Raw genomic sequence first — 56,985 nt, forward strand, 5'->3', positions numbered from 1 at the left:
GAGGAAGCCCGCGCTGCCCTAATCGAGATCAAACGGCGCATACTGTCGCTGGAACGGAAGAGCCAGCACGCGGAACCAGCCAGATCTGCTCGCTCTTCAGGCATCGTCGTCTGGGCGACTGCCTTGATGGTACCTTTGGCGGCAGGCGCACTCTACATGCAACTGGGATCGCCCGACCTGCCGAGCCTGGCGTTCGCCGAGCGTGAGGCGGAGCAAAACCAACAGGTTGAAATCACCGGGTTGACTGAGCGTTTGTTGGCCCGCTTGCAAAGCGATCCGGGCGGCGGCCCGACCGAAGGTTGGATGTTGCTCGGTCAAACCTATATGCGCATGGGCCGCTACAGGGATGCGGTTTCCGCCATGGAGAACGTGACCGAGCGCCCCGATGCAACCTCGGCCATTCTTTCGCAATACGCCGAGGCGATGATCGCTGTAGATGATGGGATCGTGACACCCGCTGCCCGCAAAGCCATCGCAGCGGCACGCGACATGGACCCATCCAATCCGGCAGCCACCTATTACGAGGCCATTGCGCTCAACCAGGCCGGCGACAGCGAGGCGGCCCACGATCTGCTGACTGGCCGTCTGGGCACGGCCACTGGCCCTGCCCCCTGGATGGAAGCGTTCATCGCCCAGGCCAACCGCATCGGAGAGACACTTGGCCGCGACCTCGTTAGCCTGGCAACATTCGCTCCGACGGTTAACAGAGACACGCCTGGCCCTACCGCAGCCGACTTGGCTGCGTCGGCAGATATGAGCGAGCAAGACAGGAGCACCTTCGTCCGCTCGATGGTCACGCGGCTGGCCGAGCGGTTGCAGGACGAACCTAATGATCTGGACGGCTGGATGCGGCTTGGCAACGCCTATCGAGTGCTGGGCGAGATGGAGAAGGCGCGTGCGGCCTATGCGGCGGCCGAGAGGTTGACCGAAAGCCTGCCATCCGGCGACCCGCGAGTGCAGCGGATCAGGCAGGCACTAACAGAACTTCGCAGCTGACGGCGCGCCGCGCTTCGGCACGCAACCGAGGATGCGAAACCTTGCTGGCGGGATTCGGACGAATTGACAGGGATGCACTGCGCGATGCGGATCATTGCGCGTCGTAGGTCTGGTCAGTGTAGTGAGAAGCAGCAGGATGGTGCGCATGGGGCGATCCTGATCCTCTTTCGTTCACGTTCTCAGGACGTCGCTGGCTCGTCGTGTTTCTCCTGGCCGCATTCTGCGCTGCGGCCCGCGTGTGCGATCCAGCACATGTCGCAGACCGGGTCGCCATTGGACAGAGTACGCTTGCGGAAATAGTGGCCCCGTCGACCATCCCCTGCGATGACGTCGGCACCGGGCCAGTCGTAGCGGCACCAGCTCTGCCGGAACGCTTCCAAGGAGTCGGGGTCGTCCTCCGCCCGGGCCATGCGGCGCACAAAGCTCTGCGGCGGGCAATGGGTGAAATGGGTCAACAGGTCGTCGCCGTCGCGGCTGACCAGAACGGCATAGCCTGGCGCGCCGGAGGGTGTGAAGGGGAACACCAGCAGCGCGCGGATGGTCCAGCGCAGCCGGCGACCGGAATCGCGGGTGAGCAGGCGCACGGGCAGTGCGCTGAACGCCAGCATCCGCCGGTAGATGTCCCAGCCGAGATCAGCAACCACCTGCCGTGCGGAATCGGGCGCGATGGCGCAAGCGCGCAGGCTGCGGTCGGCAGCCATCGTCCAAATCGCCATTTCCACCATCATCTGGCTACCGAAAGTCGGAAGCTTTGCCTGCCCTGCATGGGAGCGCAGGTGGTCTGCCTCCGTGGTCATCGCCACTACGAATGCCTCGATTTCCGGCGCCAGCCAGCGGGTCTCGCGCCCCTCCGTGTCGCGCAGGCCGCGTATGACAAGACCGCGCCGCGCCGCCCGGGCGACGAGGCGTCGGATCAGCTTGCGTGCCAACCACAGGCGGAGCGAACCGTCAGCCATTGCCGGCCTGACGGTCCGAGGTAATATCGATCATTTCGGCGCCGCGCTCGTCGAGACACTCGGTTTCGGTCTGGAGCGTTACGAAGAAGAAGTCGTGATCTTCGCGCAGCACGCGATGTGCCCGTCGTTGCACCGCCTGGGGATCCGCGCCGTCACCGACGCGGAGATGGGCCGAAAACACGTTGCGCCCGCTGGTCAATGTCCATGCGTGGACGTGATGCACATCGCGCACCCCGTCGAGCGTTTCCAGATCCGCGATCACCGACTCCAAATCGATCTCGCTCGGCGTTGCCTCCATCAACAGCCGCGCCGCATCTCGCAGGATGCCCCAGCTGGCCCAGAGCAACACGAAGCCGAATGCCATTCCCAAAAGCGGGTCGATCATCAGGAAACCGGTAAAGCGGATCACCAACGCCGTGACGATGATTAGCAGGCTGCCCACGAAGGTCTGGATGATATGCCAGAGCGCGCCGCGCACGTTCATGTCGCTCTGGCTCTGTTTCCAGATGAGGCCAAGCGAAATGAACTCTGTCACAAGGCCCCCGGCCGCGGCAAGCAACATCGGCCCTGTCGGTAAATCGATCGGTGCATTCAGGCGCATCGCCGCCATGTAAATCACGACCAGCGCCATGCCGGCCAGAAACCCGCCATTGACCAGGGCGCCGAGAATCTCAGATCTGTACCAGCCAAAGCTGAAATCCGCATCGGCAGGCCGGCGGGACAGTCGGGCCGCGCCTAGGGCTACGAGGATTCCGCCCACTGCGGAAAACGTGTGGAATGCATCCGACAGGACCGCGATCGATCCGGTCCACAGTCCGATACCCAGTTCCACGATGAAGTAAACGCCAGTCAGCCAGGCCGAGATGACCATGCCCCGACCACTTGTCGGCATGTGTAATCCGTGCCCGCCGATATGGGTTTCTTTTTCTGCACTCATTGAACATCCCTCCTGAGACATTTAACAATTCCTATCCAGCATAGGCAGAACAACCACATCTTAATCGCCCGAAGCGACTGATCTCTCCGCCGCTTTCTCGAACGCGGAGAGCACAGCCTCGGACGACAAAAGCTCAGGCAAGACGATCCCCTCCGGCGCGCCCGGCCCATAGACCGCGTTGAACGGGATACCGTAGCGGTCGAAGCTTTCCAAATAGCGTGAGATTGAGTCGTCAGGACGGGTCCAATCGGCCTGCATTGCCGTCACACCCGACGTGCGGATGGCGCTTAGGACCGGCTCACGGTCGAGCACAAGCGCTTTGTTGGCCTTGCAGGTGAGGCACCAATCGGCGGTCACATCGACGAAGACGACTTCTCCTCGCGACACGAGCTTTGCAATCTCTCCACGGTCGAATGCGGTCCATTCTGTCGCCAAGGTGACGTTCGGTGTGCTGGCCTCGGACAGATATCCCGCCGAGACAATGGCCAGAGCAGCCATGACTGCAGCTCCAGACAAGCGGATGCCCGTAGACAGCCGATTGAAGGAAAGGATCGTGACCAGGATCGCACTGAGTGCCAGAACCGCAAGAGCCGAGCGAACCCCGCCAACACCGATGAGCACCCAGAACAGCCAGCCGGCCGTTCCCACCAATGCCAGCCCGAGCAGAATCTTTAGCCACAGCATCCAGCGGCCCGGCTTCGGCAGGTGCGAGATCGCCGCTGGAAACGCGGCAACAAGAAGATAGGGAAAGGCCAGACCCAAGCCCAGAGCGGTGAATATCACCGTGATGTCGAGTGCCCCCCCGGCCAAAGCAAAAGCCACGGCGGTGCCGAGGAAGGGCGCCGAACATGGCGTCGCGAGGACGGCTGCAAATGCGCCCGTGGCAAAGTCGCCAGTATAGCCTTTTCCGCGACCAGCGCGCGCGAGTCGCGTCTGCAACGACGACGGGACGGAGATTTCAAACGCCCCGAAAAGGTTGGCAGAAAACACTGCGAGTATTAGGAACATCACCGCCAGAAATAAGGGGTTCTGGAATTGCAGGCCCCAGCCCACAGTCATCCCAAGACCGCGCGCCGCGATCGTCAAAGCCGCAAGCGTCCACATGAACGCTAATACGCCGAGCGCGGAGACCGCAAACCCCATGCGGATGCGACCCCTGCCTTGATCTCGCATCTTCATAGTCGATGAAAGTTTGATAGAGAGTACCGGCAGCACGCACGGCATGACATTCAAAATAAGCCCGCCAAGGAAGGCGATTGCGGCAACCCAAGCCAGTTCTGCCACGCCCGGCAGCACGCGATCAAGCGTGAAGGGTGGCTTCGGCGCTTCATCGGTCAACTCCGCGAACAAGCTGGCCGAGCGCTCGCCATCTGTCACTGTGAGCCATAAATCGGGCAAGTCCGTCTCCACATTCAAAACGGGCAGACGGGCCCAGAGCAGATGACTACCTTCGCCCAAGCGGATATCGGGCTTGCCAAATGCCGTTCCCGCGCCCAGTTCAGGAAAGACATCCGGGCTGTCAAACGGTTGCTCGCTTCGCGCGGCCAAAGTCAGCGCCGTCATATCGGGATCGAAATAGGCCGACTGAATCGAGATACCACTCTCAGCGCCGTCGTCCGGAACCTTTTTCACATAGGAAGAAATGAGCGCGGCCGCAGCGGCGTCAACGCCGCTGGCTCGTGGCAATGCGAGCGTTAGCGTGAACTCCTGCGGGACGCAAACAATCGAACAGGTCAAGAGCGTGACATTGGCATTCAAATGTACTGGCGCGCCAGGCTCGGCCAATGTGATGCGCAGCGGAAGCACCACGTCATCGTGATATCCGAAATTCTCGATCCCGAAAGCGGTGAACCGTTGCGGCGCGGGCCACAACAAATTGACCTCCGCTACATTCTCCGACCCGGTCCAGTCGATCGATGGGGGAGTGCCGACCTCGCCGGGCGACCGCCAATAGGCTTTCCAGCCCTCGCCCAGATTCAAATGAAGCCCGGCTGACAGTGACATCGCGTTCGGGCCAACACCGTTCTCGGCAACGATCAGACGCGCCTGGACGGCCGTGTTGGAAAAACTCTCGGACTCGGCCGCATTCGAAACGTTAGCCAGTCCCGCGCTGGCGCAGATCAGCAAGATCAGCCTTGAAGCGAAAACCCGGAAGAATTTTTCCAACACGTATTCTAACATTGGGACGTCCAATTTTCCTCGATCTCCATCTCTGCAATACGCAGGATAGTAGCCTCATCGACCTGGCCTTGGATAACCGTTCGACCAATCACCAGCGCGGGCGTGCCAATGAATCCGAAAACCTTCGCCAGAGCCGCACTGTTCTCCAATTCTCTGACAACTGCGGCGCCCTGCATGTCGGCAACCAGACGCCTGTGATCGATACCGATGTCCTGTGCCAAAGCTTGTAAGTATTCCGGCGTCGCCACAAAGGGGGATTTCATAAGCCGCTCATGAAAGGCGACATAGGCGCCCTGGCGCTTCGCCGCCAGAGCAGCCTTTGCCGCAATATCCGAAGGCTGCCCGAGAAGCGGCAATTCATGCCAATTGACGTGTAAGTTGCTGTCGGTACGCGCGTCGAGTGCGGCAAGGGTTTTTGTCTGGACACGACAGAAAGGGCAGTAATAATCCGAAAAGGACGCGGCCGGAACGAGTTGTGTTTCAGACAGAAAATCGCCGTACAACGCGCCGCAAATATCTGCCCTGACACGCGCCTCAGCTTCCGCTAAAATATCGGTGTTCGGAGCAATCAATCCGAAGAATGGATCGAATCCACCCGAACTTTCCCCAACAGATAGCCTACGAAATCCCAGTGGATTGTGAACTTCGTCGAAGTTAAGCTCGGTCGGACGAATATCTGGAAAATACCTGAAACCAACATAGGCAGCCACAAGAGCCGCGAGAACCCCCAGAGTATGTCGCCGCTTCTCAATCATATCTTGTCACTTTCTCCTTCACTCCAGATCAACGGCGAATCCCCTCCTGCCTTCTTGGCACTCAAGCACCGCCAACCCACTGTCGGTAACCCGCTTTACCATACAACCTTCGGGGAGGTCGGCCACTTGGCGCTTTGAGGTGATTTGGGTATCACCGCTGGGATTGCATTGGCTTATTGTCTGAGCACACGCGCCGAGCAAGAGTGTGATCAGGAGCAGTAAAAACCAGCGAAAGATACTTAACCTCGCCACCATCTATTCGACGGCTACACTTTGATCCGTCTGGATCCGCCCATTGCCGGTCTGCCTGCCCTTTTCGCCAGCTGCCCCATGGCATGCTATCCCCATCATCCGATGAGCGATCACATGAGCGCCGACACAAACAAGAACGGGCGCGAATGCGGAGAGTCCGAAGGACAGATCACTTGAATGCCTACCTGCGACTGCGAAAGCCGCAACGGGAATTAGCATCACTGCGCAGCAGGTCCACATGGCGTATTTCATCAGCCGCATTTCGCTCGATTGCTCAGGAAGAGTTTCGCGTTCATTCATTTCATTACCTCTTCAATACAGGTGATGGGCTAAAGGCTTCCTGCACCGGAAGGTCAATGTTACAAAAGGATACAAAAATCACTGTTTTGTCAGAGCGCTCTCGCTTGACCTTCCCGTGCTGGAAGGTGGTTTATCCTACTTAAATAGCCACATTTCAGATATGAGAGCAGGCCAATATGAGGCAGACTGAAAAGACCTTCGATCGACGTCGATTTCTAATGACGAGTGCCAGTGGCATGGCTTCATTAGCGGCTCCATCCGTGCTTTGGGCTCAGCAAGCTGCACCAGCGACGCGCAACATTTCCTCTTTTCGGTTGCACGATTGGCAGGATCATTTCGACACTCTCGGCAAAGGCATCTTGCTGTCAGATACGATCACAAAGGTTCTTCAGCACTGGACCGCCGATGGTGAGATGCGCATCTACCCGACATCGGTACCAATGTCGGACGAACTGACACGCCGTGGCTATACCGAGATCGTTTTTAAGGATAACGCCCCCGACTGGGCGCCGACCCCAGCGATGATTGAACGCGACCCCAGCTTGCCGCGTTATGTGTCGCCGGGGCCGGACAACCCGCTGGGCATCCGCGCGATGCATCTGAGCTGGCAGTATTATCGCATTCACGGCACCAACGATACGCGCAAGATCGGTCGTAAATCATCGAACGGCTGCATAGGCCTTTATAACGAGCATATCGTCGAGGTGTTCAACAGAACGCCCGTTGGAACACAGGTCAAACTCATTTAATCGCGTCATCAGGTTGCAGAGGAAAAAGCAGTATGAACAAGACATTGATGGCGATAATTGCCTTCTTCCTCGTTGGTGGGGGGGCGATCTTTTGGAACGCAATGCAACCTGCGCCGCAGGGCGCGAGTCATTCGATGGTTCCACCCGATACCAGCAACCTGGTCGAGGGTGCTGCGATCGTGGATGTGGCGCTTCCCGCGGAACTGTCGGCAGAAGCACAAATGGGGAAACGGGCGTTCGAAGCGAAATGTATAGAGTGTCACGCAGCGAATGCCGCGGGTCAAAATGGCGTCGCACCGCCGCTTGTCCACAAGATCTATGAACCCAGCCATCATTCCGACATGGCGTTTATTCTTGCAGCGAAGAACGGTGTGCGGGCGCATCACTGGCGTTTCGGCAACATGCCTGCGGTTGAGGGTCTGACCGACGGAGACGTCAAAATGATCGCGCGTTACATTCGTGAACTCCAGAAGGAGAACGGCATCTTTTGAGCGACGAAAAAGTCATAGTCGGGCCTTTCGCCTTGATGCGCGCGATTCTTTTATGCGCGCTCTTCGCATTCGGCTTGGCCCCTCAAGGTGCTGAGGCGCATTCTTCCACCCCCGCTGCGACAACCGAAACCCACGCAGTAGTTGATGAGGGTCATGGCAAAAATCACTCGGTTACCCAAGAGGTGTTCGGGCATTGCCATCCTGGAACTGATTGTGCGCTTGCCGCGATCGAGGTGGATCCAATGCATACAAACCAACTCGGACGTACGGTGACCAACAGGTTTCGGCTTCTCCCTACAACGCGTGATGGCATCGGACCCACCTACGAACCGCCGCCGCCGCGATCCCTTACCTGATCGGAGACACCTCGAAATCAGGATTTGAAGGATCACGACATGAGATATACAGAGATTTTTACTTCAGCCGTGCTTGTCGGCGTGGCATCGGCGGCACTTGCCCATGGCGGCGCGACCGGTATCGTGAAGGAGCGCATGGACGCGATGTCGGCGATGGGCAAAGCCGTGAAGCAGGTCGCGCCCATGATGAGCGGCGAAACCGCCTATGATGCCGACACGGTGCGACACGCCGCAGAAACCATCGGCAAGCATGCTGGCGACACCATGACCCGCCTGTTCCCGGAAGGCAGCGGCGGCATGCCTTCGGTCGCCAAAGATGCGATCTGGCAGGATTGGGAGAGCTTCGCGAGGCTTGCGGAAGAATTGCACACATACTCCGAGGGCTTGGCCCTTGCCGCTGACAACTCAACCGCAACTCAACCGGGCGCGATGCCGAGTGCGGGCGCCATGATGGGTGAAACCGACATGATGGGAGCTGACACGATGATGGGCGGCGGTGGCATGAAGGCCGATAACGCCATGAGTCGTGAAGAACTGGCTGAAATGCCGGTCGTTGCGGTTTTCGCAATGGTCAGCAACACCTGTTCGTCCTGCCACAGCCGCTTCCGCGCCGAGGCGAAGTGAGATGAGGCGGGTTCTTGCAGGTACTGCCGTCTTTGCCCTTGTGGGCACGGCGGCCGTCGCGGCACTGGTGGCCTGGCCGATCGGCCATCCGCCCGCCGAGATCGAGTTGACCGGTGATGTCCAACGCGGCGCCTATCTGGCGCGCGCGAGCGGATGCATCGCCTGTCACACGAATTTCGAGGGTGGGGGGGCTCCGCTGGCCGGAGGCGCGCCGCTCGAAACCCCGTTTGGCGTCTTTTATCCCCCGAATATAACCACCGATCCTGAGAATGGCGTCGGAAACTGGAGCGTGTCGGAATTTGCGATGGCCGTCAGGCAAGGGGTTTCGCCCGAAGGTGAGCCATTTTTCCCCGCGTTCACATATCCGTTCTACGCGGATTTTTCCGATCAGGACATCGCCGATATGTGGGCGGCGTTCCAGACGGTCGCACCGGTGGCAGCCGCCGCGCCACCGCACGACGTTGGTTTTCCGTTCAACCAGCGCTGGGGGTTAAAGCTCTGGCGCGCGGCGTTCATTGGCGATCCGCAAACCGAACCCGTGAGGGGGAAGAGTGACGATTGGAACCGGGGTCGTGAACTGGTGCGTGGTGCCGCCCATTGCGGTGCCTGTCACACTGGCCGAAACCTTGTAGGCGGGCGCATGCCCGATGCCGTTTTTGCAGGCAACGACGATCTGCCAGGTGGAAATAAAGCCCCGTCGATCCTGTCCGATGATCTGCTAGAACGCGGGTGGACAGTCTCCAATCTGTCCTTCGCTCTGCAAAGTGGGGTTACCCCGTCAGGAGATATCTTCGGCGGCAGCATGGGTGAGGTCGTCCAGAACGGTACGCGGTTTCTCTCGGAGGCGGATCTGAAAGCGATGGCGATTTATCTTCTCGACAGCGATGTGCCTGGAGGCAGGACGTTGGCCGGCACGCCAAGAAACTATAAAAACATTGATTAACACGGCGGGGCGGCTCGCCGCCCCGACTACTACAAGGACATGCAGAAAAATGGCAACACGGCGAAAATTTCTTGGGCAGGGTGCGGCGATGATCGCGGCCGCGACTGTACCGACTTTGGGACGAGCTGCAACGCCACGATTTAGCCAACTCACGGCGCGGCCCGCAACCGTCCAGCTGGCTCCACGGTCATTCCCGGAGACGAAAATATGGGGGTATAACGGCGAGATGCCAGGGCCCGAACTGCGGCTGGCACAAGGAGCGCGGATTCAGAAAACGTTCCTGAATGAACTGCCTCAAGCGAGTTCAATCCATTGGCATGGGGTCCGCATCGATAATGTGATGGACGGGGTCGCCGGTCTGACACAACCAGCCGTCGAACCAGGACAAGGCTTTGACTATGATTTCGTGGTACCTGATGCTGGCACCTATTGGTACCACGCACACAATCGGTCGGCCGAACAGGTCGCGCGAGGGCTATACGGGGCGATAATTGTGGAAGAGGCCGAAGCACAGGATATCGACCGCGAGGAGGTATTGATCCTTGACGATTGGCTTCTCAATCCCGAAACGGCGCAGATCGATCCCGATTTTGATTCCCGTCATGATCGTAGCCATGCGGGACGGCGTGGCAACTTCATCGCCACCAACGGACGCCACGACCTGACGCTGGACGTGAAACAGCACGAACGTCTGCGCCTGCGGCTCATCAATGCGGCAAATGCCCGAATATTCGTTCTGGCGCTTTCCGGTATGGAAGGCTGGACGATGGCGTTGGACGGCATGCCGCTAACCCAACCAAAGCCCTTGACCGACGCTCTGATCCTCGGACCAGGCCAGCGTGCCGATCTGATCGTCGATGTGACAGCTGAGTCTGGCAAAACCGCCCACCTCGTGCGCATCGAAGACCAAGAGGGTGCCTCCCAGGTGGCGTTTCCAGTGTCGGGCCGCGCGGCATCGGCGCGCCGTGAACCACCGCGTCCCTTGCCTTCGAACCCGGGAATGGATGTGTCCGGCACCAAAAAGGCCGTGACGGCGCGCCTTAACATGCAGGGCGGCGCAATGGGTACGCTGGATGCGGCCATTCTGAACGGCGAACGCAAGAGCTTCCGCCAACTGATCGAGGCGAACCAGTTCTGGTCCTTCAACGGAACGATAGGGATGACCGATGTACCGCTCGTGAGCGTTTCAAAGGGTGAGACAATTAAGCTGGATATCTACAATGACACCTCATTTCCCCATGCAATGCACCTGCACGGAATGCATTTCCGCGAGGTGACCAAGGACGCGGGCCTTGGTCACCTCCGTGACACCCTGCTAATGTTCGGCGGCGAGACTCGAACCATCGCCTTCACCGCAGACAATCCGGGAAAATGGCTTTTCCACTGTCATATGTTGAGCCACGCTGCTTCCGGTATGATGACCTGGCTTGAGGTGACATGATGCGGAAATACTTGATCCTTTCTGCCGGACTCATGTGCTTAATCGCGGCTGGCGCATGGTTGATGACGCAAGCTGTTGCGCAAACGAATGATCTTTCTGCGAGTGTTGATCTGGCGCAGGGCGAGCAATACTATCAGGACTACTGTGCCTCCTGCCACGGCGCGAACCTCGAGGGTCAACCCGATTGGCGTTCACCCGGACCGGATGGCGTGTTGCCCGCTCCACCGCATGACGAGACGGGCCATACATGGCATCATCCAGACAGCGTGCTCTTCGATTACACCAAGCTTGGCGGCAAGGCCGCCCTTGCCGCACAGGGCGTCGATTTTGAAAGCGGCATGCCCGGCTTCGGCGATCAACTGACCGACGATCAGATCTGGAACATACTCGCCTATATCAAATCAACATGGCCAGACCGGCAGCGCGAGTTGCAGGCTGGGCGCAGCGCCGCCGATCGCCAGAGACAAGGAAATTGAGAATGCACCGAACGAAAAGCACCGCCTTGGCGCTTGGCTTGGCCATTGCGCCGATCGCCAGCTTCGCACAGGAGTTGAGCGATGCGCGGATCAAAGAGCTGGCGCTGGAAGCGATCCGTGAAAACCCTCAGATCATCATGGAAGCAGTCCAGTTGCTCGAACAGGCGCAGGCGGCCTCCCAGGCTGAGACGGCAGCGGACGTTCTTAAAAACCAGCGCCAGTTGCTCGAGCATGATCCGAACGCGCCAATTCTGGGAAATCCCGAGGGCGATGTAACCGTCGTGGAGTTCTTCGACTACAACTGCCCTTACTGCAAGCGGGCCATGTCCGAAGTTCAAGGACTGCTCGACGCCGACCCGAATGTCCGGCTCGTCTATCGTGAATGGCCCATTCTCAGCGATGGTTCGGTATTTGCAGCCAAAGCCGCACTGGCCGCAAGAGAGCAGGGCAAATACGATGAGCTTCACTGGGCGTTGATGGGCATGAAAGAACGCGCCGAAGAAGCGTCAGTCATGCGCTTGGCCGAGGAAATCGGGCTTGATGTCGAGCAGCTTCGTGTCGATATGGAAGCACCCGAGGTGCAGGAGCATATCGACGTGTCAATGCGTCTGACACAAGCGCTTGGCTTCAACGGAACGCCATCTTTCGTGATTGGCGAAGACCTCGTGCCCGGCTTTGTCGAGCAGGAGCAACTTGAGGCTCTGGTCGACAAGACACGGGAAAGCGACTGATCTCGCGCCTCAGTCACGTGATGAAATGGCGCCGAACTCATCGGCGCCAATTTCCGTATCAGGTCGCGGCCGGTGCCTTTACGTCATATCCGGCATCGCGAATTGCTTCGGAAACGGCTCGCTCGCTCAAGAAGCTCTCCACCTCCACAATATGCGCCCTAAGGTCACAGGAAACCCTGGCGGTTGGGTCGATTGTCTTGATTGCCTTTTCGATGGCAGCGGTGCAGTGCCCGCAGTTCATATCCGGAATGCTCAATCTGGTCATGTCTGTCTCCTCTGAATGTTCCTTTAAGTGAGGTCTTCCACCGTGGGAAGGTCAAGGGCCGAGGAAATACCCGCAACCCTATTGACCTTCCAGTAAGTGGAACCCCTATCTATGGGTTAAACATACTCAGGAGTCGTCCATGTCAACCTCTCAAACCCTTCGGCTTTCCGTGCAAAACATGACCTGCGCCTCCTGCGTCGGACGGGTCGAGCGAACCCTGTCAGCGCTTCCGGGTGTTAATGACGTCCATGTGAATCTCGCCAGCGAGACCGTGCAGGCGACGGTCGATGCACCTGAGCGGTTATCCGACATCATGTTGGCGCTCGACGAGGTGGGCTATCCTGCGCGGACCGAAAGTGTGCGTCTGAATGTGGCCTCAATGTCCTGCGCCTCTTGTGTAGGGCGGGTGGACAAGGCGTTGGCGGCGGTGCCGGGCGTCCTGGATGTCAACGTCAACCTCGCCTCGGAAACCGCGACCGTCAGCTACGCCGAAGGTGTCGTGGCGCTGGCCGATCTGCTGAAGGCGGCCGAGGAGGCGGGCTATCCGGCGGAACCGGCAGAAGAGACCGTTGCCGAGGATCGCAGCGCCCGCAAAGACATCGAGGCCAGGGCGATGGCGCGAAAAACCGCGCTGGCCGCCGCCTTTGCCATGCCGGTCTTTTTGCTGGAAATGGGCGCGCATGTGGTGCCGGGGGCGCATGACCTGATCGGGCGCACCATCGGGCATCAGACAAGCTGGCTGATTCAGTTCGTGCTGACCACGGTTGTTTTGGCCTGGCCGGGTCGCGCCTTCTACACCAAGGGCTTTCCGGCCTTATTCAAAGGGGCGCCGGATATGAACAGCCTTGTCGCGGTCGGCACCTCGGCGGCCTATCTCTATTCGTTGGTGGCGCTGTTTGCCCCGGATCTGCTGCCCGAAGCCTCGCGGGCCGTCTATTTCGAAGCGGCTGCCGTGATTGTGGTGTTGATCCTTCTTGGCCGCTGGATGGAAGCACGGGCCAAGGGCCGCACCGGGGCGGCGATCCAGAAATTGTTGGGCCTGCAGGCGCGCACCGCGCGAGTGTTGGTGGATGGGGAGCCACAAGATGTTGCCATCGAACGTATCCGCACGGGCGATATCCTTGTCGTGCGCCCAGGCGAGCGGATTGCCGTGGACGGCGAAGTGACCGACGGCAGCGCGCGCGTCGATGAAAGCATGATTACGGGCGAACCGGTGCCCGTGGCCAAGACGACTGGCGATCCGGTCACCGGCGGCACCGTCAATGGCACCGGCGCCTTTCAGTTCCGCGCCACCCGCGTCGGCGCCGACACCACACTGGCGCAGATCATCCGCATGGTCGAAGAGGCGCAGGGGGCAAAGCTGCCGATTCAGGGCATGGTGGACCGGATCACGCTGTGGTTCGTGCCTGCAGTGATGGTATTTGCGGCGCTGACCGTTCTGGTCTGGCTGGTCGTCGGCCCTTCCCCAGCGCTTTCCTATGCTCTTGTGGCCGGCGTGTCCGTGCTGATCATCGCTTGCCCCTGTGCGATGGGTTTGGCCACGCCGACCTCGATCATGGTCGGCACCGGACGTGCGGCGCAGATGGGAGTGCTGTTTCGCAAGGGTGATGCGCTGCAGCAATTGTCCAACGTCAGCGTCGTGGCCGTCGACAAGACCGGCACCGTGACCGAGGGCCGCCCCGAACTGACCGATCTGGTTTTGTCCGACGGGTTTGAGAGGGCCGAGGTCTTGGCGCTTATCGCTGCGGTCGAAGAGCAGTCGGAACATCCTGTCGCCGATGCTATCGTTCGGGCCGCGCGTGCTGAAAACGTCGCACGACATGAGATCGAAAAATTCAAATCTATCACAGGGCACGGCGTACGTGCAGATGTGGCTGGACGTGACGTCTTGGTCGGAGCCGACCGCTTGATGACACGCGAAGGGGTTGAGATTGGCCTGTTGGCCGATGAAGAACGGCGTCTCGCAGAGCAAGGCCGCACCGCGCTTTTTGCAGCCATCGACGGGCGTTTGGCCGCCGTGATTGCTGTGGCCGACCCCGTAAAACCTGCCAGTGCAGCGGCCATCCGCGCGCTGCACAATCTGGGGCTGAAGGTCGCCATGATCACTGGTGACAAACGCGAAACCGCAGAAGCAATCGCTCGTGAAACAGGCATCGACCACGTGATTGCAGGCGTATTGCCGGATGGCAAAGTCGAAGCACTGGACGAATTGCGCGGGAACGGGCGGCAAATCGCCTTCGTCGGCGACGGGATCAACGATGCCCCGGCTCTCGCCCATGCAGATGTAGGCATCGCCATCGGAACCGGAACCGATGTGGCCATCGAATCCGCCGACGTTGTGCTGATGTCGGGCGATCTGCGCGGTGTGGTTAATGCGTTCGAAGTCTCCACCCGCACCATGCGCAACATTCGGCAAAACCTGTTCTGGGCCTTCGGCTACAATGTCGCGCTGATCCCCGTGGCGGCGGGTGTCCTTTATCCGGTAGCCGGTCTGTTGCTGTCGCCCGTCTTGGCTGCGGGAGCGATGGCGCTCTCCTCGGTCTTTGTTCTGACCAACGCATTGCGGCTTCGCAGCGTTCGCCCCGCCATGGACGAGACTAAGAATGTTCACCCCGCAGCCAGCCTTTCCCCTGTTCCAGCCGAATAAGAAGGATATCAAAATGAATATCGGAGATGTCGCAAACCGATCTGGATTACCAGCCAAGACAATCCGCTACTATGAGGATATCGGATTGGTAACGCCGTTGCGCAGCGCCAATGGCTATCGCAGCTTTCGTGACCGCGACGTACACAAGTTGGCATTCTTGGGACGAGCCCGAGCACTCGGATTTAGCATTGAAGATTGCCGGAATCTGCTGAAGCTCTACGAGGACGATGATCGCAGCAGCGCTGAGGTCAAGCAGATCGCCGAAGAGCATCTTGATCAGATTGACGGGAAAATAAACGAGTTGACAGAAATGCGCGCAACGCTGGCGCGCCTGGTGGATGCTTGCGCGGGAGATCACCGACCCAACTGCCCCATCTTGGCCGATCTTGCAAAAACACCGGAGGAAATCGCATTGCTGAACGAGACCAGTTAGGACGGGCAGGCGGGTATAGATTTGGCTGCTGGGGCCGATCGACGCGACCAAGACGTACGAGTCATGCGCCAAAGGGAAGGTAACAAGCGGCGCAAGAACGCATATGACCGCATCCGCGCTTTTGTCACCATATATGCCGCCGCAAACCAACCAAACAAAGCCTGATCCTAGATCCCGAGGATTTCCAATATCCTCAGGACCGGCAAAGGCATTTGTCTGTATGACTTGGATCAGGCATGAACAGAGGGTTCACTTCGTAAGTGAGTCCTGAGCTCCCTCCATATCATCTACGAGGCGCCCCCGAGAATTGGACCTCCAGCAGACAGTTTAGTCCAACGAAATACGGTGAGAAAGAAATGCACCCTGGTGCAAATTTGCAATTTCCTTCAATCATTTCGGTTTGCGAAAAACTGGTAAATGAATGTCGGTTATGGAAGGCAGAGCCTAATGAAATAACGCGAAATCTGAACATGTGAGCCTTGCGAAAAAGCTAGCTCTCCGCGGTGTCGCCGCATAAAATCATGCTTTTAAGATTGTTTCGTAGCCCCCAGCCAGGGAGGATCGTTTCTTTGCACCATCCTAAGCTGATCGGCTTGGCCAATGGATGTAGTTATCAGTGAACTTCATCAGAATGCCTCTCCGGTCTGTTGTAAATGGCGAAAGTGACGGAGGAAGATGATGCCCATATTCTCAGAATACAGAGCCAAATTGTACGAGTACGCGCTCAAACAGCCGCGATACGACCTGGCTAACGTCACAACAACACCGCCACACCTCATGCAGATGATCTGCGAGCGATCTGGTCGTAAAACGCAGCTCACGAATGCTGACATTGTCGACAACTTGGCACCGACATTTGACGAAGCTCGTAAGCTCGATGTGCTGCGTGCGAGCGCGCTCAGGCATGCGCTGGATCTCTTAGACGAAGGCCAGGACCGCATTCACAAGAGCTCTCTGGTGCCGGAGGTTACTGACTTCATTTACGACAAACTGCCGGGTGGGCAGCCCATGTACTACTTCAACCTCTGGGACGTGATCAAAGCTCTGCGGCCTACCGCTGTTGAAGCTCGTGAAGCTGAAAAGCCAGCTCTTGAGCTGAAGCAAGAATGGCAGGGCTTTCTGAACAGCCTGACACCGCCACTGTCTTCTGATGGCACTGAATGGAACGATGAAGACCTGGATTTTTGATATGAAACGACGTTCAGATGAAATCGACCCGGTGAAGTTCCCTCAGCTGTTTTACTTGTTGTGGTACAAAACGGACGTCATCACACCCTGGCACGCGCTTGAAGCGTACAAACGCCAATGGCGCTTTGTGAACTATGAAATGATGCACAACGATGAACGCTTGCTGCTCATCGAGCTGATTGACGAATTATCGTGTGGTGTTTTTGAACCATGGTTTGATGAACAAGGACATGATCGGCGCCCGGTCACCATTGAGATGAAGATGATGACTTACGAAGAGTTGATGGAAGATCGAACCGAGTTCATCGGTCCGCCACAACCGTCAAAATTTCAAGTCAAGCTGACGGCTGCGGAAGAGCAGAAGCTTCAAGAATTTGCTGATCGCATGGTCTCCTATCAAATGGCAAAAAGATCAGATGGCACAAGCTCAGACTGACATATGTATGACAGCTGGTGGTTGCATTTAACGGGCGTCGATTTCCTTAACAAATGAAACCGTTAGCAGAATTTGACCGGCTCTCGGTTGATCGGGTCGAGGGAGTGATAACACATTGTCGTTCATTTCTTGTCTGGTCGTTGTGGGTCGTCAGCGGCATGTCACTTCTCGCAGCGGACATTCATAGTCGGGAGTATGATTGTCCGTTGTGCGGGACGAAGCCGACCTTTCGCTGCGGCTGCGCCAATGGCTGCTTTCGGTGAGGGGCAAGCCGCGTTACAGGCATACTCCGCCGTATACTGAGGAAAGGGCGCTGACTGACCCGTCTTCGGTTTCCCAATGAATTCGCCAGATTAGTGAGCATGGGAACCCTCGCTTTTCGAAGACGGCAAGGCTGTTTTCTGTATTCACGGAGAACCCTTGCTCGTTCAAACGAGCTGCTAGGTCATCCACCGCGAGAGGTAGTGGGAATGCTGCTTTAACTCGACTACCAAACTCCTCATCAGCTTCGGCAAAATTACTCGGAAGGTCTCGTGCAATCTCTGGCGGCCTTGGAAGCGGCGGAAAAAGAAGCCAGTAACCACCAACTGCAATCACCGCAACTAAAGCGGCTCCCCAAGAAAGAACTCTTCTTCGCATTTCCGAATCCTGTCACTGATATGCTCCGAACGCTAGCAGACATTGAATGGCTGCGCAGCATAGGTGAATCTGGGCTCCTTCGACACCTTCGCTGCGGAAAGTACGGATGGCGGGTTCGGGATACTAAGCCCTTTCGCTGCGCAGTGATCGGACTCGAAAGGCGCGGACGAAGCCGATGTCCATCAGATCGTCACAAATGTCTGCTTTCTGGTGGACCATCCGCGATCTTTACAGATGGCGACAGAATTGACGCAACAAGCAAGGTCAATCTATGAATGTCGTTAGAAAAAGCGTCCTTGTAACATGAGAAACTAGCAGGTTCTGAGAGGCCGCTTTAGAGAGGGAAACATGAACCTGTTCCGAAAAATACTCTTTTTGATCGTCCCGCTCCTCGTTTGGACAAATGCGTCGCTGGCCCAGGACATGTCGCCTCTCGAAAGCCTCCAGCCAAAGGTTGAGGAGGCTCGCGCTGCTGTGAAGGCGGTAGCCCAAGAGATTAAAGCTGACCTCGTTGCTCTGATACCATCCGCTCCTGGCTGGAAATGTGAGGAAAACAATAGGTCAGCGACGACTGAAGTTTTCGAACTCATTCCGAGCGTGCATGTCCATTGCGAGCATGAAGAGCAGTCGCTTGATGCTCATTTGCTCGTCGATCCGTCGACTTCCACCGTTTTCTGCACGTCGATTACTCATAATCAACAAGGCATCGAAGAGGGTAGGATTAAACCCAATCTGTTCCGATTTTTTGAAGGCGGGGCATGGCAAGTACAGCGAGCAGGGGTGAGTATTCATGGGTGCGCGTCTGACGTGCTTGCATTCACTGCTGATGGAAATCGGTCTGAAGCCTCAATTGCAAATGGGCCAGCTTCAATAGATGCATTCGCGCAGGCCCTTTTGTCTTCCGAGTCCGAGGAAGTTGTAGTTCAAGCACGTGAACACGCGGAGGCAATCAATGAGCTGTTGGCGCTTCTTGACGATCAATCGCGACAATTCGCCAACATGATTGAGACATCGCCGAACGCCGAAATGAAGGTCGTTCTGCCTTCCGATGCTTTGCGTATGGGGATGACTCTTCCCATGGTGATCCGCTCTAGTCCAAGCGCAAGTACCACCTTCGAAATTGACGGTTGCAGATTGAGCATAGAAATATCTGCATCGCCTGTCGGCCTCCATGAAGCAAAGAACACTGGCCTTCGTTGGGCATCGCCGAGATCAGCTGACGGCACAATGCGCGGCGCATACATCACTCGCAATACAGAGCGTCTGAAAGGCCGTGTGAGTCAGAGTGGAACAAGTATCGAAGTTCTTGTAGATGACCTAGTACTTGTAAGAGTTGTGACTCCGGGCAACCGTCTTTGCGCCAGCGATCCGGAAATCGTTCGTAGAACGTTCGATGAAATACTTGCAAAGAATCCCTCGACTGTTGTGATGCCCTAGCGCAGACCCTCTGGGGTGACTGAAGTCAGTGTTGAGAACGTGCAGTCCGCAAAGCGAGAGACTGAGCAATTCCATAAAGCCGACATTCGTTCGCGCTGCAGCATCCGGTACTTTGGGCTCACAGCCGACCTTCGCCGCACGTTGCATGAAATGCTGCTTTACGGAATGGGGTTGCTGCTCTTTTAGAGCCTGAATAACTCTCGTAATGGAGTGAGCATGCAGTCTGGTTTGTCCATACGCGATATTGAGCGCATCCATTGGATGTCGCTGGCTCATCGCCTTCCTGAAGGCGGGGTAAAAGCTAAGTTTCAAGATAGTGATTCTTGTGTTGATCATTTCGAGGCAGTGCGGTGGCAGTCCGGGGTGTTCTGCCCGCGGTGCGATGCACAAGATATCGCACCGAAAAGTGCGCGAAAAACATATCGCTGCCGAAAATGTGCCTACCATTTTTCCGCGACAGCCGGAACTTTTGCACATGGCGCGAACAAAAAACTGCTCACATATTTCTTAGCTGCCGAGGACATCATAAAACGCAAAGCAACGATGAGCAGCTTCGACATCATCGGGGCGCATGATTTCAAAGATCGCCATGGATTGGCCTATGAAACTGCGCGCCGTATTCTCAAATTGTTGACGGATGAACTTCTGCTTGAAGATGGTGGTCACATTGGCCGCTGCATCTGCTCAGAGGCAATCAACCTACCACCAAATATTGAGTTGGGTGGACGTGATCATTTCTTCTGGCTGCTTGAAGCCCTTCAGACACACGGTACCGGTCAGTCAGGCATTTGAACAAAGTAGACAGTCCGTCCACATCTCGTTTCTGCTGACCTATTCCCAGATTTAAAGCCTCACCATAGGTATCGGTCAAAGGATGTTCATGTCTGATGTGAATGCGAAAACGAACTAAGCTTTGAAAATCGGAGGCACCTGTGTGTTTGAGGTTTTAATAGCAGTCAAGATTTTCGCTAAGTACATGAATTGAATATAAAAAATGACTCGACTCAACGATGCGAAAGTGCATTTTGAGCCTGTCTTGAAATGAACGGTCCTTTATGGGCCATGATCAGATCTCCAGTCACGGAGACGTAAACAAATACTGCGTCGTGTACGTGGCGTGACGAAGTGATGGCCCTTGGGCCCAGACGTTGATTGCTACACCGAAAAGGTCCTCGAGGCCCTTTGGAAAGTAAGTCCTGTTCATCACTTCATAAATAAAAATAACCGCCCAGGATCTTGATGGCGCGGACCAGTGGAGACGTGCCCGATGGGTGACGAGACAAAATATCAAGCGGCGATCCCGAGGTCAATAAGTGGTAACCGAGGTGCAAGGTGTTTGCCCGGCAGACAACCCAAATGTGGTGTTTGTCGCATTGCGTACGGGCGCTGCGAGGCCATGGGAAAACGCTCTGAAGGAAGTTCATTCGGCGGCCGCCACGGTGCTGGAGGCACAGGGTTATGAGCGCAGCCAGAAAGCACTTGATGCTGACGCCGGCGAAGAGCCGCGCTGTCCGCAAGATTCCAAAATCTTCAAAAGGCCATTTCGTCGGTGAGTTTGTCTATAACAATATCAATGGCAAACCTCAGCGCATTGGATTTGCCAGCTACACGGAATTCAAGACGGCGATCTGCCTAATTTATCGCGACGACTTTGCCGATATCGAAGAGCAGTTGGCATCACTGCCATTTAGCCATCCCAGAGGCACCTCGAGTGAGCATTTCTTCGATTTTAGATTCACTACAAAGGGTGGTCAAAGAATTTGCATCTCTGTTAAACCGGAACGGATTGCCACAACTTATGCCTACCAAGCAACGATCGGCGCTGTGAAGAGTGCCGCGATTGGCAATATTTGCGATGCAGTGGCGACTGTTACGGAACGCAACATCAGCCCGGTCGAGCTGCATAATGCAGAACTCTTTCACGCCGCCCGCCAACCAGAACCTGAAATCGATAAGATCGTCACAGAGGGCCTGTCTCGGCTTGACGCAACGATTTCAATCAGTGAATTCCTTGCAAGTGTAGGACTCGGTGGGCGCGGTTTCTTCAGCGTAGCTCGGGCCATTCGCTTCGGTCACGCACGGCTGTTCGCCCCCGAGAAGATCCGTGGAAAGACGCTCATTGAGCGTGGAGAGGCTGCATAATGGCGGCCCCCTTCCAGAAAAAGGTCAAAGTCCTTTTGGAGAAGGACTGTGAGTTTGCCATTGGTGTGCGGTCAGGCAGAGTCCTCGAGCTGCGCGATGAAGGTTATCTGATTTTCTGGGACGAGTGGACAAATCCGGATACAGGCGAGTGCCACGCCTCAGACTGTGGTGTGATGTCCTATGACGCGATCGTCACGGAGAACAAATTCGGCACCCTGAAAATACTGAGGCGCCCGCGCGCCCATGCACACGATCCGAAGACGCACATCCGACGTGTTGAAAGACTAGCCCGGGAAGTCGCTAGACAGCGATTTAGAAAAGAATACGTACTGGCTATTCAGGAAATGCTTGATACCGGAATGTTGCGTCCTGTGCGCGACGATTTCGACGACAAAATCATTGACATCGTCGCGCATGGTAAATTTCGTTATGACAAATATCTCGCTGGGCTCGCAATCCGCGATAGCAAGCGCGGGGGCACGCGATCTCAAAGGTCTAAGAAAGAACGCGAGAAAGCTATTGATTTTCACCACGGCTTCAAATGCGGACACACGATGTGGAAGTGGTATTGGCTATGGCGTGATCATGGCGATGATGGCCTGTTCGACAATTATCGAAACTGCGGGAAGTACCAGCGTTATGACGACGCCACCCGTGCCACGATTGTAAGCATCATACTCGAGCTGCTGGATGAAGAGCGACCCACGGTAAAGTCGGTGGTCGAAAGCGTCCAAGCGTGGATTGATGCTGAAAACGAACGGCGTGAGCGCCAGCCTATCCCAGAAGCCAAAATGCCACGGCCGGGCTATGACTATGTACTTAAACTGATCAAGGAAAATGCGCCGCTTGATCATAAGATACGGAAGCATGGCTGGGACAAGGCATATAATCATTTCCACGGCCTTGGCGTCGGGATCGAGACATCTCGTGCATTGCAACGTGTCGAAATCGACGAGTATACCGTTGATCTCTTCGTACTCATGCAATGCACCAAACTATTCAAGCATTTGCCTAGATCGATCAAAGATATACTTGGCCTAGACGGGGCTGCGCGGCGGGTGACGCTATCTGCGGCAATTGACGTACATACACGCTGCCTGCTTGCACTTCAGATTGTGCCAGCTGGCACTGAAAGTCCGCTGCGTCACACCTTAGAAATGATCTACTCGGATAAGAATTCGATCGCGGACGCGGCCGGCGCCAAGTTCGACTGGCCAATGTCTGGCGCTCCCGAAATGGTCGTGTTGGACCGTGGCCCGGGATACGTCACCGACGATGCCTACGAAATTCTGAGCAGCCTCGGGATTACCAACATGGGCGCACCTGCGGGCAAGCCTTGGTTGAAGCCGTTCATTGAACGCGTCTTTCGCACCATCCACAGCGATCTATTGGTTCGCTTTTCTGGACGTGCCTTCAGCAACGTGGTCGAACGTGCAGATAACGATCCCGCTGAGCGCGCAACGCTGACATTGGAGGCTTTTTTGGGCTGGCTGACACGTTGGACGGTCGATGCCTATCACACCAAAAAACATGAGGGGCTTGGCATGTCGCCGAGACAGGCTTGGGAGAAGGCGATCAATGAATGCCATCCCCGTTCCCTGACAAGCGACGAAATGCGTGAAGTTTTCGGGGTTCCCGGTCGCCGGAAGCTGAGCCGCAATGGTCTTCGTATCTGTCACATCGACTATCAGATTGACGCTCTTCTGGAGAAGTTCGTGGACACCGAGGTGGAGCACTTTGAGTTCCTCCGTTGGGATGGAGACATCGGTACCATCAGCGCCCGCTGTGACGACGGACCCTGGTTCACTGTCACGGCTAAAGACGAAAGGTGGATCGGCAAGACCGACACAGACTTGCTCGAATGGCTTGATGAACAAGAAGGTGAAGACCCTGAAGAACGGCGCGCTCGGCGCGACTTTCTCTTGGATGTGACCGCTGAGTCCGTCCGGCTGAAACGGCTAAAAGGGCTGATATCTCTCCCCAAGACACCTGCCGAGCTACGCAAGGACGTTGAAAGGTTCATCCGTCACGCTGACACGGCAGAGCGGCGTCACAAAGCTGGACCCTATCGCGGTCTACTTGATGATCGGGACAGCGGTACTGATCAGGTTTCACGTAATAGGGCCGAACCAAAAGCGAATTTGGCGAGCCATTTAGACGACGGCAACCCCGAATATGACGACGATTCAATGGAGTAAAAATGAACGAAATGAAGAATAACATCCCGGTCTCTTTGACCGAAAAATTAGCTTGGCTGGACCAAAGATATTGGAAATTTGGAGTTGAACGCGATTTTGAAGACAGTCTGATCGACATCTTTAAGATGGATGATGACGGCCAAAGGACAGCTGAACCGCATCATGATCCGCTAACCGATGAAACTAAGGGGCTAATGGTCCTTGGTCAATCAGGGAACGGTAAGACCGCGTTGTTGAAACGGGCCCTCCGGGTGGACCCTGTCTTGACCGAATTCAAAGTCAATGAGGGTGGCAATGCACTCTACATCGCGGTCCCGCCTGAGGCGACAATCAAGAAACTGGGGGAGATTATTCTGGCGAAGACCGGCTATGAGAAAGTAAACCCAAAGCTGCGTGCCGCGGATTCCTGGGAGATGGCAAGGCATCGCTTTGGTCTCGTCGGCATCAAAGCACTGATCATTGATGAGTGTCACCACATTTTTCGCGCTGGTGCAGGACGAGACAGGCCCGCCGCCATTCAGGCGCTGAAACATATCGTGCAATCCGAGCACAGGGTGGCCCTAATTATCGCGGGTGTTCCGAGCTTGAGAACAGCGATCATGTCAGAAGAAAGTGGGGAGACCTTCCGTCGTTTCAGTGAGTACACTCTGAGCAAAATTCGCCCCGGCTCTCGTAGCGCTGCAACCTTTGGTAAGAACTTTATGAAATGTGCTGGGGTTATGGGGGTAAAGGTCGCAGAAGAGGATGCGATTGCCGAGCGTATCTTGTTTGCTGAGCAGGGTCAGATCGGAAAAAGCGTGGCTTTGGGCAAGGACATCTTACGCGCCGCACTGATGCGAAAACAGGACGCCATCACTTTGGCCGCTGCCGAACGTGTTTACCGTAAATCGAACTCGGGTCTCGATGTGACCCCATTCGATGGGGGCGATTGGGATGCTGTGAGGACAGAATTAACGGCGATCGGTTGGGGGCAGTCATGACCCTCTGGCCAAGCCTTAATTTTGATCGAGATGAAACATTGCTGTCGTATGCAGACCGGTTGTCGATGATGCACACAGGCTGCGGTATGGAGCGTCTGGTCAAAGATCTTGGGATTAATATTGAGCATTTTACATCCGGACGCGAGGACGCGGTCTCAGCCTTTGCAGGGGCCACGGGATTGCACCAAGTCGAAGCCCACAAGGCGGCCATTCGTGTCTTGCAGCGCGGAGCTTCATTTCGTGGAGAGCCGGTCTCCAAGAACTTTCTGAGCCCACGCGTGGCCCGGTGCTGCCCTGTCTGCTTGGAGGAAGACGGAGACATTGCTGATCGGCGGTTTCGGGTGATCTGGGGCTTTCGCCATGTGGCCCGCTGCGACCTGCATTCGTTGTGGCTGGAGGACGTCCCGTTTCGCGGAGAAACCAGTGTCCGTCGCGCAACTGGGCAGCATAGGATTGAGGCGCGGCGCCCAGCGACGCCTGAAATTCCTGAGTACCTGAGCTGGTTGCGTGCGCGTCTGACATCTGGGTTTCCTGATGAAAGTAAATGGCTTGAAGGCCAATCACTGGAGCAGGTTCTCGGCGCATCAGAGATGCTCGGCGCAGTTCTGCAACATGGACATAAGGTTGCGTTGAAGAACCTCTCTTCGGCGCAGATGGAAGAGGCGACAGATATCGGTTTTTCGATCTATGTCGACGGCCGCGGCGCTGTAGAAGAAGCACTCGACACAATACGTGCGCAGTCACCAGCTACGGCGGTGCAGGCAGGTCCACTGGCCCACTATGGCAAGCTTTATGACTGGCTCGACCGACGGAGCAATTCCATTGACCCCGGTCCAATCCGTGACATTCTTCGGGACCATATCGTCAAGAACACCGCCGTTGAGCCTGGTACAATGTTGCTTGGTTTGGAAATCTCTGAACGGAAGTTTCATACGCTGTATAGCCTGTCCTTTGCAGTCGGCATTCGTCGCCCTCGTCTTGCCCGCCTCCTAAAAAAGCTTGGTTTGATACCTGAGGACGCGACCGAAATCGATGCCGGAAACATGATCTTCGAGGCAGAGAAGACAGTTCCCCTGATTGAAGCGTTCAAGAGCGCGATTCCGCTTCACGATGTGCCCACATATCTAGGTGCATCGAAGGGGCAGGTCGAAACGCTCTATAGGATCGGTGCAATCCTTCCGTTAGTTCCGAGGACTGAGCGGGGTTCTGTTCGCAATGTGGTTTTCGGCAAAAAACACCTGGATGATATCCTGACACGCATCAGTGATTTACCTGTCCTTGAAGATTTGTCCTCAGACACGCTTCACCAGTTATCTTATGCAAGTCAGCGAGGGGCAGGGCGGTTCGAGCTGCTTTTTCAGAACATTCTGGACGGAAAAAGCCCAGGGTTTCGGCATCCAGAAAGGACAGGAATTTCGTCCATCTATGTCGATGTCAGCGCCTTGATCGCCAGCAGATAATCTGCCTGATTTTCCAAAAAACCGCGTTGTTCTAAGCTCGCTTTGGCGGGCTTTTTTGTTGGGTTTTTATCTTCGATCGCGAAATCTTTGCCCGATTTTCGCGGGATCTTTGCTCCTATTCAGAATTTGAAGAAATTAAGGTATTGTAAAGTAAGGGAAAATTTTGAAACATCGAGACAACTTTGCCCCGATTTTCAAGCGATATCACATGCTCTGAAGACAACAGTATCAGGTGGTTGAACAAGCAGTCATCCGCCCAGAAATGCGCGCGCCGAGGCTTCAAATTCGCGTGGTTTTTCGGCATGCAGCCAATGTCCGGCCTGCGGGATCTTTGCGTGCTTCGCGTTTGGGAACAGCTCTTTGATCGTAGCTCGATAGTCTGGCAGGACATAGTCGGACGTCGCCCCAGACAGAAACAAGGTAGGACCGGAAAATAGCCCGTGAACGTCAGGGAAACCGACAATCAGGTCCATATCACGCTCTAGCACATCCAGGTTCAGACGCCATTCGCGTGCCTTGACATCCAGTGATTGCAACAGGAAAGCCCGCACCGAAGCTTCATCGACTGCATGTGCCAACTGTCTGTCGGCATCTGCGCGCGTTTCGACCTGTGACAGGTCAATGCTGCGCATGGCTGTGATCATGGACTGCTGGCTGTGCGAATAGACGACGGGGGCGATATCCGCGATCAGAAGTCGACGTACCATTTCGGGTTGAGACAACGCAAAGACCATCGCTGCTTTACCGCCCATTGAATGACCGATGAGATCTGCCGTGCCGCCCAGCGTGGCAACCACTTCGGCAAGATCGGTGGCAAGGTCGGGATAACTATGACTGTCGATCCAAGGGCTTGAGCCGTGATTTCGCATATCCACACCGACCACGCGGCGGGTATCTGACATGCGCTTTGCAATGACACCCCAGTTCCGCGCCGAGCCGAATAGGCCATGTGCGATCAGAACCGGCGGCTGCACCGTGTCGGTGCCGTATGTCTGTAATTCAAGCATGGGGTTTGATAGCTTGGCAACAGTCGCGCTTGAACCCCTTTTTATTCCGTTCAACTCTATCGCATACACGGACGTTGCCGATAAGGTGGCGGCGAAGAGGGATAGAGTAAGGCGAACCCGACGTGGATATACGCGCGCGGACAGATCGGCTGGCCCAACTGCTGGAACAGCGGTTGGATATTCGCGGCACTGGGTTTGAAACCAAACTGCGCCGCGCTGGACGGTTGTTGCCACGTCATTTGCGCCGCGACGGTGCCAGGCTGGTTGAAGCAATGAAGCTGTCAGATCATCCACGTTTGGGCCGACAAGTGGACCCAAAACAGCTTGAGAAATCCGCAGATGCGATCGAACGCTACTTGCTTAGCCTAGACGCATGGGATCGGCGGAGGGGCATTGCGGTGAGTTTTTCAGCCAGTGTCTTGTTGAATCTTCTAATTTTGATCGCTTTGGTCGCAGGAATTCTTCTTTGGCGAGGACTGCTTTGATCCCAACTGCCGAACCGCCACGTAAGGTAGGATAAATGAAAGCCCCCAGGCCAAGGCCGGGGCTTTCACCTTTGGTTGTGTCGAAAATATATAAGTGTTGCCGGCTAGTCAGCGTTCCTTACAAATTCGGATACATCGGGAACTTGGCACAAAGAACTGCGACTTTGGCTCTCACTGCGCTTTCAACTTCAGCGTTGCCCTCTTCCCCGTTCGCGGCCAGACCGTCGACAACTTCGACGATCAGGTCTGCGATCTCGCGGAACTCTGATTCGCCAAATCCGCGGGTGGTGCCGGCCGGTGTACCCAGACGAATACCCGATGTCACCGTGGGTTTCTCCGGATCAAACGGAATGCCGTTCTTGTTGCAGGTGATATGTGCGCGACCAAGAGCCTTGTCGACGATGTTACCGGTTACACCTTTGGGGCGCAGGTCAACCAGCATCACATGGGTGTCGGTGCCACCGGTGACGATGTCCAGACCACCCTTCATCAACTGATCCGCCAGTGCCACAGCGTTGGCGCGAACTTGCTTTTGATAGGTCTTGAATTCGGGGCGCAGGGCTTCACCGAAGGCCACTGCCTTCGCGGCAATCACATGCATCAGAGGGCCGCCCTGAATGCCAGGGAAAATGGCCGAGTTGATTTTCTTGGCCAAATCCTCGCGGTTGGTCAGGATCATGCCGCCACGCGGGCCGCGCAGTGTTTTGTGGGTCGTGGTGGTCGCCACATCGGCATAGGGGAAGGGCGAGGGGTGCTCGCCCGCTGCAACCAGTCCCGCAAAGTGGGCCATGTCGACCATAAGGAAGGCACCAACCGAATCCGCGATTTCGCGGAACTTGGCGAAGTCGATCTGGCGCGGAATGGCCGAACCACCCGCAATGATCAGCTTGGGCTTGTGCTCGGTCGCCAGCGCTTGGATTTCATCATAGTCGATCAGGTTGTCTTGTTTGCGCACGCCATATTGCACGGCATTAAACCACTTGCCTGACTGGTTAGGCGCGGCGCCGTGGGTCAGATGTCCGCCGGAAGCAAGGTTCATGCCAAGGATCGTGTCGCCCGGCTGGATCATCGCCATGAACGCCCCTTGGTTGGCCTGCGACCCTGAATTGGGCTGCACATTGACGAACTCACAGCCAAACAACTGTTTGGCGCGATCAATCGCCAAATTTTCGGCCACGTCGACATATTGACAGCCGCCATAGTAGCGGCGTCCCGGATAGCCTTCGGCATATTTGTTAGTCAAAACGGTGCCTTGCGCCTCCATCACAGCGGCGGACACGATGTTTTCCGAGGCAATCAACTCGATCTCGTCGCGCTGGCGGCCCAGTTCATCAGTGATCGAGCGATAAAGCTCGGGATCGCGAGAGGCGAGGGATTCGGTGAAGAAACCTTGGTCACGGGTGGCAGTCATGCGCGTATTCCTTGGATTGGAAGCAAGATGTCCGGATTTCCTATCGGAAACAAGCTGGATCGCAAAGACCGGAAAGCGACATGGCTGCGGAAAGACGCGGCAATTTCTGGCACTTTGCGGAAACATGTGTTTCTTTCGGAAACCAAGGGACACGCATGGGAAACCCAAACATGAGCCAAAACATCGCTTTCGTCGCAAGCAATGCGAAAATTGCAGAGACCGCGAAAGAGGAACTGGTGGCCCGCTACGGCAACAAGAATGTGAAAGACGCAGATGTCATCGTAGCGCTCGGGGGCGATGGTTTCATGTTGCAGACCCTGCACGATACCCAAGAACTGACAGCTCCGGTGTATGGGATGAACTGCGGAACGGTCGGGTTTTTGATGAATGAATACTCGCCCGACGATCTTGTCGAACGCCTGATCGCCGCCGAAGAAGAGGTGATCAATCCGCTTGCCATGCGGGCGGAAGGGGTGAATGGCAGCGTTCACAAAGCACTTGCGATCAACGAAGTCAGCCTGCTTCGCGCGGGTCCACAGGCAGCGAAGTTGCAAATCAGCGTCGATGGCCGGGTGCGACTGCCAGAATTGGTGTGCGACGGGGCGCTGCTTTGTACGGCCGCCGGTTCAACCGCTTATAACTACTCTGCCCATGGTCCAATACTGCCCATCGGGTCCGATGTGTTGGCGCTGACGGCAATGGCTGCCTTTCGACCGCGAAGATGGCGTGGTGCCTTGCTTCCGAAGAATGCAGTGGTGCGGTTTGATGTCATGGAGCATGAGAAGCGGCCGGTGATGGCCGACGCAGATGGCCGATCTGTTCGCGATGTGGTTTCGGTGGAAATCAAATCGGACAATGAAATCGCACACCGTATCCTTTTCGATCCGGGGCACGGGTTAGAAGAACGCCTGATCCGCGAACAATTCGTCTGATCGTTTGCGTCACTCTCGCATCCAGTTTTCCCGTTTGCGATAGATCGTTGATGGCGACAGGTCCAACACCTGTGCAGCCCGCGGGATAGAGCCTCCTTGTGCACGGATCGTTTCCTCGATGACGATGCGCTCGATTTCAGCCAAAGGTCGACCCAACAAGCCCGTATCGACCAACGTTTGTTGTGACCCCGCGTGGCTGTCAGGATCGGGCAGCCCGGCCAGAAGATCGACCGGCAGCATGTCGGCTGTGACCATATCTCCATCATGGTGCAACACGATATTCCATATGACATTGATCAGTTGGCGAATATTGCCCGGCCAGCGATGTGATATCAGTATATCGGCGGCGTGGGGCGTGAAGCCGCGAAACCCACGTCCTTCCTTTCGAGCGGTCTCGACCAGTTTTGTATTGGCAATGGCCAAAATATCTTCGCCGCGATCTCGCAATGCTGGTAGCGAGATTGGCACGACGTGCAGCCGGTAATAAAGATCCTCGCGAAGCCGCCCAGCGTCAATTTCTGAACGGGCGTCTTCGGAGCTTGCGCAAATGATACGCGCATCGACCTTTGTCGCTTCAAGATCGCCAAGTGGCGCGATTTCACCTCTTTCGACGAATCGCATCAATTGCTCTTGTACCCGCAGATCTGTCCGCGCGATTTCGTCTAGGAACAAGGTTCCACCATCTGCGGTGCTGGCGAGGCCTTGTGCGCCGTTGCGACTGTCGGAAAAGACCTGCCGCGTTAGGGTGTCGGGTTCAAGTCGGGCGCAGTCGACGACCACAAAAGGGCCAGCGGCGCGTCTGCTTTCCGCATGAAGCGCGCGGGCTAGAACCTCTTTTCCGGTGCCGGTTTCGCCGTGGATATAGATCGGGGCATCCGACGTGGCGATGGTGTCTAACGCATGCAAGACAGGCTTCATAGACAAATCGGACAGAACCATGCCGTGCCTTATCCAATGAGGCTCTTCCCTCTCGGTGTGGGCAGAGCCGGACTTGCGCGCATTGATGCCACGTTTCGGTGGTTTGGGGGCTGCTGATGCTGCGCTAAGGCGTGTTCGGCCACCGCCGATTTTCTGAAGCAATTGGCCAACGGTTTTTTCCAGTCGGGTAGGCGTGAATGGCACAAAAAGACAATCCATAGCCCCGATTCGCATAGCGTCGGCTGCATCGTTGATTTGGTTGCTTTGGGACACGACGATGATCGCCTGCTTGTCGTCTCGCTTCATCAATTCACGGATCAGGGGCAGAACGCTGCGCCCATTTACATCAAGGGGCAGAAGGGCAATATCGACGATGTCATCCTTGACGATGCTCCGCGCTTCCGCGATCGAGTTTGCATACCTGACATCGCAATCCAACGTTTCAAAAACCGCAGAGGGGAAAAGCTCGTCAATTACGGGTGGGGCCAAAGCCATCACGACAGGGGGGCACCTGTCGGTTTTGGCATTGAACGATCTGGTGGCGCTGGGTTTTCCCCGATCTTCTGTCGCCATCTCTCCCCCTGTTCAGTTTTGCAAGTTTGCATACCTCAATTGGTTCTAGCCATCCCGTTGCCGAAAGGCCAAAAAAAACTCATCCAACGCTTGGTTGGATGAGCTATGCAGTGCTAAAATCCCAATCTATTCGGCGTATCCAAGGCTTTGTAATGCCTCTTGGATTTCTTCCAATATGGCGGGATCGTCAATTGTTGCGGGCATCTTGTAATCCTTACCATCCGCGATCGAGACCATGGTGGCGCGCAGAATTTTACCCGACCGTGTTTTCGGCAGACGATCCACCACGATACACAGTTTGAAGGCTGCCACCGGGCCGATTTTTTCACGCACCAGCTTGACGCATTCGGCGGTCACTTCTTCTTCAGCCCGGTCAGTGCCAGCGTTCAGGCAGATCATACCCAGAGGCAACTGACCTTTCAGCTGGTCGGTGACGCCGATCACTGCGCATTCGGCCACATCGGGATGCGAGGCCAAGACCTCTTCCATCCCGCCGGTGGACAGGCGGTGACCAGCCACGTTGATCACGTCATCGGTGCGGGCCATGATGTAAAGATATCCGTCTTCGTCTTTGTAGCCGGCATCCCCTGTTTCATAGTAGCCGGGGAAGGTGCTCAGATAGCTGGATTTAAACCGGTCTTCCGCATTCCACAGGGTGGGCAGCGTGCCAGGCGGGAGGGGGAGTTTGATGGCGATGGCACCCAATTCGCCTGCGGCCACCGGATGACCTCCCTCATCCAGAATTTGTACATCATATCCCGGCATCGGCACAGATGGCGAGCCAAGTTTGACGGGCAGTTCTTCGATCCCAAGCGGATTGGCCGCAATCGCAAAACCCGTTTCTGTCTGCCACCAGTGGTCGATCACCGGTACCTTCAACTGAGCTTGCGCCCATGAGATGGTGTCGGGATCCGCACGTTCCCCAGCCAGATAGACCTGTTTCAAGCAAGAGAGATCGTATTTCTTCACAAACTCACCCTTGGGGTCTTCGCGTTTTACCGCGCGGAAGGCGGTGGGGGCAGTGAAGAAGGATTTCACGTTGTGTTCGGAAATCACCCGCCAGAATGTGCCGGCGTCAGGTGTACCGACCGGCTTTCCTTCAAAAACAATGGTCGTGTTTCCGTGGATCAGCGGGCCGTAGGTGATGTAGCTGTGCCCAACAACCCAGCCCACATCAGATGCCGCCCAGAACACATCGCCGGGATCGACATTATACAGGTTCTTCATCGTCCAATTCAGAGCCACAAGATGCCCGCCGGTGTGGCGGATAACGCCCTTCGGCTGGCCGGTGGTGCCAGAGGTATAAAGGATATAGGCAGGATGGTTGCCTTCGACGGGCAGACAATCGGCGGGATCGGCAGCCTTCTCCAACTGAACCCAGTCGAAATCACGCCCGTCTATCAGGTCGGCAACCGCTTCTTCACGCTGCAGAATGACCGTGAAGTCAGGCTTGTGCTTGGCAATGTCGATCGCCTCGTCCAGAAGCGGTTTATAGGCAATGACACGGCCCGGCTCGATCCCACACGAGGCTGCGACGATCGCCTTGGGTTTCGCATCGTCGATCCGCACCGCCAGCTCGGTCGAGGCAAATCCGCCGAACACGACCGAATGCACGGCGCCAATGCGGGTGACGGCGAGCATCGCAATCAAGGCTTCGGGCACCATCGGCATATAGATGATGACGCGGTCACCCTTTTCGATGCCCTTGGATTTCAGCGCGCCCGCCAGTGCAGCCACGCGGATCTGCAGCTCGGCATATGTGATCTTTGCCTGACGCCCGGTAATCGGGCTGTCATATATGATCGCCACTTGATCGCCGCGCCCACCTTCGACATGCCGGTCGACCGCATTATAGCATGTGTTCACCATGCCGTCTGAAAACCATTCGTAAAGCGGGGCGTTTTCGTCGAAAAGCGCTTTCGAGGGCGACTTGTCCCAAGTTATGGCTTTGGCGGCGTCCATCCAGAATGTTTCCGGGTCCGACTGCCACGCAGCGTAAACATCTTTGTATGCCATGGTGCACTTCCTCCAGTTTCCCTTGGTATGAAGTGTTACGCCCCCAGCTATCGTTAGGGCAAGCACGGCGTATCGCAGTGCGACGGATTAACCGGGAAAATTTGCAATCGGATGAGAAACAGATTGCAAATTTTTGCAAACCACTGCGAAACAAGCACCCGAAATTTGAAAAAGATGGAGTTTGCAAAACTGCAAACTCCACCTTGCAAAGATTAGCAGCCCTGAGTCGCTTCAGCCGTACTTCGCGACAGGGGTGCCAGCAACCGCCGACATGTTCAAAAGACCTCGGGCCGTGATCGACGGCGTAACAATATGGGCGCGGTTGCCCATCCCCATTAGGATCGGTCCGACCTCCAATCCACCGCCTTTCACCTTCAAGGTGTTACGCACGGCGCTTGCTGCATCCGCGTTGGTGAACACTAACGTGTTCGCAGGCCCATCAAATCGGGCATCGGGGAAGATATGCTGACGCACATCCATGTCCAAGGCCGCATCAACATGCATCTCGCCCTCATACGCGAAATCGCGTGGACGGCTGTCTAGAATCTCCAGCGCGCCGCGGGCGCGTTGGCCGCTGTCGCCGTCGTGATTGCCGAACTGGGAATAAGAACACAGCGCGATTTTCGGCTCGACACCAAAGCGACGGACATGGCGTGCTGCGGCACAAACCGACTCGGAAATTTGCTCCGAAGTCGGCGTGTTGTGAACATGCGTGTCTGCGATGAATAGTGGGCCGTCTTGCAAGATCATCAGGCTGAGCGCCCCAACTGGATGCAGTTTCTCGGTGCCCAGGATCTGTTTGATATAGTTTAGGTGCCAAAGATATTGCCCGAACGTGCCGGCAATCATGCTGTCGGCCTGTTCCAGATGAACCATGATCGCAGCAATGGCGGTGGTATTTGTGCGCATGATTGCCTTGGCAAGATCGGGCGTTGTGCCCTTGCGCGCCATGATCTGATGATATGCACCCCAATAATCGCGATAACGGTCATCGCGTTCGGGGTTTACGATCTGGAAGTCCTTACCGGGCGTGATCGACAGACCGGCCCGCTCGCAGCGCTGGGCAATAACGTCCGGTCGCCCGATCAGGATCGGGGCATCGGTGGTTTCTTCCAACATCGCGTTAGCAGTCCGAAGCACCCGTTCGTCTTCGCCCTCGGCAAAGACAATGCGTCGCTCGGCAGTGGCGGCGGCCTCAAAGACTGGGCGCATGATCAGGGCCGAGCGGAATACGGACCCGTCCAATGTCTTTTTATAGGCGGCGATATCGTCAACCGGTCGGGTGGCAACGCCGCTGTCCATCGCGGCTTTGGCAACGGCGCTTGCCACGACACCCATTAGGCGCGGATCAAACGGTTTCGGGATCAAATAATCCTCGCCAAAGCTCAGTTGTTCACCTTTGTATGCCGCAGCCGCTTCGGCTGATGTGGTGGCGCGGGCCAGTGCTGCGATACCCTCGATGCACCCAAGCTGCATTGCGTCGTTGATCTCGGTTGCGCCAACATCCAGCGCACCGCGGAAAATGAATGGAAAACACAGGACATTGTTGACCTGATTGGGAAAATCCGAACGCCCGGTAGCGATGATAGCGTCGGGTGCGACGGCCCGCACGTCGTCCGGCATGATCTCGGGTGTCGGGTTTGCCAGCGCGAAGACGATCGGCCGCTTTGCCATCTTGGCAACCATTTCCTGCTTCAATACGCCGGGGCCGGACAGGCCCAGAAACAGATCTGCCCCGTCGATCACTTCACCTAATGTGGCCGGGCTCGTGCCCTGCGCATATGCCGCCTTCTGAGGCGTCATTTCGGTCTCGCGGCCTTCGTAAATCAGCCCTTCAATGTCGCACAACCAGACATTCTCGCGCTTTACACCGAGCTTCAGAAGCATGTTCAGGCAGGCAATTCCAGCCGCCCCACCGCCCGTCGAGACGACTTTGATCTGATCAAAGGATTTGCCCGTGACGCGTAGCGCATTGGTGGCCGCCGCCCCAACAACGATGGCGGTACCGTGTTGATCGTCGTGGAACACAGGGATGTTCATCCGCTCGCGACAAATTTGTTCAACGATAAAACAATCGGGCGCTTTGATGTCTTCAAGATTGATCGCGCCGAAGCTGGGTTCCATTGCGCAAACGATCTCGGCAAGCTTCTCGGGATCGTTTTCGTTCAGTTCGATGTCGAAGCAATCAATGTTGGCGAACTTCTTGAACAGTACCGCTTTGCCTTCCATAACCGGCTTCGATGCAAGCGCACCAATATTGCCCAATCCCAGCACGGCAGACCCATTTGATACCACGGCCACCAGATTGCCTCGTGCGGTATAACGGCTTGCTGCAGAGGGATCGTTCTTGATTTCGATACAGGCTTCGGCGACCCCCGGTGAATATGCCAGACTTAGATCGCGCCCGTTTGCCATGGGTTTGGTGGCGCGGATCTCCAGCTTCCCTGGTTTCGGAAACTCATGATAATCCAACGCGCGTTTTCGGGGGTAATTGTCGTCGCTCACGGTGTCCTCCAGTAAGAAGTTTAGCTTTAAACTATCTCCAGGGTCGCCTTACTACAGGCAGATGCGCGCAATCAAGACTGCTTGCGCAATCATAGGTTAGCGCAGGTATTAGCTGGCACGTCAACTCGGCAAGGTTTGGCCTTGCATCCGACGTCGCGCCGCGCCACCTTTAATAGATGTCATTGCCATCACTGTTCAGGAGGTCCGATGTCGCTGTTGGATGCTGCCAAGACCGCTCGTGAAAATGCCTATGCTCCGTATTCGAACTTCAAGGTCGGTGCGGCGCTGCGTTGTGCATCCGGGGCGGTATATTCGGGCTGCAACGTCGAAAACGTGGCCTATCCCGAAGGTACTTGCGCCGAGGCTGGTGCCATCGCTGCAATGATCGTAGGAGGAGACCACAAAGTAGTCGAAGCTGTTGTGATCGCTGATGCCCCATTGCCTGTCACACCCTGCGGTGGCTGCCGCCAGAAACTGGCTGAGTTTGCGGATGCAGATGCCACCATCACCATGATGACACTGGGCGGCGAAAGCCTGACCATGACCATGGCGGAGCTGTTGCCGGGGGCTTTCGGCACCGAGCATATGGAGAACACATGACACGCGTCTTCCTGATCGTTTTGGACAGTGCCGGATGTGGTGGCGCACCCGACGCCCATTTGTTTTTCAACGACAAAACAGTCCCTGATACCGGAGCTAACACGCTGGCGCACATCGCGCAGGCCTGCGCGGAAGGTCGGGCCGAAGACGGGCGATCCGGTCCGTTAAAGATGCCCAATCTCGATGGATTAGGACTGGGCGCTGCGATCCGATTGTCCTCGGGCGCCGATACGCCGGGGCTGGAGGCCAAGCCGCAAGGCCTTTGGGGCGCGGCCGAGGAGATATCAAAGGGCAAAGACACCCCATCCGGACATTGGGAAATCGCGGGTGTGCCCGTGCCGTGGGAATGGGGATATTTCCCGGACGCGCAGCCAGCCTTTCCGGAAGACCTGACGCGCAAGATCTGCAAAATCGCAGGTGTGGACGGCATTCTTGGCAACAAGCACGCGTCGGGCACCGCGATCCTTGACGAGTTGGGGGCCGAGCATGTCCGGACGGGCTGGCCCATCGTCTATACCTCGGTCGACAGCGTGATCCAGATCGCCGCGCACGAGGAGACCTTTGGTCTTGACCGGTTGATTGGCCTCTGTGCCGCCATCGCACCCGACGTACATAAGATGCAGGTTGGGCGTGCTATTGCACGTCCTTTTATTGGATCAGAGGCCGAGGGTTTCAAGCGCACAACCAACCGCCGCGATTTTGCGATAACACCACCCAGCCCGACCCTGTGTGACTGGGTGCAAGACGCTGGCCGCAAGGTTCATGCAATTGGTAAGATTGGCGACATATTCGCCCATCGTGGGATTGATACCCTCAAAAAGGGTGCTGACGCCGAACTGATGGAACATTTGGTCGCGTCGATGGACACAGCCCATGATGGCGATCTGGTCTTTGCCAATTTTGTCGAATTTGATTCCCAGTACGGCCATCGTCGTGATGTATCGGGCTATGCTCGGGCATTGGAATGGTTCGATGCCGAGTTGCCACGCCTGTTTGAAAAAATGCGCGAGGGTGACTTGCTAGTTTTCACCGCTGATCACGGCAATGATCCGACTTGGGTCGGCACAGACCACACCCGTGAACGCGTTCCCGTAATCGGAACTGGGTTGGGTTTTAAGGAAATTGGCATTTGCGGTTTCTCTGACATTGGGGCATCAGTCGCGGCACATCTGGGACTGGACGCCCGCGGGGCAGGGAAATCGTTTCTATGAGTTACAAAGAAGTACCGAAGGTTGAACTGCACACACATATAGAAGGTGCTGCTCCACCCGATTTCATACGGGGCTTGGCGAAAGAAAAAAGTGTCGATCTGTCCGGCATATTCGCGGATGATGGAGGCTATGCCTATCGCGATTTCTGGCACTTTCTTGAAGTGTATGAAGCGGCCACTTCGGTTCTGAAAACTCCGAGCGACTATGCGCGGTTGACCCGCGCGGTACTGGAAAACTGTGCCGAGGCTGGTGTGGTGTATCTTGAAACTTTTATCTCGCCGGATTTTTGTGGTGGGCGGGATGTAGGGGCCTGGCGCGACTATCTTGCCGCCATTCAGGATGCTGCGGCAGAAGCCGAGCGTGACGCGGGGATTACCCTGCGTGGCATCGTCACAGCTGTGCGCCACTTCGGACCAGATGCGGCGCGTGAAGCAGCGCGCTGTGCTCAGGAAACAGCAGGCGGATTTATCACTGGGTTCGGTATGGGCGGTGACGAGAAATTTGGCAAGCAAGGCGATGTCGCCTACGCGTTCGACATGGCGCGCGAAGCGGGTCTGAAGCTGACGACCCACGCGGGCGAATGGAACGGCCCGGACGAAGTGCGTGCTGCTTTGGATGACCTGAAAGTCGAAAGGATCGGTCACGGGGTGCGCGCGATCGAGGATCTGAAACTGGTGGATCGCCTGATCGAAGATGGCATTACGCTAGAAGTTTGCCCCGGCTCGAACGTGTTTCTTGGCGTCTATCCCGACCTTGCTGCACACCCAATCGCGATGCTGCGCGACCAGGGCGTAAAGGTCACAGTGTCCACCGACGATCCGCCGTTTTTCCGTACCGATATGGTGCAAGAGTATGAAAATCTGTCACACCAGTTTGGCTGGAACGAGGCAGATTTCAAAGCCCTGAACCTGACCGCCATCGAGGCGGCATTTTGTGATGATGCGACGCGTGACCGTGTGCGCAAGATATTGGAGACCCAAGATGTATGAACATCTGACCGTCGTTAAACACCCGTTGATCCAGCACAAACTGACTCTGATGCGCGACGAGGCAACGCCGACCAATCATTTTCGCCAACTTCTGCGCGAAATCAGCCAGCTTTTGGCTTATGAAGTGACACGCGAATTGCCGATGGATACCCAGCGGATCAAGACGCCGATGCAGGAAATGGACGCGCCCGTTCTGGCGGGGCGTAAGTTGGCGCTCGTGTCGATCCTGCGGGCTGGCAACGGTTTGTTGGATGGGGTTCTGGAACTGATCCCTTCAGCCCGTGTTGGATTTGTTGGGCTTTACCGCGACGAAGAAACGCTGGAACCGGTGCAGTACTATTTCAAAGTCCCAGAGGCGCTGGAAGACCGCCTGGTCATTGCGGTTGACCCGATGCTGGCCACTGGCAACAGCTCGGCCGCGGCGATTGATCTGCTGAAAAAGGCCGGTGCGCGCGATATTCGTTTCATGTGTCTTCTGGCAGCCCCGGAAGGTGTGGCCCGGATGAAAGAAGCGCACCCGGATGTGCCGATCATCACCGCAGCGCTGGACGAGAAGCTGAATGACAAAGGGTATATTGTGCCCGGTCTTGGTGACGCGGGCGACCGGATGTTCGGGACGAAATAAAGACAGCGTCGGTCGAGTCGGCTATTCGCCACAGATGCCCTGCAGACGCACCCAATTTGCGTCTGTCAGCAAGGGTGTGGCGTCTGCTAACTGTACTGGATCAGCCTCAATCAGTTCCAGTGTTGTTTCCCCGGTAAGGTCCAGCGCATAGGCATAAGGGGTTGAACGCACCCCTGCCTTCTCAAATCGTGCCAGCAATGCAGCATGGCTCAGCGGGGCCGGGGGGGCTGTCAGCAAACCCTCAGCATAGCTGTCGATCACGCTGTCAGGCAGATCGCCCGTCGTCAAAAGCTGGGCTGTCGCCTTGAATCCAGCATGTTCCAACAAAGCTTTCATCGGGTCGGTGTTCTGGCGGCGCATATCCTCGGCCAGAAGGAACCCGGCGACGACGTCTGGTTCTTCAAAGTCTTCGATCAAGGCACGGTTCAGAAGCGTGATGTGACCCGGCAGATGTGTCGCGGTCTGGACCCCGCCGGACAAGACGATCACGCGAGTCGGTGATGCGTTTAGAACGCGATTTTTCAAGCGATCCAGCGCGCCCTGCCCATTGCGCCCATCACATTGTTGCCCAGCCACCCGGCCGATCCGGTTTAATATACGTTGGCCGATGGCATCCCGTGTTGGGTCCGGCACGACGGATACTGTGTAGTTGCGCAGCGCATTGGGCATCCAAAACACACCAAGCGCAAGCAGAAGGCAGAAGAAACCAGCGGTAATCCAATGGCGCAGGCGGCCCGGATGGGGGCGGCGGCGTTCTATGACTTTGCGCACTTTCTCGATCGCGCGGATCATTGTGTCGTCGTCAATCTCCAGCTCTTCGGTCGCATCGTCGCCCGGTGAAAACATGGCCGGACGCTCGGTTGGGTTCATTCGAATAATGGCGGGCAGCGACCAGTGGGTCAGGGCGGAGTCATGCGCGTCAGAGATGGTCAATGTGGCGTCACCAAGGGACACGATCACATCCCGGCGCTGAGCCTCGGGATCGGCGCGCCATAACCCGGCTGCCTCCAGCCGTTGATATTTTTTGAGGGCCGTCATGTGCGGGACGGGTCTCGCCTGCTCGTTATCATTGCCGAAAGAATAGTCTGTTGCTGTCGTTGGGGCAATGCGCGAGGTAGATCAGGGTGCGCTCCGCAGGCGGTCCCGCAATTCGAACTTCTGGATCTTCCCGGTCGAGGTTTTGGGCAACTCGCAAAACTCGACCATCTTTGGTGTTTTGAACCCGGCCAGACGGCTGCGCACAAAAGCGATCAGCTCTTCTTCTGTCACCGTCGCCCCTACTTTCACTTCGACGAAGGCGCAAGGGACTTCGCCCCATGTGTCATCCGGTTTTGCGACCACGGCACAAAGGCTGACGGCGGGATGGTGCATCAGTGTGCCTTCGACCTCGACCGAACTGACATTTTCGCCACCCGAGATGATGATGTCCTTTGCGCGGTCCGTGATGCGGATATATCCGTCTGGCGTCTGATGCGCGATGTCGCCGGAATGGAAGTAACCACCCGTGAAGGCTTCGCGGGTGGCATCGGGGTTCTTCAGATAGCCTTTCATGACCGAATTACCTCGGATCATGATCTCGCCAATGGTTTCGCCATCCATCGGCACCTGCTCCATCGTTTCGGGCGACAGCACGGTGATATCTTCCATCTGCGGCATAGCGATGCCGGTGCGTGCTTTCATCGACGCCTTTTCATCCTGCGAAAGCGTGTCCCATTCCGGACCGTTCCACAGGCATTCGGTGACGTGTCCATAGGTCTCGGTTAGGCCATAGACCTGCATAACGTTGAAGCCCAGTGGTTCGATCGCGCCTAGGGTGGCCGCGGCGGGTGGGGCGCCTGCAGTAAAGACCTCAACCGTGTGATCGAAGGTGCGACGTTCCTTATCTGGCGCATTCACGATCATGTTCAGTACGATCGGAGCGCCGCCGAAATGGGTTACGCCTTCATCCGCAATCGCGTCATAGATCGCCTTTGCCGTTATGTCTCGACAACAAACCACGGTTCCGCCGAGCGCAGGGATCATCCAGGAGTGGTTCCAGTTGTTGCAGTGAAACAGCGGTACAATGGTCAGATAACGCGGATACAGCGTCATGCCCCAACTGATCGGCGTACCCATCGTCATCAGATAGGCCCCGCGATGATGGCAGACGACGCCCTTGGGTCGCCCGGTTGTGCCAGAGGTGTAATTCAGGGCAAGGCTTTCCCACTCGTCCTGCGGCATAATCCAATTAAAATCTGCATCGCCTTCGTCTAGCAGGTCTTCGTATTCGAGGTGGTTTCCGGTGGCTGGAAAACCTGCTGCTGGGTCCGCGACCTCGACAATCAAGGGGGCAGGATTTCCTTTCTCGGTCAATTGGCTGATCGCCTGTTCGGCCAGCGGCAGAAGCTGGGTGTCAACCAGCACAGCACGGGCTTCGCCATGGGCAAATATGTAAGCCACCGTGTCCACATCCAGCCGCGTGTTTATCGTGTTCAAAACTGCACCGCAGGCCGGGACGCCAAAACTGGCTTCCACATGCGCCAGTATGTTGGGAAGTAGCGTAGCGACCACGTCGCCCGGTTTGATCCCCCGTCCTGCCAGCGCCGAAGCCAGCCGCGTGACCCGCGCGTAATACTGTGCGTAGGTCAAACGTCGTGCGCCATACACCAGTGCCTCGCGCTTCGGAAACACCCGCGCCGCGCGTCTGAGATGCGATAAAGGCGTCAGGGGCACAAAGTTTGCCGCGCATTTGTCCAACCCGGTTTCGTCAGCCGTCCAGCCCATCGGTGTTTCTCCCTGTCTTGATCCGACCTTTAGGTCGTGTATGTCGTTTTTGAAGCAGACCAGAACGATACCCACGTGGTCAATGCTAAGGACACAAAGAATGAGGGCGAAAAACGACATGTCAGGCAATCGAACGCTGGTTGCAGCGGCGACAATTTGTTTGGCAATGTTCCTTCTAGGGTTCTTTGACAATTTCGTTGCGCTGATCGCACGCGATCTTGGCCTTTGGCAGTTTCATCTGATGCGCGCAATCATGGCCGTAGGCCTTCTTGTGCTTCTGTCAATGGCTGGGCAGGCCCGGTTGAGACCCATCCGCCGTTGGGCAGTGATGGTTAGGGGTGGTTTCGCGGCCATTGCGATGCTGATTTACTTTGGTTGTCTGGCGTTCCTTCCCATCGGACAGGTCGCCGCCGGGTTGTTCACTGCTCCCATTTGGGTGTTGCTGATCGGTGCCCTCTTTTTTGGTCATCCGGTCGGCGTCACGCGCATCGGTGCCGCAGTTGTCGGATTTGCGGGCGTGTTGATCGTGCTTGATCCGTTTGTAAACGGTCTTGATCCTGTCGCCTTTGTTCCAGTAGCAGCCGGGTTCTTCTATGCCATCGGAGGGATCGCCACGCGCCAATGGTGCGAAGGTGAAAGCGCCTTGTCGATGCTGCTGTATTTCTTTCTGGCATTGGGGTTGTTCGGATTAATCGGTTCGGTGGTCATGTTGGTGTGGGCGCATGAAGTGCCCATCGGTGCCGAAGGGTTCATCATGCGTGGCATGGTCTGGCCAACGCCAATGGGCTGGGGGCTGACCGTGATGCAGGCAGTGGGATCCCTGGTCGCTGTCGGTCTAATTTTCAAAGGCTATCAGATGGGTGATGCCGCGCAGGTGGCGATCTATGAATACCTTCTGCTGCCGTTCGCGGCAGGGTGGAGCTTCGTGTTGTTTGGCGATCCCATTCCCGCCAGTGCGGTATTGGGGATGGCGCTGATCATTGTTTCAGGTGCGATCATTTCCTTACGCTCGCGCACTGTATGAATACAAGCTATGGTCGTGGCATGATCATCTCGCAGGGGCGTCGATATATCTTCATACATCCGCCAAAAACCGGCGGGACTTCCCTTGCGCTGGCGCTTGAGGCGCGAGCGATGAAGGACGACATCATGTTGGGCGATACCCCGAAAGCAGTTCGGCGACGCAGACGGATGAAACATGTCCAATCCTCGGGTCGACTTTGGAAACACTCTAAGCTGCGCGACATATATGGTGTGGTGACGCAGGATCAGATCGACGCCTATTTTATTGTAACGTTGGTGCGAAATCCTTGGGATAGGCTGGTCAGCTACTATCATTGGCTCAAGGCACAGCATTTCGATCATCCGGCGGTTGATCTTGCCCATGCGTTGACGTTCTCAGAGTTTCTGAACCACCAACACACGATTGACAGCTTTGTCGCTGCCCCGATCGAAAGCTATGTGCAGGATCAGAACGGTCGGGAACGTTGCGATCTATTTGCACGAACCGAGGCTTTGTCCGTTGATCTTGCCCCGTTCGAGGCACATCTGGGATTTAAGCTTGGTCCAATGCCCCACGAGAACAAATCTGACCGCCACACAGATTATCGCAGTTACTACAGCGACAGCGATGCTGGGCTTGTCGCTGACATCTGCTCAAGGGATGTTCAGCGGTTCTCTTACAAATTCTGACTGTCAAATATTGGCGCAATGAAAAGCGGCCCGTGCAATTGCACGGGCCGTTACGCAAACAGTCTGGTAGAATAAAACTGCGCACCATCTACAAACTACAACTCCAACCAATCGTTATTCTACGAAGACTTTATGCGGCGTTTGCAGAGGTATCGAAACGGCCATAGAAGGTCTCTCCTTTATCTGCCAGATCACGCAGCAGGGCAGGGGTGGTGAACCGGGCGCCATGCGCTTGGGTCAAGTTGTCGCAAATCTCGACCGCTTTGTCTGCGCCGATCATGTCCAGCCAGCTGAACGGTCCACCGGACCATGGCGCGAAGCCCCAGGCCAGGATCGCACCCACGTCGCCTTCGCGGATGTCTTCCAGCACACCTTCTTCCAGCGCACGGACAGCTTCCAGCACCTGGCTCATCATCAGACGGTGCTTCACTTCAGTCAGGTCAGGCTGATCGTCTGCCAGCGGGAACTTGTCGCCAAGACCTTCCCACAAACCAGTGCGCTTGCCCTTTTCGTCATAGTTATAGAAACCTGCGTTCGACTTGCGACCCAAGCGGCCTTCGTCCGCCATCCAGAAGATGATGTCGTCCACGGCACCGTCGGGGTAATCGTCGCCCATCGCGGCCTTGGTGGCCTTGGCAATTTTCACACCCAAATCAATCGAGGTCTCATCAACCAACTGCAGCGGTCCCACCGGGAAGCCCAGCAGTTTCGCGGCACCTTCGACCAGCGCAGGCGACACGCCCTCGCCAACCATGCGCATCCCTTCGTTGATGTAGGGAATGATGCAGCGGTTGCAGTAGAAGAAGCGCGCGTCGTTGACGACAATCGGCGTCTTGCGGATTTGGCGCACATAGTCCAGCGCCTTGGCCACCGCACGCGGGCCGGTTTCCTTACCCTTGATGATCTCGACCAGCATCATGCGTTCAACAGGGCTGAAGAAGTGGATGCCGATGAACTGATCCGGGCGTTCAGACGCCTTTGCCAGCTCGGTGATCGGCAGGGTCGAGGTGTTCGTGGCATAGATGCAGTCTGGGCCCACCACGGCCTCGACCTTTTTGGTCATTTCGGCCTTTACGCCCACGTCCTCGAACACCGCTTCGATGATCAGGTCCGCACCCTTGAGGGCCTCCAGATCAGTGGTGGCAGTGATGGCCGACAGAACGGCCTCTTTCTTCTCAGGCGTGGCTTTCTTGCGGGCGATGCCTTTGTCCAGATAGCCCTCGGAATAGGCTTTGCCTCGGTCGGCCGCTTCTTGGGTTTGGTCGATCAGGACGACTTCCATCCCGGCCATGGCGGAAACCAACGCGATGCCAGCCCCCATCATGCCCGCGCCCAATACGCCGACTTTCTTGACCGACTGGTCAGCCACGTCTTTCGGACGCACAGCGCCTTTTTCAAGCGCTTGCTTATTGATGAAGAGCGAGCGGATCATGGCGCTGGATGACGGGTTCATCAGCACGTTCACGAACCAGCGACATTCCACGCGCAGCGCGTCGTCAAAGGGCACCATTGCGCCTTCATAGACGGCTGCCAGCAACGCCTTGGCTGCCGGATAGACGCCATTGGTCTTGCCGTGGATCATCGCAGCCGCCCCCACGAAGGTCTGGAACCCAGCGGGGTGATAGGGCGCGCCGCCGGGCATTTTGTAGCCCTTGGCGTCCCACGGTTTCACGATGTCGGCGTCGGTGGCGTTCAGAACCCACTCTTTCGCGCGGGCTTGCAGTTCATCGGGCGCGACAACCTCGTCGATCAGGCCAGCCGCTTTCGCTTTGTCTGGCGAAACAGTCTTGCCTTCCAAAAGGAATGGCGCCGCCGCCATCGCACCCATTTTGCGCACAAGACGGGTGGTGCCGCCTGCGCCGGGGAAGATGCCGACCATGATTTCCGGCAGGCCGATCTTGGCCTTCGGATTGTCCGCCGCAATGATGCGGTGACAGGATAGCGGGATTTCCAGACCGATGCCAAGCGCGATGCCGGGCAGGGCGGCGACAATCGGTTTGCCGCCTTTGTTGGTCTTGGGGTCCATGCCTGCGCGTTCGATCTTGCGCAGCACACCGTGCATACCCATGACACCGTCAAACAGACCCTTTGCCGGGTTGTCGCCCGCATCATTCTTCATCTGCGCGATGACGTTCAGGTCCATTCCACCGGCAAAGTCCTTCTTCGCCGAGGTGATGATCGCGCCTTTCACGGCGTCGTCTGCCAGAACGGTGTCGATATGGGCGTCCAGCTCGCGAAGCGCGTCATAGGACAGCACGTTCATGGATTTGTTGGGGACATCCCAAGTGATGGTGGCGACGCCATCGGCGTCCACGGAATAGTGAAAATCAGCCATAATAACGTCTCCTTCTTACACGCGTTCAAGAATGGTTGCGGCACCCATGCCCGAGCCGATGCAAAGCGTGGCCAGACCGGTTTCTTTGTCAGAACGCTCCATTTCGTCCAGCAGGGCGCTGAGGATCATCGCACCAGTGCCGCCCAGCGGGTGGCCCATGGCGATGGCGCCGCCGTTCACGTTCACCTTGTTGGTGTCGGCGTCGAAGGCTTGGATGAAACGTAGAACGACGGAGGCAAACGCCTCGTTCACCTCAAACAGGTCGATGTCGCCGAAATCCATGCCAGCGGCTTGCAGCACGCGTTCTGTGGCCGGAACAGGGCCAGTCAGCATGATCGTGGGATCGGTGCCGACTTTCGATGTCGCTTTGACTCGCGCGCGCGGCTTCAGTCCGTGGCGTTCGCCGAATTCCTTGTTGCCGATCAGGATGGCGGCAGAGCCATCCGCGATACCCGACGAGTTGCCCGCGTGGTGCACGTGGTTGATACGCTCAAGATGCGGGTATTTCAGCAGGGCCACAGCGTCAAAGCCCGGCATCGCCTCACCCATCGCCTTGAAGGACGGGTTCAGTCCGCCCAGCGTTTGCATGGTGGTTTCGCGGATCATCTGATCCTCGGACATGATCTCAAGGCCGTTCTGATCAAGCACTGGAATGATTGCCTTGAATCGTCCATCGGCGCGGGCCGCGGCAGCGCGTTTCTGGCTTTCGACGGCATAAGCGTCGCATTCGTCGCGGGAGAACCCGTATTCGGTCGCAATGATGTCGGCCGAGATGCCCTGAGGCACGAAATAGGCTTTCATCGCCAGATGCGGATCGGCCGCAATCGCGCCGCCATCCATACCCATCGGAACGCGGCTCATGCTTTCGACGCCTCCAGCGATATAGGCATCACCTGCGCCGCCCTTCACTTGGTTGGCGGCCATGTTCACAGCTTCCAGACCCGAGGCGCAGAACCGGTTGATCGACACGCCCGGAATACGCTCGTCCAGATCGGAATACAGCACCGAGGAGCGGGCCAAACAGGCACCTTGTTCACCCACTTGGGTCACGTTGCCCCAGATCACATCCTCGACGGCATGGCCGTCCAGATTGTTGCGCTCTTTCAGTGCGTTTAGCGCAATAGCGGATAGGCGCACGGCGGTCACCTCGTGCAAGGTGCCGTCTTTCTTGCCCTTGCCACGCGGGGTGCGCACGGCGTCATAGATATAGGCGTCGGTCATCATTCGTCCTTTCGAGATCACGCGCGGTCCGCAGGGGAGCCGGGCATCAGGTCATAGGGGTGTTTCCAGCCGGGCGTTTCCGAAATTCGGGTCAACCAAGCGTCAATTGCGGGCCATTCGGCACGGTCAAAGCCGAAAGGTTCAGGGTAGAAAAGGTATCCACAGCACGAAATATCAGCGAGCGTGATGGCATCGCCAACCAGCCAGTCGCTGTGTGAAAGCTCACCTTCCAAAACTTTGTAAGCGCCTTTCAAACGAGCTTGATTGAAGGCGATCACTTCGGCTGGGCGTTTATCTTCGGGGATAAAGTTCATCAAGAACCGGGTGTTGCCTGCCACCGACGACATCTTGTGATTGTCCCAAAACTGCCAACGCAGAATCTCGCGGCGCTCGTTTGCGCTGCGTCCGCCTAGTTTGCCGGATTTCGATGACACATAGTCCTGGATGACGCCTGATTGTGACAGGGTTACATCCCCGTCGATCATCACCGGAACTTCTCCCATTGGGTTTAGCATGCGAAAATCTGAGCTGCGACTTTCACCGTTGAAAAAATCGACGAACACCGGTTCCCATTCAAGACCGGACAATTCCAGCGTCAACGCAGCTTTGTAAGCGTTGCCGCTTTCCCCGAAACAATAGAGTTTGATCGTCATCCTGTCCTCCCATTATGCGAGTGGTTGCCGGGGGCGCTGCCCCCGGACCCCCCGGGATATTTTGAACAAGAAAAAACGGGTGCGCTTTTTCTTGTCCGAAATATCCCCGCCGGAGGCTCCGAGTGCGCCTCCGGTGGTGTGGTCAGCGTTTACGCGCATCAAGTTCCGAATTGAACAGCCGCAATCGGGCCGTCAGGTTTTCCTGATCCGTCACACTGTCGAAATGCTCGAAGAGAAAGGACAGGGCTTCACCTTCATCAAGCCCTGCCTCTTTCGCGAAACGCCTGAGCCGACGGTAACCATCCTCTGTCATTGCACAGGGGAAACGACGGGTCAGTTTAAAACGTTTCGGCATAATCTCTCCTTGCTTGGTTTGCGCGGCTTAGAACGCGTCCGCGTCTAGAGCCATCACGGTATCCGCGCCGCTTTCGATGCGGGCCAAATGCATACCCGTGGTGGGCAGACGTCGTGCCATATAGTAGCGCGCGGTTGCCAGCTTGGTCTCATAGAACGTGGCGTCAGTCGCGTCACTTGCAAGGGCGTCCAGCGCTGCACGCGCCTGTTGAGCCCAAGCATAACCCAGGCAGACATGGCCAAACAGGTGCATGAAGTCATAGCTGCCTGCCAGCGCGTGGTTGGGGTTCTTCATACCGTTCTGCATGAAAAACATCGACGCGGATTGCAGGTGTTTCGATGCAGTTTTCAGCGGTTCGATGAAGTCTTTCATCTCGTCGCCATGCTGATCCTTGCAATAGGATTTAATCAGTTCGAAGAAGGCCATGACATGTTTTCCGCCGTCAGCGGCAAGCTTGCGACCCACAAGGTCCAGCGCCTGAACACCGTTGGCACCTTCATAGATTTGCGCAATGCGAGCATCGCGGACGAACTGGCTCATGCCATGTTCTTCGATGTAGCCGTGACCACCATAGATTTGTTGAGCCAGCACGGTCATGTCGAACCCCTGATCGGTCAGAAAGCCTTTCAGAACCGGCGTCATCAGGCTGATCAGGCCGTCAGCCTCTTTGTCGTCGGAACGATGTGCCTGGTCGATCAGCTGGGCTCCCCACAGCAAGAAACCACGCGCACCTTCGATGAAACTTTTCTGATCCATCAGCGAGCGGCGGATATCCGGATGCACGATCAGCGGATCGGCGGGGCCGTCTGGGTTTTTCACGCCGGTAACGTCGCGGCCTTGCAGACGGTCTTTGGCGTAGATGACAGCATTCTGATACGCGGCTTCGGCTTGCGCAAGGCCTTGCATGGCGACGCCCAGCCGTGCCTCGTTCATCATCGTGAACATCGCGCGCATGCCTTTGTGCATGTCGCCCAGCAAGTAACCGGTTGCCTCGTCATAGTTCATGACGCAGGTCGAGTTGCCGTGGATGCCCATCTTATGCTCGATATTGCCGACACTCACGCCGTTGCGTGCCCCGACCGAGCCGTCTTCGTTCAAATTGAACTTTGGTACGATGAACAGGCTGACACCTTTGATGCCTTCGGGGCCACCGGGGATTTTTGCCAGTACAAGGTGAATGACGTTGTCTGACATGTCATGATCGCCAGCCGATATAAAGATTTTCTGGCCCGACACTTTGTAGCTGCCATCGTCCTGTGGTTCTGCCTTGGTGCGCATGAGACCCAGATCGGTACCGCAATGCGGTTCGGTCAGGTTCATCGTGCCGGTCCATTCACAGCTGATCATCTTGGGCAAGTACGTGGCCTTCTGCTCGTCCGTACCATGCGCCAGGATAGCTGAAGCCGCACCGTGTGTCAGACCTTGATACATCGTGAATGCTTGGTTGGCGGCAGAGAACATCTCACCCACTGCTGTGCCCAACAGCACCGGCATGTTCTGGCCGCCAAATTCTTCTGGCATGTCCAGCCCGGTCCAGCCGCCTTCTTTCATCTGTTCGAACGCATCTTTGAACCCGGTAGGGGTGTAGACGACGCCATTTTCCAGCCGACAGCCTTCCTGATCACCGACGACGTTCAGGGGTGTCAGCACTTCGCTGGCCACTTTTCCGGCCTCTTCCAGAACCGCACCGGTGAAATCGGGTTCCAGTTCGTCGTAACCGGGGATGTTCAGTTTGTCCGCCTTGAGCACTTCATGCAGAAGGAAGGCCATATCCTTGGTTGGCGCGGTGTAGCTGGGCATTGAGGTCGTCCTTGTCCTAAGTCTTATTGGTCATCATCCAGTGAAGCGATCTTGTCGTTCACCCATTGCAACTGGTTCGTCAGATCATCTATGGCGTCGTCCAAATCAGCCCTTTGACGCTTTAGGTCCTCAAGATGCCCTTGGGCCACGTCATAGGTTCGCTTCAGTTGTGTCTTCTGCTGATCGCCGCGATCGTAAAGGTCCAGCAACTGCCGGATCTCTTCCAGTGAAAAACCGAAACGTTTACCGCGCAGGATCAGTTTTAGGCGTGCGCGATCACGCTTGGTAAACAGCCGTTTCTGCCCTTCACGAATGGGTGCGATAAGTTCTTTCGCCTCGTAAAAGCGCAACGTACGTGCGGTGACTTCGAAGGCATCGCACATTTGCCGAATGGTCATTAGTTCGTCGGTCATACTAGCTCCAATCTTTACCCGACGCCGGTCGTGTCGTCTGACCAGCACGTCATACAATATAAGTTTACGTTGACGTAAATGTAACGTGGCGTCAGAGCTTTTCTTGTCGTTACGTAACGTCGAAAATCTTCATGCATGACGCAAGGGTATGGTTTTTAACAGAAAACGGGGTGCCGCAGGGTCAGCGTGAAAACGCGGGTTTCTTCGTTAAAATCCGAATCCCGAATGAAACAAGGGGAATCGGCGTGTTCTAGGTCAGTGCCTGAGCCACGTCATCACGCAGTTTCTGAAGATCTTTAATGCTTTCCGACAGCTCTTTCTGCTGGCTGCGCAGGTCAACAAGTTGCCGGTCGGCAAGTTCAACCCACGCACGGTTTTGCGCGTCGGTTCCTTTTTCATCGTAGATCAGAAGCCACTGCCGCAACTCTTCCAGCGAAAACCCGAACCGCCGTCCACGCAGAATCAGCGTCATGCGCGCCACTTCGCGTGGAGTATAGAAGCGAGCGCGACCTTCTTTCATGGGACTCAGAAGTTCGATGTACTCGTAGTATCTGAGCGTGCGCGGCGTCACGTCGAACTTCGCACACATTTCCTTGAAGGTCAGGCGGTCTTCGGTCATCGGTGCCCCATTTCCAATCTCTGTAAGGCACAGCGTAAAGGACCGGCGCATGGGGCGCAATTGCGTAGAAGCACCTGCTTCTGTCGGATAAGCTTAATTCATGAAGTTAGGGGCTAGAAAGAAGAACGCATAGGCGACAATCAAGGCTGGGATCGTTGAGTAGAGTGTGGCCATCACGGCAGCTTTTGGGTTCAAGGCGATCGCAGGGAACAAGGCATCGCCGTCGTTTGAGATTGCATTGCCCATCAATGCCGCAAACGGAATAACGCCATTCAAGAAAAGTGTGGCCACCAGAACTTGCGGTCCACAGCCCGGGATCAGGCCGACCAAGACAGCCATGAGCGGCAAAAGCGGTGCGATCGACTGGAACAAAAGTTCGATGTCCAGGCCGGCAAACTCTGCGACATAGTCATATGCCAGATAAGCTCCGATCACCCAGACAGAGATGAAGCTGGTTTCCTCGGCCATGCGCGTCAACGGGCTGTCGCTAGCGTTTGTCATTGCGGCCAGCTGCGATGTGGCCCAAATGGTCAGCCCCAGAAAGGTTCCAATCAGCGCAAGCCATTGGACAGGAACACTGACTATCGAATTGATTTCGACCTGTCCAAGCTGAGCAACCCCAACGATGAAACCTGGTATAGCGATCAGCAGATATGCGACGTCTTGTGGGCGGGTGCGCCCGATCAGAGGTGCAAGCTCGCAACTGGCAAGATTACTTGCGCGGTATTCTACCTTGTGAAACCGGTCAACCAACCAACCCGACAGAATGCCCACGACCAACGAAAGTGGCAGCACTACAAGAGCTGCGTCCGGGCGGGTTGCGATCAGAAGGAAGGCGGCATCGCCCATGGTAGCGGTCAAGGTCGCAACTACTGCCCCAAATCCAACATGACCGGAACTGTATGCCGCCACCACGACAACGGCTCCGCCACAACCGGGTGTAGTGCCTAAAAGTGCTGCCAGGGGCACTTGAGCCCCGCGTGCTTTGGACAGGCTTTCGCCGATGTCGAAATTGAACAGCCTTTCAGCGCCATAGAACAGTAAAAGCGTTGCCGCCACAAAGACAGAGACCTGAACATAGGCGTCGGTCATCAACTCACGCGTCAATTCGCCAAGCTGTCCCGGCGCAACAGCCAGAACAAGCATGATTGCCAATACCAAAAGGCGTTTTGGTCGCAATTTCCCCATCGGGGCCGTAAGGGTGGTGACGTCTGACATGGATACTCTTGCAATTGAGAATAATTCTTAATTGCGAAAGTAAGGGCTGGACGCGCGTTTTGCAAGAGCCAATAAATGGCGGAACATGACAAAAGGGAAACTGTGATGATCAAAGGTCTTACTCCCGAAAGGAAGGCGGAAATTGCTCGCAAATTTACCGAGGCAATTCCGCATTGCGGGGCTTTGGGCATGACCCTTGACGAATTGGGGGACGGTGAGGCGGTGATGTCCATGCCGTATGATCCCCGTTTTATCGGCGATCCGCGTTCAGGGGTGATTCACGGCGGCGCGGTCTCGGCGCTGATGGATACTTGTTGCGGGTCGGCAGTGATGAGCCATCCTGACGCCCCTGCTTTTACTGCCACGATAGATCTGCGTATTGACTACATGCGTCCTGCGACGCCAGGGCAAAGGATCACGGCGCGCGCCACGTGCTATCACGTCACGCGTTCGGTTGCTTTTGTGCGCGCGGTGGCGCTGGACGAAGATAAAAGTCGTCCGGTTGCCACTGCAACGGGTGCCTTCTCTGCGGATGGGGATCCGAAGCGGCGATCCACAGAAATCTCGTCTGAAATCAGCGGGGGCGATGTGTCATGAGCAGTTCATCAAAGCGCCCGCGCCCCGAACCGGTCGAAGTGGTCAAAAAGCGACGCGATGCCACCCTATCGGCGCTGGTCGATAGCGTGCCGTATCTGAGTTTTCTAGGTATCACCGTTGAACGCCACGGGGACGAACTGACGGCAGTTCTTCCTTTCTCGGACAAGCTGATTGGCAACCCGTTGTTGCCCGCCATTCACGGCGGTGTTACGGCGGCCTTTCTTGAGACTGCCGCAGTGATCGAACTGAGCTGGGTGTCGCTGTGGGAGGATATGGAGACTGGCAAACTGGACCCTGGCACATTGGGGCCAGACAATCTGCCTTATCTGCCCAAGACGATCGACTTTTCGATCGACTATCTTCGCTCTGGCCTGCCACGTGACGCATATGCGCGGGCGCGGATCGTGCGGCAGGGCCGGCGGTATGCTTCGGTGCATGTTGAGGCATGGCAGGACAATCGTAACAAGTTATATGCACAGGCGACCGGCCATTTTCTGATGCCCAGCAAATGACCACGCGCGTACTGCAGATCACCCACCGCCGTATTCTGGCGGTTGCGGGACCAATTGTGCTGTCCAATGTAACGGTTCCAATTCTGGGCATTGTGGATACCGGTGTGATCGGTCAGTTGGGCGAGGCGGCCCCTATTGGCGCGGTAGGGATCGGTGCCGTCATAATATCGACCTTCTATTGGGTGTTCGGATTCCTGCGAATGGGCACCACCGGTCTGACCGCGCAAGCCTATGGGGCAGGTCGAATGGGTGAAGTGTCGGCCATGCTGACCCGCGCTGTGTTGATCGCGGTAACGGCGGGACTTGCTCTGATCCTGCTGCAGATCCCCGTGTTCTGGGCTGCATTCAAACTGGCCCCGGCCTCGGTCGAGGTTGAGAGCATGGCGCGGGACTATCTGGCGATCCGTATTTGGGGTGCACCGTTCGCCATTGCGATGACGGCCTTCACCGGCTGGCTGATCGCGTTGGAGCGGACACGCTCCATCCTCGTTCTGCAGGTGGCAATGAACGGCATCAACATCGTTCTGGATGTTTGGTTCGTATTGGGGCTGGGCTGGGGGATCCAAGGGGTCGCCATCGCGACCTTGATTGCCGAAATCGGCGGCGCAGTCTTCGCCTTGTGGCTATGCCGGGACGTGTTCGCCAATGCGGCATGGCGTGATCGGGCGCGGGTACTGGACGCGGAAACCCTGAAGCGCATGGCTATCGTGAACAGCGACATCCTCATCCGGTCATTGTTGCTGACGGCAATTTTCACCAGCTTTATGTTTTTCGGCGCCCGCTTTTCGGATGTGGAACTGGCGGCCAATCAGATATTGCTCCAATTCTTGAATGTGACCGCATTTGCGATGGACGGTTTTGCATTCGGTGCGGAAACCTTTGTTGGGCAGGCGCTGGGCGCAAGAAACCGTGCCGGGCTTCGCCGTGCGGCAATCATGTCCAGCCAGTGGGGCGCAGGCATATCCGTGGTTTTGGCATTGGGGTTCTTGGCGTTCGGCGGCATGGCCATTGACCTGATGACCACCGCAGAAGACGTTCGCGTGGCAGCGCGCGCGTTCCTGATCTATATGGTCCTTGCACCGTTGGTGGGTTGGCCATCTTGGATGTTGGACGGGATATTTATCGGCGCGACCCGAACAGCAGACATGCGTAATATGATGGTGGTGTCCGGAGCAATCTATGTGGCGGCCGTGCTGACACTGATGCCGCTTATCGGCAATCACGGACTGTGGCTAGCGTTACTGATCTCGTTCATCGCGCGCGGTATCACGCTTGGTCTGCGCTACCCCGCGTTGGAGCGGACCGTCTCTTAAAGGATCTCAATCACGCTTTCGGGCGGTCGACCGATCCGGGCCTTGCCGTCTTTGAGCACAATGGGGCGTTCGATCAGGATCGGGTGCGCCACCATGGCCGCGATCAGGCCGTCATCGGGGCTGTCCTTGGTTAATCCAAGCTCTTTGAACTGCTTTTCACCCGTCCGCATGATCGCAATGGGTGCAGCGTCCAGAGCGGTCAGAACGGATCGCAGGGTGGCGGCATCCGGGGCGTCCTCCAGATACCGTCGCACGATGAACTCTTCGCCCCGTTCCTCAAGGATCGCCAGTGTCTGTCGCGATTTCGAACAGCGCGGGTTGTGCCAAATCTCGGTCATAGCCAGTCCCTTCGTCCGGTTCCGACGGCGTCCGCGACATGAGCGAACCCGTCTCGTTCCAACAGTACATCCAGTCCCAACGCAATATCTTCCACAAGGCTTAGACCCTTGTAGGCCAGCGACGAATAAAGCTGCACGATCGAAGCCCCCGCGCGGATTTTCTGATACGCATCTTCCGCCGAGGCAATGCCACCAACCCCGATCAGGGGCATGGTGCTATCGGTCAATTCAGACAATCGGGCCAGAACGCGGGTGGATCTCTCAAACAATGGGTGGCCAGACAGCCCTCCCGCCTCTCGCTTGAAAGGGCTTTTAAGACCATCGCGGGACAGGGTGGTGTTAGTGGCAATTATGGCATCAACATCCACTTCTTGCGCCACGCCTGCAACCTCTGTCAGTTCGGCATCGGTCAGGTCAGGTGCGATCTTCAGAAAAACTGGCGTGTATTTATCCTGACCCTCGCGTGCGGCCAGCACGTCGGACAACAGCCCCCGCAATGCGTCTGCTCCTTGCAGATCGCGCAGCTTTTCAGTGTTGGGTGAGCTGACATTGACGGTGGCGAAATCGACATAGGGGGCGCATGTTTTGAACACATGGACATAGTCGGCTGCGCGATCTTTACTGTCCTTGTTAGCCCCAAGGTTCAAGCCCACCGGCACAGGGCGGCGGCGTGACCGGCGGGTCAGACGTGCTGCTGCGGCCTCCATCCCTTCATTGTTGAACCCGAAACGGTTGATCACGGCCTGATCTTCGGTCAGGCGAAACAGACGCGGTTTGGGGTTACCCGGTTGCGGGCGGGGGGTGACGGCACCCACCTCGATAAAGCCAAAGCCCGCTTGCGTGAGGGCGTCGACAACGGTCGCGTTCTTGTCATAGCCAGCAGCAAGCCCCACAGGGTTGGTCATCTCCATCCCGCAGAACGTGGTTTTCAACCTGTCCGAGGTCACGATGCCCGGCATCGGAACGACACCAGCCTTCATCGCCATCAATGCCAGCGAATGCGAGCGTTCAGGGTCAACCTGATGCAAGAGCTTCAGTCCGATTTTCTCGATCAAATTCATGCAAGACACTCGGGAAATTTGTGCCCGTCGGGGCTTAACGGTAATGCGCGATGCCACATAACTTCGGACAGCATTAGCTCCCGGTAAAGATGGGGAAACAATGCGCCGCCACGTGATGGTTCCCACTTCAAGGCACTGCCCATGGCATCAGAATCAAACGCTACCAGTACCAAACCGTCTTCGCCCGCGAAATGCTTGGCCGCAGTTTCGGCCACCTGATCGGCGGTTGAAAAGTGAATGTAGCCATCCGTCAGATCGACAGGCGCACCCAGCGTTTTGCCTGTCGCCTCGAACGCCTGCCATTCTGCGGCGCGGAAAAGTTTGTAGATTTGCATGTCCCTGATGTGACGCGCGGGGCGAACTTCGTCAAGCCATGTTGGCTTTTCAAGGCAACAGGTCGCAGCGGGCCTGACATCTTGCTGTTACGTCAACGGGTCATCCCGGCCTTGATCTTTGACAAGTCAGGCCGACTCGCGTCAACTTGTTTGCAAGACAATATAACAGGGGGTTCCCAATGATTACGCGTTTCATGACAACTGCTGCGGTATTGGCCGTAACAGCTGGTTCGGCGGCGGCGGACTATACGTTGACCGTTCTTCATACCAACGACTTCCATGCTCGGTTCGAACCGATCAGCAAATACGATAGCGGCTGCTCGGCCGAGGATAATACGGCGGGCGAGTGTTTTGGCGGGTCAGCTCGTTTGGTCAGCGCCATCGCCGATGCGCGCGCGCGTTCAAACAACTCGATCCTTGTGGATGGGGGTGATCAGTTCCAGGGCACGCTGTTCTATACTTATTACAAGGGCAA

At 56.6% G+C, this 56,985-nt stretch carries 53 protein-coding genes (2 of these 53 only partly in view); 30 read left to right on the forward strand and 23 right to left on the reverse strand.

The annotated features are described in order from the left end of the window. Positions 1–996, forward strand: partial view of a c-type cytochrome biogenesis protein CcmI gene (ccmI, locus tag MWU51_RS02305; protein ID WP_247034180.1) — the 3' portion only. 171 nt of this gene lie to the left of the window's left edge; only the last 996 of its 1,167 coding nucleotides appear in the window; the start codon falls outside the window, past its left edge; its stop codon occupies positions 994–996. Positions 997–1,175: 179 nt separating this feature from the next. Here ccmI and MWU51_RS02310 read toward each other — a convergent pair whose 3' ends face one another. The 4 genes from MWU51_RS02310 to MWU51_RS02325 are packed head-to-tail and all read right to left on the reverse strand — an operon-like array spanning position 1,176 to position 5,825. Further along, positions 1,176–1,952: a hypothetical protein gene (locus tag MWU51_RS02310; RefSeq protein WP_247034182.1), complete on the reverse strand. Its 777-nt coding sequence runs from the start codon at positions 1,950–1,952 to the stop codon at positions 1,176–1,178. After that, positions 1,945–2,889: a cation diffusion facilitator family transporter gene (locus MWU51_RS02315; RefSeq protein WP_247034185.1), complete on the reverse strand. Its 945-nt coding sequence runs from the start codon at positions 2,887–2,889 to the stop codon at positions 1,945–1,947. The genes MWU51_RS02310 and MWU51_RS02315 overlap by 8 nt, the downstream gene beginning before the upstream one ends. Positions 2,890–2,949: 60 nt before the next feature. Further along, complete coding sequence (locus MWU51_RS02320; protein WP_247034187.1) at positions 2,950–5,070, reverse strand: protein-disulfide reductase DsbD domain-containing protein; 2,121 nt, start codon at positions 5,068–5,070, stop codon at positions 2,950–2,952. Next, positions 5,064–5,825 (reverse strand): DsbA family protein, encoded by a 762-nt coding sequence (locus tag MWU51_RS02325; protein ID WP_247034189.1) that lies wholly within the window; start codon positions 5,823–5,825, stop codon positions 5,064–5,066. The genes MWU51_RS02320 and MWU51_RS02325 overlap by 7 nt, the downstream gene beginning before the upstream one ends. Positions 5,826–6,613: 788 nt before the next feature. On the opposite strand from MWU51_RS02325, the gene MWU51_RS02330 reads away from it, so the two are divergent. The 7 genes from MWU51_RS02330 to MWU51_RS02360 all read left to right on the forward strand — a co-directional run bounded on the left by MWU51_RS02330 (position 6,614) and on the right by MWU51_RS02360 (position 12,188). Then, on the forward strand, positions 6,614–7,126 hold the full coding sequence (locus MWU51_RS02330) for a L,D-transpeptidase (RefSeq protein ID WP_247034191.1): 513 nt from the start codon (positions 6,614–6,616) through the stop codon (positions 7,124–7,126). Between the two features lie 32 nt (positions 7,127–7,158). Beyond that, entirely contained in the window at positions 7,159–7,617 is a 459-nt protein-coding gene (locus tag MWU51_RS02335) for a cytochrome c (protein WP_247034193.1), read from the forward strand. A 395-nt stretch (positions 7,618–8,012) separates the two neighbouring features. Beyond that, positions 8,013–8,597: a cytochrome c gene (locus MWU51_RS02340; RefSeq protein ID WP_247034194.1), complete on the forward strand. Its 585-nt coding sequence runs from the start codon at positions 8,013–8,015 to the stop codon at positions 8,595–8,597. 1 nt (position 8,598) lies between these two features. Continuing rightward, on the forward strand, positions 8,599–9,540 hold the full coding sequence (locus tag MWU51_RS02345; protein ID WP_247034202.1) for a cytochrome c: 942 nt from the start codon (positions 8,599–8,601) through the stop codon (positions 9,538–9,540). 49 nt (positions 9,541–9,589) lie between these two features. Continuing rightward, complete coding sequence (locus tag MWU51_RS02350) at positions 9,590–10,981, forward strand: multicopper oxidase family protein (RefSeq protein ID WP_247034212.1); 1,392 nt, start codon at positions 9,590–9,592, stop codon at positions 10,979–10,981. A gap of 62 nt (positions 10,982–11,043) precedes the next feature. After that, on the forward strand, positions 11,044–11,457 hold the full coding sequence (locus MWU51_RS02355; protein WP_247034213.1) for a cytochrome c: 414 nt from the start codon (positions 11,044–11,046) through the stop codon (positions 11,455–11,457). A gap of 2 nt (positions 11,458–11,459) precedes the next feature. Beyond that, positions 11,460–12,188, forward strand: a complete 729-nt coding sequence (locus MWU51_RS02360; protein ID WP_247034221.1) for a DsbA family protein — start codon at positions 11,460–11,462, stop codon at positions 12,186–12,188. Between the two features lie 58 nt (positions 12,189–12,246). Here the strand turns inward: MWU51_RS02360 and MWU51_RS02365 are convergent, their stop codons facing one another. Beyond that, positions 12,247–12,453 carry a heavy-metal-associated domain-containing protein gene (locus tag MWU51_RS02365; RefSeq protein WP_247034223.1) on the reverse strand — a complete coding sequence of 69 codons (207 nt, stop codon included), beginning with the start codon at positions 12,451–12,453 and terminating at the stop codon, positions 12,247–12,249. A gap of 139 nt (positions 12,454–12,592) precedes the next feature. On the opposite strand from MWU51_RS02365, the gene MWU51_RS02370 reads away from it, so the two are divergent. The 10 genes from MWU51_RS02370 to MWU51_RS02415 all read left to right on the forward strand — a co-directional run bounded on the left by MWU51_RS02370 (position 12,593) and on the right by MWU51_RS02415 (position 26,013). After that, a complete protein-coding gene (locus MWU51_RS02370; protein ID WP_247034231.1) occupies positions 12,593–15,100 on the forward strand; it encodes a heavy metal translocating P-type ATPase in 2,508 nt (835 codons plus the stop codon). 13 nt (positions 15,101–15,113) lie between these two features. Next, complete coding sequence (cueR, locus tag MWU51_RS02375; protein WP_247038660.1) at positions 15,114–15,533, forward strand: Cu(I)-responsive transcriptional regulator; 420 nt, start codon at positions 15,114–15,116, stop codon at positions 15,531–15,533. A gap of 675 nt (positions 15,534–16,208) precedes the next feature. Beyond that, entirely contained in the window at positions 16,209–16,721 is a 513-nt protein-coding gene (locus MWU51_RS02380; protein ID WP_247034233.1) for a hypothetical protein, read from the forward strand. Further along, positions 16,702–17,157 (forward strand): hypothetical protein, encoded by a 456-nt coding sequence (locus MWU51_RS02385; protein WP_247034235.1) that lies wholly within the window; start codon positions 16,702–16,704, stop codon positions 17,155–17,157. Before MWU51_RS02380 ends, MWU51_RS02385 begins: the two co-directional genes overlap by 20 nt. A 987-nt stretch (positions 17,158–18,144) precedes the next feature. Further along, positions 18,145–19,233, forward strand: coding sequence for a hypothetical protein (locus tag MWU51_RS02390; protein WP_247034237.1), 1,089 nt, complete (start codon positions 18,145–18,147; stop codon positions 19,231–19,233). A 216-nt stretch (positions 19,234–19,449) separates the two neighbouring features. Next, positions 19,450–20,025: a transposase gene (locus MWU51_RS02395; RefSeq protein WP_247034239.1), complete on the forward strand. Its 576-nt coding sequence runs from the start codon at positions 19,450–19,452 to the stop codon at positions 20,023–20,025. 666 nt (positions 20,026–20,691) lie between these two features. After that, positions 20,692–21,375 carry a hypothetical protein gene (locus MWU51_RS02400; RefSeq protein WP_247034242.1) on the forward strand — a complete coding sequence of 228 codons (684 nt, stop codon included), beginning with the start codon at positions 20,692–20,694 and terminating at the stop codon, positions 21,373–21,375. After that, positions 21,375–23,573 carry a hypothetical protein gene (locus tag MWU51_RS02405; protein ID WP_247034244.1) on the forward strand — a complete coding sequence of 733 codons (2,199 nt, stop codon included), beginning with the start codon at positions 21,375–21,377 and terminating at the stop codon, positions 23,571–23,573. Before MWU51_RS02400 ends, MWU51_RS02405 begins: the two co-directional genes overlap by 1 nt. A gap of 2 nt (positions 23,574–23,575) precedes the next feature. Then, positions 23,576–24,553: a TniB family NTP-binding protein gene (locus MWU51_RS02410; RefSeq protein WP_247034246.1), complete on the forward strand. Its 978-nt coding sequence runs from the start codon at positions 23,576–23,578 to the stop codon at positions 24,551–24,553. After that, positions 24,550–26,013, forward strand: a complete 1,464-nt coding sequence (locus tag MWU51_RS02415; protein ID WP_281502633.1) for a TniQ family protein — start codon at positions 24,550–24,552, stop codon at positions 26,011–26,013. Before MWU51_RS02410 ends, MWU51_RS02415 begins: the two co-directional genes overlap by 4 nt. A gap of 248 nt (positions 26,014–26,261) precedes the next feature. On the opposite strand, the gene MWU51_RS02420 is transcribed toward MWU51_RS02415, so the two are convergent. Beyond that, the gene (locus MWU51_RS02420) at positions 26,262–27,020 is read right to left on the reverse strand and encodes an alpha/beta fold hydrolase (RefSeq protein ID WP_247034251.1); all 759 of its coding nucleotides are present in this window, start codon (positions 27,018–27,020) and stop codon (positions 26,262–26,264) included. A gap of 122 nt (positions 27,021–27,142) precedes the next feature. Between MWU51_RS02420 and MWU51_RS02425 the strand changes: the two genes are divergently transcribed. Beyond that, on the forward strand, positions 27,143–27,505 hold the full coding sequence (locus MWU51_RS02425) for a hypothetical protein (protein WP_247034253.1): 363 nt from the start codon (positions 27,143–27,145) through the stop codon (positions 27,503–27,505). Between the two features lie 118 nt (positions 27,506–27,623). On the opposite strand, the gene glyA is transcribed toward MWU51_RS02425, so the two are convergent. Continuing rightward, positions 27,624–28,916, reverse strand: a complete 1,293-nt coding sequence (gene glyA, locus MWU51_RS02430) for a serine hydroxymethyltransferase (protein WP_247034261.1) — start codon at positions 28,914–28,916, stop codon at positions 27,624–27,626. Between the two features lie 80 nt (positions 28,917–28,996). On the opposite strand from glyA, the gene MWU51_RS02435 reads away from it, so the two are divergent. After that, positions 28,997–29,848, forward strand: a complete 852-nt coding sequence (locus MWU51_RS02435; protein ID WP_348646712.1) for an NAD kinase — start codon at positions 28,997–28,999, stop codon at positions 29,846–29,848. 9 nt (positions 29,849–29,857) lie between these two features. On the opposite strand, the gene MWU51_RS02440 is transcribed toward MWU51_RS02435, so the two are convergent. The 3 genes from MWU51_RS02440 to MWU51_RS02450 form a co-directional block, all read right to left on the reverse strand. Then, positions 29,858–31,339 (reverse strand): sigma-54 dependent transcriptional regulator, encoded by a 1,482-nt coding sequence (locus MWU51_RS02440; RefSeq protein ID WP_247034265.1) that lies wholly within the window; start codon positions 31,337–31,339, stop codon positions 29,858–29,860. 126 nt (positions 31,340–31,465) lie between these two features. Further along, positions 31,466–33,355, reverse strand: coding sequence for a propionyl-CoA synthetase (locus MWU51_RS02445; RefSeq protein WP_247034267.1), 1,890 nt, complete (start codon positions 33,353–33,355; stop codon positions 31,466–31,468). A 231-nt stretch (positions 33,356–33,586) separates the two neighbouring features. Further along, positions 33,587–35,860, reverse strand: a complete 2,274-nt coding sequence (locus MWU51_RS02450) for an NADP-dependent malic enzyme (protein WP_247034269.1) — start codon at positions 35,858–35,860, stop codon at positions 33,587–33,589. A gap of 141 nt (positions 35,861–36,001) precedes the next feature. Between MWU51_RS02450 and MWU51_RS02455 the strand changes: the two genes are divergently transcribed. From MWU51_RS02455 to upp, 4 genes are read left to right on the forward strand one after another with little or no spacing between them, the layout of a single operon-like run. Then, positions 36,002–36,460 (forward strand): cytidine deaminase, encoded by a 459-nt coding sequence (locus tag MWU51_RS02455; RefSeq protein WP_247034272.1) that lies wholly within the window; start codon positions 36,002–36,004, stop codon positions 36,458–36,460. Then, on the forward strand, positions 36,457–37,671 hold the full coding sequence (locus MWU51_RS02460) for a phosphopentomutase (RefSeq protein ID WP_247034274.1): 1,215 nt from the start codon (positions 36,457–36,459) through the stop codon (positions 37,669–37,671). The genes MWU51_RS02455 and MWU51_RS02460 overlap by 4 nt, the downstream gene beginning before the upstream one ends. Further along, the gene (locus MWU51_RS02465; protein WP_247034276.1) at positions 37,668–38,660 is read left to right on the forward strand and encodes an adenosine deaminase; all 993 of its coding nucleotides are present in this window, start codon (positions 37,668–37,670) and stop codon (positions 38,658–38,660) included. The genes MWU51_RS02460 and MWU51_RS02465 overlap by 4 nt, the downstream gene beginning before the upstream one ends. Continuing rightward, entirely contained in the window at positions 38,653–39,285 is a 633-nt protein-coding gene (gene upp / locus MWU51_RS02470; protein ID WP_247034278.1) for a uracil phosphoribosyltransferase, read from the forward strand. The genes MWU51_RS02465 and upp overlap by 8 nt, the downstream gene beginning before the upstream one ends. Before the next feature lie 21 nt (positions 39,286–39,306). Here the strand turns inward: upp and MWU51_RS02475 are convergent, their stop codons facing one another. Together MWU51_RS02475 and MWU51_RS02480 are read right to left on the reverse strand one after the other, a co-directional pair. Further along, a complete protein-coding gene (locus MWU51_RS02475; protein ID WP_247034280.1) occupies positions 39,307–40,323 on the reverse strand; it encodes a hypothetical protein in 1,017 nt (338 codons plus the stop codon). Between the two features lie 81 nt (positions 40,324–40,404). Next, positions 40,405–42,048 carry an AMP-binding protein gene (locus MWU51_RS02480; RefSeq protein ID WP_247034282.1) on the reverse strand — a complete coding sequence of 548 codons (1,644 nt, stop codon included), beginning with the start codon at positions 42,046–42,048 and terminating at the stop codon, positions 40,405–40,407. Positions 42,049–42,148: 100 nt separating this feature from the next. Between MWU51_RS02480 and MWU51_RS02485 the strand changes: the two genes are divergently transcribed. Both MWU51_RS02485 and MWU51_RS02490 read left to right on the forward strand, forming a co-directional pair. Beyond that, on the forward strand, positions 42,149–43,072 hold the full coding sequence (locus MWU51_RS02485; protein WP_247034283.1) for a DMT family transporter: 924 nt from the start codon (positions 42,149–42,151) through the stop codon (positions 43,070–43,072). Next, complete coding sequence (locus MWU51_RS02490; protein WP_247034286.1) at positions 43,069–43,740, forward strand: sulfotransferase family 2 domain-containing protein; 672 nt, start codon at positions 43,069–43,071, stop codon at positions 43,738–43,740. The genes MWU51_RS02485 and MWU51_RS02490 overlap by 4 nt, the downstream gene beginning before the upstream one ends. Positions 43,741–43,870: 130 nt before the next feature. Here the strand turns inward: MWU51_RS02490 and MWU51_RS02495 are convergent, their stop codons facing one another. From MWU51_RS02495 to MWU51_RS02530, 8 genes are all read right to left on the reverse strand, one after another. Further along, complete coding sequence (locus tag MWU51_RS02495) at positions 43,871–46,075, reverse strand: 3-hydroxyacyl-CoA dehydrogenase NAD-binding domain-containing protein (RefSeq protein ID WP_247034288.1); 2,205 nt, start codon at positions 46,073–46,075, stop codon at positions 43,871–43,873. 15 nt (positions 46,076–46,090) lie between these two features. Beyond that, positions 46,091–47,296, reverse strand: coding sequence for an acetyl-CoA C-acetyltransferase (locus MWU51_RS02500; protein ID WP_247034290.1), 1,206 nt, complete (start codon positions 47,294–47,296; stop codon positions 46,091–46,093). A gap of 17 nt (positions 47,297–47,313) precedes the next feature. Then, positions 47,314–47,949: a glutathione S-transferase family protein gene (locus MWU51_RS02505; protein ID WP_247034292.1), complete on the reverse strand. Its 636-nt coding sequence runs from the start codon at positions 47,947–47,949 to the stop codon at positions 47,314–47,316. Between the two features lie 142 nt (positions 47,950–48,091). Further along, positions 48,092–48,304 carry a hypothetical protein gene (locus tag MWU51_RS02510; protein ID WP_247034294.1) on the reverse strand — a complete coding sequence of 71 codons (213 nt, stop codon included), beginning with the start codon at positions 48,302–48,304 and terminating at the stop codon, positions 48,092–48,094. Between the two features lie 27 nt (positions 48,305–48,331). Continuing rightward, positions 48,332–50,104, reverse strand: coding sequence for an acyl-CoA dehydrogenase C-terminal domain-containing protein (locus MWU51_RS02515; RefSeq protein ID WP_247034296.1), 1,773 nt, complete (start codon positions 50,102–50,104; stop codon positions 48,332–48,334). Between the two features lie 23 nt (positions 50,105–50,127). Next, a complete protein-coding gene (locus MWU51_RS02520) occupies positions 50,128–50,517 on the reverse strand; it encodes a MerR family DNA-binding transcriptional regulator (RefSeq protein ID WP_247034298.1) in 390 nt (129 codons plus the stop codon). A 250-nt stretch (positions 50,518–50,767) separates the two neighbouring features. Then, positions 50,768–51,136, reverse strand: coding sequence for a MerR family DNA-binding transcriptional regulator (locus tag MWU51_RS02525; protein WP_247034308.1), 369 nt, complete (start codon positions 51,134–51,136; stop codon positions 50,768–50,770). A gap of 93 nt (positions 51,137–51,229) precedes the next feature. Further along, complete coding sequence (locus tag MWU51_RS02530; protein ID WP_247034310.1) at positions 51,230–52,354, reverse strand: putative manganese transporter; 1,125 nt, start codon at positions 52,352–52,354, stop codon at positions 51,230–51,232. Positions 52,355–52,459: 105 nt separating this feature from the next. On the opposite strand from MWU51_RS02530, the gene MWU51_RS02535 reads away from it, so the two are divergent. From MWU51_RS02535 to MWU51_RS02545, 3 genes are read left to right on the forward strand one after another with little or no spacing between them, the layout of a single operon-like run. Next, positions 52,460–52,951, forward strand: coding sequence for a PaaI family thioesterase (locus MWU51_RS02535; protein ID WP_247034312.1), 492 nt, complete (start codon positions 52,460–52,462; stop codon positions 52,949–52,951). Further along, a complete protein-coding gene (locus MWU51_RS02540; protein WP_247034320.1) occupies positions 52,948–53,463 on the forward strand; it encodes a PaaI family thioesterase in 516 nt (171 codons plus the stop codon). The genes MWU51_RS02535 and MWU51_RS02540 overlap by 4 nt, the downstream gene beginning before the upstream one ends. Continuing rightward, positions 53,460–54,776 carry an MATE family efflux transporter gene (locus tag MWU51_RS02545; protein ID WP_247034322.1) on the forward strand — a complete coding sequence of 439 codons (1,317 nt, stop codon included), beginning with the start codon at positions 53,460–53,462 and terminating at the stop codon, positions 54,774–54,776. The genes MWU51_RS02540 and MWU51_RS02545 overlap by 4 nt, the downstream gene beginning before the upstream one ends. Here the strand turns inward: MWU51_RS02545 and arsC are convergent. Genes arsC through MWU51_RS02560 form a run of 3 tightly spaced genes read right to left on the reverse strand, consistent with a single transcriptional unit; the run spans position 54,773 to position 56,510 of the window. After that, positions 54,773–55,114, reverse strand: a complete 342-nt coding sequence (gene arsC / locus MWU51_RS02550; RefSeq protein ID WP_247034324.1) for an arsenate reductase (glutaredoxin) — start codon at positions 55,112–55,114, stop codon at positions 54,773–54,775. The two genes, MWU51_RS02545 and arsC, sit on opposite strands and share 4 nt — an antisense overlap. Then, positions 55,111–56,175, reverse strand: coding sequence for a quinone-dependent dihydroorotate dehydrogenase (locus tag MWU51_RS02555; protein WP_247034326.1), 1,065 nt, complete (start codon positions 56,173–56,175; stop codon positions 55,111–55,113). The genes arsC and MWU51_RS02555 overlap by 4 nt, the downstream gene beginning before the upstream one ends. Continuing rightward, positions 56,172–56,510 carry a DUF952 domain-containing protein gene (locus tag MWU51_RS02560; protein WP_247034334.1) on the reverse strand — a complete coding sequence of 113 codons (339 nt, stop codon included), beginning with the start codon at positions 56,508–56,510 and terminating at the stop codon, positions 56,172–56,174. The genes MWU51_RS02555 and MWU51_RS02560 overlap by 4 nt, the downstream gene beginning before the upstream one ends. A 179-nt stretch (positions 56,511–56,689) precedes the next feature. On the opposite strand from MWU51_RS02560, the gene MWU51_RS02565 reads away from it, so the two are divergent. Beyond that, positions 56,690–56,985: the start of a bifunctional metallophosphatase/5'-nucleotidase gene (locus tag MWU51_RS02565; protein ID WP_247034336.1), read on the forward strand. It continues 1,282 nt past the right edge of the window; 296 of the gene's 1,578 nt are visible here — the first part of the coding sequence; the start codon lies at positions 56,690–56,692; its stop codon lies off the right edge, out of view.

It is taken from the genome of Aliiroseovarius sp. F47248L (assembly GCF_023016085.1).
Classification (GTDB): Bacteria; Pseudomonadota; Alphaproteobacteria; order Rhodobacterales; family Rhodobacteraceae; genus Aliiroseovarius.

What these genes read in the sequence shown, in the direction of transcription:
- MWU51_RS02310 (WP_247034182.1), bottom strand. Translation starts at nt 1,952, where the DNA reads ATGGCTGACGGTTCGCTCCGCCTGTGGTTGGCACGCAAGCTGATCCGA.
- MWU51_RS02315 (WP_247034185.1), bottom strand. Translation starts at nt 2,889, where the DNA reads ATGAGTGCAGAAAAAGAAACCCATATCGGCGGGCACGGATTACACATG.
- MWU51_RS02320 (WP_247034187.1), bottom strand. Translation starts at nt 5,070, where the DNA reads ATGTTAGAATACGTGTTGGAAAAATTCTTCCGGGTTTTCGCTTCAAGG.
- MWU51_RS02325 (WP_247034189.1), bottom strand. Translation starts at nt 5,825, where the DNA reads ATGATTGAGAAGCGGCGACATACTCTGGGGGTTCTCGCGGCTCTTGTG.
- MWU51_RS02330 (WP_247034191.1), top strand. Translation starts at nt 6,614, where the DNA reads ATGGCTTCATTAGCGGCTCCATCCGTGCTTTGGGCTCAGCAAGCTGCA.
- MWU51_RS02335 (WP_247034193.1), top strand. Translation starts at nt 7,159, where the DNA reads ATGAACAAGACATTGATGGCGATAATTGCCTTCTTCCTCGTTGGTGGG.
- MWU51_RS02340 (WP_247034194.1), top strand. Translation starts at nt 8,013, where the DNA reads ATGAGATATACAGAGATTTTTACTTCAGCCGTGCTTGTCGGCGTGGCA.
- MWU51_RS02345 (WP_247034202.1), top strand. Translation starts at nt 8,599, where the DNA reads ATGAGGCGGGTTCTTGCAGGTACTGCCGTCTTTGCCCTTGTGGGCACG.
- MWU51_RS02350 (WP_247034212.1), top strand. Translation starts at nt 9,590, where the DNA reads ATGGCAACACGGCGAAAATTTCTTGGGCAGGGTGCGGCGATGATCGCG.
- MWU51_RS02355 (WP_247034213.1), top strand. Translation starts at nt 11,044, where the DNA reads ATGACGCAAGCTGTTGCGCAAACGAATGATCTTTCTGCGAGTGTTGAT.
- MWU51_RS02360 (WP_247034221.1), top strand. Translation starts at nt 11,460, where the DNA reads ATGCACCGAACGAAAAGCACCGCCTTGGCGCTTGGCTTGGCCATTGCG.
- MWU51_RS02365 (WP_247034223.1), bottom strand. Translation starts at nt 12,453, where the DNA reads ATGACCAGATTGAGCATTCCGGATATGAACTGCGGGCACTGCACCGCT.
- MWU51_RS02370 (WP_247034231.1), top strand. Translation starts at nt 12,593, where the DNA reads ATGTCAACCTCTCAAACCCTTCGGCTTTCCGTGCAAAACATGACCTGC.
- cueR (WP_247038660.1), top strand. Translation starts at nt 15,114, where the DNA reads ATGAATATCGGAGATGTCGCAAACCGATCTGGATTACCAGCCAAGACA.
- MWU51_RS02380 (WP_247034233.1), top strand. Translation starts at nt 16,209, where the DNA reads ATGATGCCCATATTCTCAGAATACAGAGCCAAATTGTACGAGTACGCG.
- MWU51_RS02385 (WP_247034235.1), top strand. Translation starts at nt 16,702, where the DNA reads ATGAAGACCTGGATTTTTGATATGAAACGACGTTCAGATGAAATCGAC.
- MWU51_RS02390 (WP_247034237.1), top strand. Translation starts at nt 18,145, where the DNA reads ATGAACCTGTTCCGAAAAATACTCTTTTTGATCGTCCCGCTCCTCGTT.
- MWU51_RS02395 (WP_247034239.1), top strand. Translation starts at nt 19,450, where the DNA reads ATGCAGTCTGGTTTGTCCATACGCGATATTGAGCGCATCCATTGGATG.
- MWU51_RS02400 (WP_247034242.1), top strand. Translation starts at nt 20,692, where the DNA reads ATGAGCGCAGCCAGAAAGCACTTGATGCTGACGCCGGCGAAGAGCCGC.
- MWU51_RS02405 (WP_247034244.1), top strand. Translation starts at nt 21,375, where the DNA reads ATGGCGGCCCCCTTCCAGAAAAAGGTCAAAGTCCTTTTGGAGAAGGAC.
- MWU51_RS02410 (WP_247034246.1), top strand. Translation starts at nt 23,576, where the DNA reads ATGAACGAAATGAAGAATAACATCCCGGTCTCTTTGACCGAAAAATTA.
- MWU51_RS02415 (WP_281502633.1), top strand. Translation starts at nt 24,550, where the DNA reads ATGACCCTCTGGCCAAGCCTTAATTTTGATCGAGATGAAACATTGCTG.
- MWU51_RS02420 (WP_247034251.1), bottom strand. Translation starts at nt 27,020, where the DNA reads ATGCTTGAATTACAGACATACGGCACCGACACGGTGCAGCCGCCGGTT.
- glyA (WP_247034261.1), bottom strand. Translation starts at nt 28,916, where the DNA reads ATGACTGCCACCCGTGACCAAGGTTTCTTCACCGAATCCCTCGCCTCT.
- MWU51_RS02435 (WP_348646712.1), top strand. Translation starts at nt 28,997, where the DNA reads ATGGCTGCGGAAAGACGCGGCAATTTCTGGCACTTTGCGGAAACATGT.
- MWU51_RS02440 (WP_247034265.1), bottom strand. Translation starts at nt 31,339, where the DNA reads ATGGCGACAGAAGATCGGGGAAAACCCAGCGCCACCAGATCGTTCAAT.
- MWU51_RS02445 (WP_247034267.1), bottom strand. Translation starts at nt 33,355, where the DNA reads ATGGCATACAAAGATGTTTACGCTGCGTGGCAGTCGGACCCGGAAACA.
- MWU51_RS02460 (WP_247034274.1), top strand. Translation starts at nt 36,457, where the DNA reads ATGACACGCGTCTTCCTGATCGTTTTGGACAGTGCCGGATGTGGTGGC.
- MWU51_RS02465 (WP_247034276.1), top strand. Translation starts at nt 37,668, where the DNA reads ATGAGTTACAAAGAAGTACCGAAGGTTGAACTGCACACACATATAGAA.
- upp (WP_247034278.1), top strand. Translation starts at nt 38,653, where the DNA reads ATGTATGAACATCTGACCGTCGTTAAACACCCGTTGATCCAGCACAAA.
- MWU51_RS02475 (WP_247034280.1), bottom strand. Translation starts at nt 40,323, where the DNA reads ATGACGGCCCTCAAAAAATATCAACGGCTGGAGGCAGCCGGGTTATGG.
- MWU51_RS02480 (WP_247034282.1), bottom strand. Translation starts at nt 42,048, where the DNA reads ATGGGCTGGACGGCTGACGAAACCGGGTTGGACAAATGCGCGGCAAAC.
- MWU51_RS02485 (WP_247034283.1), top strand. Translation starts at nt 42,149, where the DNA reads ATGAGGGCGAAAAACGACATGTCAGGCAATCGAACGCTGGTTGCAGCG.
- MWU51_RS02490 (WP_247034286.1), top strand. Translation starts at nt 43,069, where the DNA reads ATGAATACAAGCTATGGTCGTGGCATGATCATCTCGCAGGGGCGTCGA.
- MWU51_RS02495 (WP_247034288.1), bottom strand. Translation starts at nt 46,075, where the DNA reads ATGGCTGATTTTCACTATTCCGTGGACGCCGATGGCGTCGCCACCATC.
- MWU51_RS02500 (WP_247034290.1), bottom strand. Translation starts at nt 47,296, where the DNA reads ATGACCGACGCCTATATCTATGACGCCGTGCGCACCCCGCGTGGCAAG.
- MWU51_RS02505 (WP_247034292.1), bottom strand. Translation starts at nt 47,949, where the DNA reads ATGACGATCAAACTCTATTGTTTCGGGGAAAGCGGCAACGCTTACAAA.
- MWU51_RS02510 (WP_247034294.1), bottom strand. Translation starts at nt 48,304, where the DNA reads ATGCCGAAACGTTTTAAACTGACCCGTCGTTTCCCCTGTGCAATGACA.
- MWU51_RS02515 (WP_247034296.1), bottom strand. Translation starts at nt 50,104, where the DNA reads ATGCCCAGCTACACCGCGCCAACCAAGGATATGGCCTTCCTTCTGCAT.
- MWU51_RS02520 (WP_247034298.1), bottom strand. Translation starts at nt 50,517, where the DNA reads ATGACCGACGAACTAATGACCATTCGGCAAATGTGCGATGCCTTCGAA.
- MWU51_RS02525 (WP_247034308.1), bottom strand. Translation starts at nt 51,136, where the DNA reads ATGACCGAAGACCGCCTGACCTTCAAGGAAATGTGTGCGAAGTTCGAC.
- MWU51_RS02530 (WP_247034310.1), bottom strand. Translation starts at nt 52,354, where the DNA reads ATGTCAGACGTCACCACCCTTACGGCCCCGATGGGGAAATTGCGACCA.
- MWU51_RS02535 (WP_247034312.1), top strand. Translation starts at nt 52,460, where the DNA reads ATGATCAAAGGTCTTACTCCCGAAAGGAAGGCGGAAATTGCTCGCAAA.
- MWU51_RS02540 (WP_247034320.1), top strand. Translation starts at nt 52,948, where the DNA reads ATGAGCAGTTCATCAAAGCGCCCGCGCCCCGAACCGGTCGAAGTGGTC.
- MWU51_RS02545 (WP_247034322.1), top strand. Translation starts at nt 53,460, where the DNA reads ATGACCACGCGCGTACTGCAGATCACCCACCGCCGTATTCTGGCGGTT.
- arsC (WP_247034324.1), bottom strand. Translation starts at nt 55,114, where the DNA reads ATGACCGAGATTTGGCACAACCCGCGCTGTTCGAAATCGCGACAGACA.
- MWU51_RS02555 (WP_247034326.1), bottom strand. Translation starts at nt 56,175, where the DNA reads ATGAATTTGATCGAGAAAATCGGACTGAAGCTCTTGCATCAGGTTGAC.
- MWU51_RS02560 (WP_247034334.1), bottom strand. Translation starts at nt 56,510, where the DNA reads ATGCAAATCTACAAACTTTTCCGCGCCGCAGAATGGCAGGCGTTCGAG.